37 protein-coding genes and 2 pseudogenes are annotated in these 40,456 nt (G+C 60.1%); 15 read left to right on the forward strand and 24 right to left on the reverse strand.

Translation table 11 applies throughout. The annotated features are described in order from the left end of the window. Positions 1–488 precede the first annotated feature (488 nt). From AWB80_RS43715 to AWB80_RS39190, 5 genes are all read right to left on the reverse strand, one after another. Positions 489–722, reverse strand: a complete 234-nt coding sequence (locus tag AWB80_RS43715) for a hypothetical protein (protein WP_143328239.1) — start codon at positions 720–722, stop codon at positions 489–491. A gap of 1,113 nt (positions 723–1,835) precedes the next feature. After that, positions 1,836–2,003 carry a hypothetical protein gene (locus tag AWB80_RS44535; protein WP_167390504.1) on the reverse strand — a complete coding sequence of 56 codons (168 nt, stop codon included), beginning with the start codon at positions 2,001–2,003 and terminating at the stop codon, positions 1,836–1,838. Positions 2,004–2,101: 98 nt separating this feature from the next. After that, the gene (locus tag AWB80_RS39175) at positions 2,102–2,320 is read right to left on the reverse strand and encodes a DUF3175 domain-containing protein (RefSeq protein WP_244206996.1); all 219 of its coding nucleotides are present in this window, start codon (positions 2,318–2,320) and stop codon (positions 2,102–2,104) included. 86 nt (positions 2,321–2,406) lie between these two features. After that, positions 2,407–3,036 carry a UdgX family uracil-DNA binding protein gene (locus AWB80_RS39180; protein WP_061179990.1) on the reverse strand — a complete coding sequence of 210 codons (630 nt, stop codon included), beginning with the start codon at positions 3,034–3,036 and terminating at the stop codon, positions 2,407–2,409. Between the two features lie 744 nt (positions 3,037–3,780). Beyond that, positions 3,781–4,428: an AbiU2 domain-containing protein gene (locus AWB80_RS39190; protein WP_061179991.1), complete on the reverse strand. Its 648-nt coding sequence runs from the start codon at positions 4,426–4,428 to the stop codon at positions 3,781–3,783. Between the two features lie 1,067 nt (positions 4,429–5,495). On the opposite strand from AWB80_RS39190, the gene AWB80_RS39195 reads away from it, so the two are divergent. The 3 genes from AWB80_RS39195 (at position 5,496) to AWB80_RS39200 (ending at position 8,043) form a co-directional block, all read left to right on the forward strand. After that, the gene (locus AWB80_RS39195) at positions 5,496–6,203 is read left to right on the forward strand and encodes a SprT family zinc-dependent metalloprotease (protein ID WP_143328241.1); all 708 of its coding nucleotides are present in this window, start codon (positions 5,496–5,498) and stop codon (positions 6,201–6,203) included. Positions 6,204–6,701: 498 nt separating this feature from the next. Continuing rightward, positions 6,702–7,205, forward strand: a complete 504-nt coding sequence (locus AWB80_RS43720) for a hypothetical protein (RefSeq protein WP_143328242.1) — start codon at positions 6,702–6,704, stop codon at positions 7,203–7,205. 259 nt (positions 7,206–7,464) lie between these two features. Next, positions 7,465–8,043 (forward strand): hypothetical protein, encoded by a 579-nt coding sequence (locus AWB80_RS39200; protein WP_143328243.1) that lies wholly within the window; start codon positions 7,465–7,467, stop codon positions 8,041–8,043. 1,049 nt (positions 8,044–9,092) lie between these two features. On the opposite strand, the gene AWB80_RS44195 is transcribed toward AWB80_RS39200, so the two are convergent. Continuing rightward, positions 9,093–9,248, reverse strand: a complete 156-nt coding sequence (locus AWB80_RS44195; protein WP_160147519.1) for a hypothetical protein — start codon at positions 9,246–9,248, stop codon at positions 9,093–9,095. Between the two features lie 337 nt (positions 9,249–9,585). Here AWB80_RS44195 and AWB80_RS39205 point away from each other — a divergent pair, with 337 nt between their 5' ends. The 3 genes from AWB80_RS39205 (at position 9,586) to AWB80_RS39220 (ending at position 12,212) form a co-directional block, all read left to right on the forward strand. After that, positions 9,586–10,149, forward strand: a complete 564-nt coding sequence (locus tag AWB80_RS39205) for a hypothetical protein (protein ID WP_143328244.1) — start codon at positions 9,586–9,588, stop codon at positions 10,147–10,149. Positions 10,150–11,451: 1,302 nt separating this feature from the next. Beyond that, positions 11,452–11,922, forward strand: a complete 471-nt coding sequence (locus AWB80_RS39215) for an antitoxin PaaA2 family protein (protein ID WP_061179996.1) — start codon at positions 11,452–11,454, stop codon at positions 11,920–11,922. Continuing rightward, positions 11,919–12,212, forward strand: a complete 294-nt coding sequence (locus AWB80_RS39220) for a type II toxin-antitoxin system RelE/ParE family toxin (RefSeq protein WP_061179997.1) — start codon at positions 11,919–11,921, stop codon at positions 12,210–12,212. The genes AWB80_RS39215 and AWB80_RS39220 overlap by 4 nt, the downstream gene beginning before the upstream one ends. Before the next feature lie 247 nt (positions 12,213–12,459). On the opposite strand, the gene AWB80_RS39225 is transcribed toward AWB80_RS39220, so the two are convergent. From AWB80_RS39225 to AWB80_RS39250, 7 genes are all read right to left on the reverse strand, one after another. Beyond that, entirely contained in the window at positions 12,460–15,396 is a 2,937-nt protein-coding gene (locus AWB80_RS39225) for an SNF2-related protein (RefSeq protein ID WP_061179998.1), read from the reverse strand. Continuing rightward, positions 15,393–17,306: a phospholipase D-like domain-containing protein gene (locus AWB80_RS44200; RefSeq protein WP_061179999.1), complete on the reverse strand. Its 1,914-nt coding sequence runs from the start codon at positions 17,304–17,306 to the stop codon at positions 15,393–15,395. Before AWB80_RS44200 ends, AWB80_RS39225 begins: the two co-directional genes overlap by 4 nt. Beyond that, positions 17,303–18,523 carry a hypothetical protein gene (locus tag AWB80_RS39230; protein ID WP_061180000.1) on the reverse strand — a complete coding sequence of 407 codons (1,221 nt, stop codon included), beginning with the start codon at positions 18,521–18,523 and terminating at the stop codon, positions 17,303–17,305. Before AWB80_RS39230 ends, AWB80_RS44200 begins: the two co-directional genes overlap by 4 nt. Before the next feature lie 43 nt (positions 18,524–18,566). Further along, positions 18,567–19,148 (reverse strand): hypothetical protein, encoded by a 582-nt coding sequence (locus AWB80_RS39235; RefSeq protein ID WP_061180001.1) that lies wholly within the window; start codon positions 19,146–19,148, stop codon positions 18,567–18,569. Between the two features lie 1,290 nt (positions 19,149–20,438). After that, entirely contained in the window at positions 20,439–20,843 is a 405-nt protein-coding gene (locus tag AWB80_RS39240; protein ID WP_061180002.1) for a type II toxin-antitoxin system VapC family toxin, read from the reverse strand. Beyond that, positions 20,840–21,100: an antitoxin gene (locus tag AWB80_RS39245; RefSeq protein WP_208635757.1), complete on the reverse strand. Its 261-nt coding sequence runs from the start codon at positions 21,098–21,100 to the stop codon at positions 20,840–20,842. The genes AWB80_RS39240 and AWB80_RS39245 overlap by 4 nt, the downstream gene beginning before the upstream one ends. A gap of 64 nt (positions 21,101–21,164) precedes the next feature. Next, on the reverse strand, positions 21,165–21,677 hold the full coding sequence (locus AWB80_RS39250) for a hypothetical protein (RefSeq protein WP_061180003.1): 513 nt from the start codon (positions 21,675–21,677) through the stop codon (positions 21,165–21,167). A gap of 188 nt (positions 21,678–21,865) precedes the next feature. On the opposite strand from AWB80_RS39250, the pseudogene AWB80_RS39255 reads away from it, so the two are divergent. Next, positions 21,866–22,360 (forward strand): annotated as a pseudogene (locus AWB80_RS39255) (tyrosine-type recombinase/integrase); the annotation flags it as partial. 64 nt (positions 22,361–22,424) lie between these two features. Here AWB80_RS39255 and AWB80_RS45510 read toward each other — a convergent pair. Beyond that, on the reverse strand, positions 22,425–22,670 hold the full coding sequence (locus AWB80_RS45510; protein WP_061180004.1) for a hypothetical protein: 246 nt from the start codon (positions 22,668–22,670) through the stop codon (positions 22,425–22,427). Positions 22,671–23,043: 373 nt separating this feature from the next. On the opposite strand from AWB80_RS45510, the gene AWB80_RS39265 reads away from it, so the two are divergent. Continuing rightward, positions 23,044–23,286: a hypothetical protein gene (locus tag AWB80_RS39265; RefSeq protein ID WP_061180005.1), complete on the forward strand. Its 243-nt coding sequence runs from the start codon at positions 23,044–23,046 to the stop codon at positions 23,284–23,286. Positions 23,287–23,484: 198 nt separating this feature from the next. Here the strand turns inward: AWB80_RS39265 and AWB80_RS39270 are convergent, their stop codons facing one another. Then, positions 23,485–23,925 carry a potassium channel family protein gene (locus AWB80_RS39270; protein WP_061180006.1) on the reverse strand — a complete coding sequence of 147 codons (441 nt, stop codon included), beginning with the start codon at positions 23,923–23,925 and terminating at the stop codon, positions 23,485–23,487. Between the two features lie 472 nt (positions 23,926–24,397). Here AWB80_RS39270 and AWB80_RS39275 point away from each other — a divergent pair, with 472 nt between their 5' ends. Then, on the forward strand, positions 24,398–24,709 hold the full coding sequence (locus tag AWB80_RS39275; protein WP_087131970.1) for a DUF4148 domain-containing protein: 312 nt from the start codon (positions 24,398–24,400) through the stop codon (positions 24,707–24,709). 418 nt (positions 24,710–25,127) lie between these two features. On the opposite strand, the gene AWB80_RS45185 is transcribed toward AWB80_RS39275, so the two are convergent. Next, positions 25,128–25,262 carry a MipA/OmpV family protein gene (locus AWB80_RS45185; RefSeq protein ID WP_244206998.1) on the reverse strand — a complete coding sequence of 45 codons (135 nt, stop codon included), beginning with the start codon at positions 25,260–25,262 and terminating at the stop codon, positions 25,128–25,130. 685 nt (positions 25,263–25,947) lie between these two features. Here AWB80_RS45185 and AWB80_RS39285 point away from each other — a divergent pair. Next, a complete protein-coding gene (locus AWB80_RS39285; RefSeq protein WP_061180018.1) occupies positions 25,948–26,205 on the forward strand; it encodes a hypothetical protein in 258 nt (85 codons plus the stop codon). Positions 26,206–26,435: 230 nt separating this feature from the next. Here AWB80_RS39285 and AWB80_RS39290 read toward each other — a convergent pair whose 3' ends face one another. The 6 genes from AWB80_RS39290 to AWB80_RS39315 all read right to left on the reverse strand — a co-directional run bounded on the left by AWB80_RS39290 (position 26,436) and on the right by AWB80_RS39315 (position 33,507). Next, positions 26,436–27,446: a DUF2955 domain-containing protein gene (locus tag AWB80_RS39290; protein ID WP_061180007.1), complete on the reverse strand. Its 1,011-nt coding sequence runs from the start codon at positions 27,444–27,446 to the stop codon at positions 26,436–26,438. A gap of 8 nt (positions 27,447–27,454) precedes the next feature. Next, a complete protein-coding gene (locus tag AWB80_RS39295; protein ID WP_061180008.1) occupies positions 27,455–28,585 on the reverse strand; it encodes an HlyD family secretion protein in 1,131 nt (376 codons plus the stop codon). Continuing rightward, on the reverse strand, positions 28,582–30,156 hold the full coding sequence (locus tag AWB80_RS39300; RefSeq protein ID WP_425266937.1) for a TolC family protein: 1,575 nt from the start codon (positions 30,154–30,156) through the stop codon (positions 28,582–28,584). Before AWB80_RS39300 ends, AWB80_RS39295 begins: the two co-directional genes overlap by 4 nt. 22 nt (positions 30,157–30,178) lie before the next feature. Continuing rightward, positions 30,179–31,279 (reverse strand): AI-2E family transporter, encoded by a 1,101-nt coding sequence (locus AWB80_RS39305; protein ID WP_061180009.1) that lies wholly within the window; start codon positions 31,277–31,279, stop codon positions 30,179–30,181. Between the two features lie 116 nt (positions 31,280–31,395). Then, positions 31,396–32,568, reverse strand: coding sequence for a monovalent cation:proton antiporter-2 (CPA2) family protein (locus AWB80_RS39310; RefSeq protein WP_061180010.1), 1,173 nt, complete (start codon positions 32,566–32,568; stop codon positions 31,396–31,398). 525 nt (positions 32,569–33,093) lie between these two features. Then, a complete protein-coding gene (locus AWB80_RS39315; RefSeq protein ID WP_061180011.1) occupies positions 33,094–33,507 on the reverse strand; it encodes a hypothetical protein in 414 nt (137 codons plus the stop codon). A 227-nt stretch (positions 33,508–33,734) separates the two neighbouring features. On the opposite strand from AWB80_RS39315, the gene AWB80_RS39320 reads away from it, so the two are divergent. The 3 genes from AWB80_RS39320 (at position 33,735) to AWB80_RS39330 (ending at position 37,933) form a co-directional block, all read left to right on the forward strand. Further along, positions 33,735–34,802 carry an amino acid ABC transporter substrate-binding protein gene (locus AWB80_RS39320; protein ID WP_244207000.1) on the forward strand — a complete coding sequence of 356 codons (1,068 nt, stop codon included), beginning with the start codon at positions 33,735–33,737 and terminating at the stop codon, positions 34,800–34,802. 18 nt (positions 34,803–34,820) lie between these two features. After that, positions 34,821–36,161 (forward strand): ArsB/NhaD family transporter, encoded by a 1,341-nt coding sequence (locus tag AWB80_RS39325; protein ID WP_061180013.1) that lies wholly within the window; start codon positions 34,821–34,823, stop codon positions 36,159–36,161. A gap of 104 nt (positions 36,162–36,265) precedes the next feature. Next, complete coding sequence (locus AWB80_RS39330) at positions 36,266–37,933, forward strand: SulP family inorganic anion transporter (protein WP_425266938.1); 1,668 nt, start codon at positions 36,266–36,268, stop codon at positions 37,931–37,933. A 127-nt stretch (positions 37,934–38,060) separates the two neighbouring features. On the opposite strand, the pseudogene ppk2 reads toward AWB80_RS39330, so the two are convergent. Then, a pseudogene (ppk2, locus tag AWB80_RS39335) lies at positions 38,061–38,843 on the reverse strand (polyphosphate kinase 2); the annotation flags it as partial. A 177-nt stretch (positions 38,844–39,020) separates the two neighbouring features. Here ppk2 and AWB80_RS44210 point away from each other — a divergent pair. Then, entirely contained in the window at positions 39,021–39,287 is a 267-nt protein-coding gene (locus AWB80_RS44210) for a hypothetical protein (protein WP_061180015.1), read from the forward strand. A gap of 15 nt (positions 39,288–39,302) precedes the next feature. On the opposite strand, the gene AWB80_RS39345 is transcribed toward AWB80_RS44210, so the two are convergent. Next, the gene (locus AWB80_RS39345) at positions 39,303–39,515 is read right to left on the reverse strand and encodes a DUF2964 family protein (protein ID WP_244207002.1); all 213 of its coding nucleotides are present in this window, start codon (positions 39,513–39,515) and stop codon (positions 39,303–39,305) included. 229 nt (positions 39,516–39,744) lie between these two features. Between AWB80_RS39345 and AWB80_RS39350 the strand changes: the two genes are divergently transcribed. Continuing rightward, the coding region (locus tag AWB80_RS39350; RefSeq protein WP_061180016.1) for a hypothetical protein at positions 39,745–40,456 on the forward strand (712 nt) is incomplete at its 3' end.

The following is a 40,456-nucleotide window of genomic DNA, read 5'->3' on the forward strand; positions in this document are numbered from 1 at the left end:
TCCCCGAAAAACGCTCAACTTCGATACGCCAGCTGAGCGATTTAACCAAATCGTTGCATCGACCGGTTGAATCCGCCGCTGCATTTTGGCATCCATGTATGAAACATGTAATGCTCTCCTCGGCAGACTGCGCGTCGCTATTAAGGACATCCAATCAGTGCGTAAACGCGAACCGGGGGTAGACGTTTCAGCCGGAAGCGCCGATACATATGCCTCGCGATATCCACAGCCTTGCGCACAAAATCTGTGGACAACTGCATCGAGCACCGCGAGGCGCTGTAAGCGCCTGGGGCGGCAGCATTTTTCACGGCGCTACGGACCGGCATGCTGACCCATGCAGGATTCTGCCTAGTCGCATCCAGCTTTCTTTGTAGACCAATACGCCTCACGATCATTCGATCATCGAAGCCGATTCGATGATCAACGCCTCGTGCAACGCGAAGCGATCACTATCAACGGAAAGGCTATCGACCTCCATACACCGCAGATTAGTCCGTATCGCCGAAAGTTCGGCCGACGAGCGACTGATGCTCACTCGTCTTGACGATGACGCGACACATCGAGGAAATATCGCCGCTATCTTTGCCATTCGCGATGGCAACCGCTTCGCTCAGTGTCAGGGTGGCGATCAATGCATCCCGATGTTCTCCATCGCTGACTGTAAAGTGAAACTGAATCTCGCAGTCGGGCGAAGACAGTACATCCGTGATCGTAACAGGCACGCCCGCTCCTTTTAACGCCGTTATAAGAATGGACGTTCAGAAAGCCGAAGATGGCTCATCTCTGACGCGCTGCGGCTAATTACATTCCGTCATCGGCATAGTATCGCGCGGCCGCATTGAGCATCCGTCGCCGTTCAGTGTACGAGATCGAAGTGGTCTGCAGCGAGGCGTGACCAAGAATCGCTCGCACCACATCCGTCGGCATGTCTCGTGCGACCGCCCCGCACCAAACGTTACGCCGAAAAGCATGCGCCGACGTATTGGCCAGGTGCATAAGTTCGTCCGTGCTACAGTCGGTCAGCGCAGCGATCTGCCCGCTGAGGCGCTACACGGCCGTTCGAACGAGGCGCCTCAGTGCATCGACGGTATAGGGCGTTTCGTCCGCATCGGGTCATGATGCTCAAGCGCGGAGGGCGTGGCCGGATCCACTGTGGCGCGATCAGCGGCCCCTGCGCTTGCGGCGCATCGAACTCGCGACCTGGATCTCCGCCCTTCGACCAGGTGATACAACGTGCCCGCGCGACCGCGCCGCGTGCTGCTGCGGTCGCGCTCGAGCAAGAGGCGCGCAACCACCGGGTCGGGCATCGACTCGAAGGCGTCGTCATCGTCGTCAAGGTCCTCGTCGTCCTGTGGCACCGGCCCTGTCCTCTTTGGCAAATCGGAAAGTGCCCATTTTTCCCCTGAAACGTTATTCAGATACCATGGGGGGTGATTGGATTTGCATTTCCAATAGTTACCATCTATTTGCTACGAAAGAGAAGATTCGTGGGTCCGATCAAACGTCCGGAGCGCCGAGCGTGCGGATGCCGGAGTCCCCAAGTGCGCAGCTCCGGTAATCAGCGGGAACGCATGCAAACGGCGAAAACGCAAGAACCACGCGTCGATTAACCAAGCGTTCGGTTTGAAACGACGACTGCGCGTGAAGCCGCATCCCGCGCCTTCACGCTATCGCTCCTTATTTCGAGCGGCTTGTCGGCGGCCTTGGCAAGGCGGTTCGGAGCCGTCCGCATAGCCGTAGGGGCAGCACTGCTCGCGAGAAGCAGCGCGAGCGCATCCGATCGCACAACGGTTAGAGCGCATTCTCAATGCTTCATTCTTTGACGAGAGGACGTCTCAGCCGCCACCGATGCCCTGAATCACTTTGCCGGTACCGCCGCAGGTCTTGCAGTCGGCGCCCTCGAGCTTGCCCGAGCCATTGCAGTCGGGACAGATATCTTCGCCCGAACCGGGGAGGCCAGGTTCGGCCTCATCGCCGGGACTGAGAGGAGGTTCTTGCGCCATTGCTGTCTCCAGGATTTGTGCGGGGGCTGCATCCCCTTCACCCTAAGCAAGCTACATTCCTCGCGATGTTGCATCGTCGGGCAGATTTCTCACGCGTTTCACGGCTCGCGTCCGAACGCTTCGCACAAGCGTTTCTTCGCGCGCTCCAGAGCGCTCTTGCCCGATGTCGCCAGATTACCTCTCACGCGATCGATAAGGAACTTGGCCATCGATCTCGCCGATAGAGATGGCGGGCTCGTGCGGCGTATGTTGCGCGTCGATGCGCGCTTGAGCGAATCCGCGATTTCCTGTGCGTTACTTCTTGCGAGCGCTCGCAAGCGAATGCAGTTGGCGCGTGCTGGGCCGCTTGCCGCTGCTCAACTTTTCTGCCACTGTCTTTGCCCCCGTTGTCACAGCCTTTTCCTCAACGCTCTTTCCGATGCCGCGCGACAATCCGATGAGCGTCTCGTAACGCTTCGACGATTGCCTGATAGGCGCGCTCGCGCGTTTCCTTTTCCGTCGCGCGCAACGCAAACGACGGATGATAGGTCGCGACAACGACATGGCCCTCGTGCTCGATCGCGTGTCCCATCGACGCCTGCAACGTGGCTTTCGCGTCGCGCAGCACCGATTTGAGCGCGGTCGAGCCGAGCACGACTATCACCTTCGGCACGACATCGCTCGTTTCGCGATCGAGCCAGTAATGACAGGCATCGATCTCGCGCTGCGCGGGTGTCTTGTGCAGACGCCGCTTGCCGCGCGGCTCCCACTTGAAATGCTTCACCGCATTCGTCACGTACACGTCCTCACGCGCGACGCCTGTCTCTTCGAGTGCGCGATCGAGCATCGCGCCCGCAGGTCCGACGAAGGGCTTGCCTTGAAGGTCTTCGTGATCGCCTGGCTGCTCGCCAACGATCATGACGAGCGCATGCCGCGGACCGTTGCCCGGCACCGGCTGCGTTGCGTGTTCCCAGAGCGCGCAACGCCGGCATTCGTCGAGCAATGCGGGCGCCTGCTCTGGTTCGACGCCGGGTTTAGGCTTTCTCGTGGTCATGTCCGTTCGTTTAGGCTTTCGTGATGCGGCGCGCGTCGAGAGTCGATGAATGACGCATCGCCTCGGCAAGACGGCACACAGCGGCGGCGTGCTCGCACGTGGCGACCGCGCACGCGCGTTCATCCTTCAGCAGATACGCGATGAAATGCTGTGCATCGAGATCACCCGCTACTTCGACGCCGTCCGGCTTCCTTCACATACTCAAGATAGACAAAGGTCTTCTCGTAGCGGTAAGTTCAGAAGTAGGACTCGTTGCCGCCAATGATGTCCAATTGGCCGCGCAATCGTCATCGATTCGAGACGAATGCTTCACGTTGGCCTCCCGACGCGAGCAGCTGTTCACGAGACTATGGCACGGTCGCTACCCTTGCCCACTCCGCATCGCTAACAGGTCTATTCTGATAATCGATCTTATTGAAATACCCACTCGCCATGCGAAACCCACTGCGCTGCGAGCCGTGCCTGAGGCACAGATCGTCATGTAACAGCTTCAAAGGTTACGGTTGACCTGCATCAGGCCAATATCGAAATGGGACGGGCCATTGCGCACCGCGCAACAGGTTGTTTGGAAGGCTGATATGCACGTCATGGCGGAAACCACTTCAGGACCCTGAGAAGTCGGTTGGAACCGCAAGAAGCGGATCATCGTTTAGCGTGAAGGTAATCGGCGGACGGACGAAAGAGCCCAACGCGGAGCACTCCTTCTTCTCAAGCGCCCAATCAACCGGACTATTCTTTGCGGCCCTATTTCTTTTGTTTGTGCAAGCGATCAAGGAGGTAGTCGACATCGTTGACGTTCAACGGTTGCAGTTCGAAAAGCTGGCCATCATAAGCGGCCGAGTAGTGATTGATAGTGTTCTTTAAGAGTTCGGTTACAGAGTCAAGATCATCCCAATTGAGAGGAGCTTCATTCGATAGGCGTTTGCGGTCAAAAAAGTGAACCTTATCGAAATGCGCGTGAAACTTATCACGTCGAATCTTGAAGCTCTTCAGGCAAGAAAGATTTCTTATCTTTTTACGATGTTCGTTGATTGCCTCTAGAGTGATTGGTTCACGGTTAAGCATCCAATGGCCATCCGGATAATTGTTGCGGCGCTTGAGCTGATCGATCGCGAATAGTTTTCTGTTGTGTTCGACGAACATAAGAAAATTGAAGATCCCGCGCTCCGCCTGTTCGTCAAATAGCTTGTCGATCCAAAGCACGACCGCCGAAAACAATGCATCGGCAGTCACGGAGAAGAAGGCTGGCGCAATATTCATCTCTTCGAGTCGGTCAGCCCGCCGTTCATACAGTTTTCGATATAACGTAGCGTAACTGATCACTCGCGTTGCTTCGTATTCCAAGTACTGCCGATAGTCTATAAATCTTTGCTCTAGTTCAGAAGTACACATTGGTTAGCTCGCACATAGCTGACTTTAATATGGGAAGTCATCCCCGCTATACGGCTAAGTATGCTATTAACGCAACCAATCCACTAGTAGTCGTTGACGCAGATGTGCGATGATCGCGAGGAGCGTCCGAAATCCATTGGGCGTGTCGCCATGCTCAACCATCCGCCCGCCCCCGATCGATGTCTCTGATGCGTCTATTGTACAAAGCCACGTGGACGCCCACACCGGCGGGCCGGAACCTCTCGGGTTCGACTACCTAAAAGCAATCACGGCGGGAGCATTTGGCGCTCTCAGGCGAATGTAACGGAAGCACCTTCAGCACAGAAGTGTCGCTTCAAACGGCCCAGGCGCCTTGCGCGCGTGTTCACGAAAGCATGCAAAAGGCCGAGGTAATGTCCCAAGGTCCCAGTTACCCGCATCGATCACGTCTATTCGAAATGACCGTTCTTTGGCCGCGTCCGGGCACTCATTGTTCGAACGTTCGAACCTATTCTCGCCCGACCTCATCGGCCGTACTCGACCCCTTACGGTCGCTCAAGGTACCGCAAAGTGAATGGCCGTTCCGCTAGCTAATGGTCTTTCGCCAGCCGAACCGAACCGACTGACCGGTAGCAGCCGTTTGCATCAGAGTCCCAGGGGCCAGTTATACCTTGGAGCGATCTAAGGACGTTTTCAAAAAAGTGCGTGAGCCGCTGGCGGCTACAGACGCGCTAACTTTGGAACCGACGGCCGAGCCGTGGCGCCCGATGCCAGAGATGAAATTTTACGATGCGGTTATCGTTGACGATGCGAAAGCTGAGGGAGGCGATCGCTTCGCCAGTCGATTCATCTTTCCAGCCGTGTTTCAATGAGTCGGTCTCAGAATGGTCCTTCGAGTAGCAATGGTGCTCACATTGCCTTAGCGCAAACTAAGGGCACGCTTAATATTGAAAATTCTGTGGCATGTCCTAGAACTAAAAAGAAGATCACTTGCCCATTCTGGCTCGGATGATATGCGAGTCTCACCAAACATTAGACCTAATTGGCATCGCCGTCGACTGTGTTCGAGTTGCTGCTGTGGCTTAACGTTGCTTGGGCTGACGGATTCGCTCGCATTCGCTTTTCCGGTTTCTGAGCCGTCGCCGCAAATTCCAGGGGAAAGGGTCAAGGGCTGCGGTTTTTCCGAAAGCGACCACGCAATCGATTCGCGAGACTATGTTTTGTCGTGCGGCGTGCCGGTCTTCGATGAAGGAGTTCAAATCGAGCAAACTCTTCTGAACAGGGTGTTCCGTGTTTCTCCTGAATTTCGCTTCTTCAATGATATTTTCGCACCAACGGCAAAGACGGAGCGACTTCAAAAGAGAGCATCACGAATTCTTTTCGGAGTGCATCTAGTGCGCCATGAGATCACGCTCAACCCTAAATTCTGGGAGTCCAGCCTTATTGGCATCCTGGCTCACGAATGGGCGCATGCCTACCAGTTCCGGAGTGGACTGCAAGAACTAAAGTTCATACAAGAACTTCATGCAGACTTCTTATCCGGCTGGTATCTCGGGTTGAAAGGTCAAGTGATAAATTCTGAAGCGTTTTCTGAGACACTTTTTGAAAAGGGACAGAAAAATACAGGGTTCTTCGATCCAGATGCCTATGGCTCCCCGGAACAAAGGGTCAATGCGATGTTGAACGGATTAGAAAACGGAGAGCGTACGGCCAGATCACGCGATTTTATCGACGTCGATACGGCTGCGAATAAGGGCTATCATTTTGTGGCTGAGATAGCTAGGGGCGCAAGATGAGCCGACCGAAATTAATAATCTTCGTGTACGCTGCGATATGCCTTACTTCATCGCTATCTAACAGAGCAAGTGCAAATTGTGCACCGTTTGAACGCATTCAGTTGGAATCACTGAATTTCTTTCGCGGCATTCATGGAGAAAAGGACGAAGACCTAGAGGACGTTTGGACTAGTAAATTTCGATTACCCGGATCCCGAGACTGTCAGATAGAGGAGACTCACTCTAGCGACCTGTTCTCAGGATCGTATCAATGTACCTGGTATTTAACCAAGGACATCAACGCAGAACTGCAGGCCCGAAACGCCTACGAGGAACTAATAGCCGACATCCTTCCGTGTGTCTCCAAGCCTGAGTCGATCTCACGGCGAAAAACAACAGGCCGACCGGGGGAACGGGCATCAATAGACGACCCATATCCGAATATGCCAAAGGCGCACCTGCGAAGCGTAACTGTCGGTTATAAATACTTTAGCAACCGGTGGATGATTCAACTGGACTATGACATATTTGAAAATAAGTAGTATATTTTCAAAAATCACCCTTTTCTCGGTGCTGGGTGCTTCGCCAACTGCTTGCCTTGCAGAACCATTCTGCGACGGCTTAAAGCGCGTGCTCGGTGAAACATCTACGCTGTTCAAGGGACTTCGTGGCGATTTTGATTTTGAGGTGGATAAGTATCGCGCCACGGTGCAATTGGGGCAACTGAGGACATGCTTTACGGAGGGGAATTCCCATGTCATGCATTATCGATGTAGCACATCGATTGGCAGTGACAACGACGCAGAAGCAGACTCTACACTGCGCACGCTAACTTCCGCCACGTTGGAGTGCCTCGGGTCTAATCGCGTGAAAATCAGTCGAAGGACAGAACGGAACGTCAATCTCAAATTATCGCCGGACGGTAATGATATATCTATCCGCAAGCACCTCGCCCGTCCGGAAAGCGCTCAACCCTATTACAGAATAATATTCGAAATCACCGTGGTGGATCTAAACAAGTAAGGGGAAGGTATGTGCAGAATCGAAGTGCTTGTGCTTGCTTCTGGGTTACTGTTTCCCATGACTGCTGGGTCTGCCGGTTTCCCTCAATCAGCTTCGGCGAGCGACTGGCCGCCGAATCCGTCCGACGCAGGAATAGTAATTGATCCTGTGCAGACCTCGAAACCATTACCGCCGCCGGGATCCACTGAACCCGACACGGCTGTTATGGACAACGAGCAGAAGAAGACGAAGTGCGCCGAGTACCGAGCGAAGACCGGACATGACCTCAGTATATGCCGCTAAGGTGGCAAAAATCCTATTCGCTATGCTCTTGATAGGGCGCGCGCTAGTTGCAGGCGCAGCCGCTGGCGATGCGCGCGAAGCAGAAAAGCTTGAGCTTGAAATCTATCGGCTTGAGGTCCCAGCATTGCTCAAAAAAATCCAAGCTTGTGAAAGTGGATCAGTTCGGCTACCAGAGAGCGCTATGTCGACTGCCACAGCCGCTTATAGCCGCTATCTGTCAACGTACTACGAACAAGAGGCGCGGATGCGCGTGACGCGTGCGGACATCTTTGCCTGGCAGATTTTCGCCGCAAACTGCGTCCTCGCTTTGGTGGCCGTCGTGTCCATCGCCGGCGTCTCATTTGCGGGTCTTCAGCTTTGGGCCGCATACCGGATCGCTCGAACTGAAGCGACCACCATCGAACTTGAAGTGTCAAAGGAGAAAATTCGCCTTCAAACCAGCGTGATCGGAATCGTGGTGCTGGTTATCTCTGGATTTTTCCTGATTATTTTTCTGCACGACGTATACAAGATCGATTCGCCCGACGCAAACGCTCGGCAGACCTTGCACAAGTAGGAAACCTTGGCCGCAGTTTTGCTGTGGTCGGGACAGCCGCTAAGGTTCGCGCGGTTTGCGAAGCGTTCGTTCTGCAAAAGATTCCTGACGTCTCCCGAAATTCATGGGAGACATGTACTTGCCGCAAAGCATGTCGCCCGTTTCGTGGCGAGACTTCTTTTTTGTTGCTGATGACGTTGGCGGAGATAATGGTGGAGAACTGGGTCTCAACTCCACATTCATACCCATGATCGAAGGGTTCACCACAGTTTGAGTCTTCTTAACTGTGTAGAGCTCGCTCTCACAAGATTGCTAGTTAAAGCGCAAAATTAAAAAGAAAAACGTGCTCCCGCGTATTTCCAGTGGCGCGCGGCTTTACTGCGTAGAACAACTGTCCATGTGAGTTTGACTTTTTTAGCGCGTTATGTCTGGCGATCGTTCCCGTTCTTTTGCGATCTCCGAGACAGGCATGCCGGTGTCTTTCGCCAAAGCGGTGGCCGTCCGCCAGTAAATTCTGACGCTCGAAACCCTTCCAGGATCGTCTGTCGTCAATCTTTTTGTTTAAAAGATTCTTCCAATCCTCGTGGACCGGCATAGGCGACGGGGCCATAAGCGGCCTGGTAAAAGTGTCGGAAGAGCAGGACGGCTCCGGCGCCTCCCCAGTCCGGCTGCATCGTCAGTAAGAATCGGGAGCGGCCGTTCCGCGGCTTCATGCCATCGAGGGAGATCCGCAGGGGCGCGGTCGGGTTTCATACGGAACCGGCCCCTCGAGTGGCCGAACTATGAAACAGGCGCGCGGCACTAACTGGCCGGGAAGCGACCGGCCAATACCTTCAGACTTCGGTCCGTTCGGCCAACACGAGAGCGTTGCCTACCTCGATACCAAGGTATCGAATTGTGCTCTCAAGCCTATTGACTGTAGTCAATAGGCTTGACTATCTCCCGCGCGGAACTATGTCCCGTAGCGAACGAGACTGACGGGACGACGTCAGCCGGCCGTGCGTAGCGGGACATAGGCATGGTCTACAGGCCCTTCAAGAACGCCAGCAATCGGTCATCGGTAGACGGCGTCAAGCAAACGCAAGCGCGTGTTGTGCCAACTGGCATACATAACTGACCGAGTATTGCTGCCCGATCAGCCAACCGACGAGCGCATTAAGGTGCTCCCCAGTTGCGCCTCTGATGGTGCAGACCAGCGCGGCAGCGCTCTCATAAGAATCACCCATGGTCTTCTCCTATCAGGCGAAAGTGCCTGCAAAGGGAGAATGCCAATGTCTAGCGTCGATGCGGGAAAGCCACACCGGACGGGGTTCTCAGTGAGTGCGGGACATAGTTCCGCGCGGGAGATAGTCGAGATTCGTATGGCCCAAGAGTAATTGAACCGCGCCGGACCGCCAGATGGTAAGGTCAACTCCGATCAACATTTCATGCAGCACGAAGTCCCGGGGCAACGGTGCATTCGATTCGCGCTAAAACTCAAGATTTCCGCCAGCAGGTCAGTAAGCGATCTGCTATCTTTCAAAACAGTCAACATTGCTACCATTGTAAGCAAGGGAAATGACCATGGTCACGCCCGATCTCCTCTTGAAAGCGGCGGAGAAAGCTATTGACGTACTGAGGTTCAGAAGCAGTCAGCGTGTTCAATTTGTTCAGCAGGTACTTCAACCTGCTTTTCGTGACTTAGAGACGGCGATCGCGGACTACGATCAGCTTTGGACCCACCTCAGAATCCGCATTGAAGACCTGTCACAGAGCGAGGTCATTGATGCTGAATTGCTGCGAAAGCTTCGGGCGGATGTGGTCACCATGCGACAAACCAAACTGATCGAGCGACGCAAGGTAGCCGGCCTCGCGAAGCGGCTTAGCGAAAGCCCCGAAGTGGAGATCAGCTCATTTGGTCGCAACATTCTCAACATCTTCGAGTTACTGCCGGGCGCAGAAGGCAGTGACTCGCGTTTCGGTGTAGTGGCCGAGAAGATGAAAACGTGTCACGGCGGAAACTGCCAAACTTTCCTTGCAGGCGTTGCTTGCGACGCCGAAAGAGATCAAGTTGATCTCCGCAAGCATTGGGCGGAGTTGTCGGACGAGTATCACCGTCTTCTCGTTAATGCGCTTCATCGTCAGTAGAGAGTTCTATACGAAGCTGGCGCGCTGAAGGAGGGCGGCATCGAAGACGACGGCATGCTGCCGCTCAACTTCGGGCGGCAACATGATTCGACTGTCGCGCCATCCTGGGATGGCATCTAACTCGTCGACGAACTTTCCGAGCGCATTCAAGATGCGCACACTCGCTGGCTTTCCGTCGTTGCCCAATGGTTCCCCCGAAGAACTCATGGCAAGCGGCGTCAGAAATGCACTCCTAGGCTCACGCGTCGGCACGCAACGCAAACCGCGTGGTTACACGCGACAAGGGGCTAAGGCTAACGTGAGAACCGACGCCGCGGAAATCTACCCAGTGCAGTCGGCTCTAGCCGACCCCAAGGCGAGGGTCGACGCTCAAGTACCTAGATGGCGCGTCTCAGGCGCAACAGCCAAATAGCCGACATTCGCTGTCTGTCGAACAGTCCGACGCGAGTCGATGGAGCCCGGGCCTGCTGAGCGACGCCCTACCGTTTGGTGCGTTACCCCACATATGAGCAATCCGCACATCACAGAACCTACTGATCTTACCTACGCTTCTCTTAGTTTTCGGCGCGCAAGAAAGCAATATGAAACCGAAGCCGATCAAACGTTTCTGGGAGTATCAGCTACGTTATGACAGTTGGGGCTCAGCTTCCCAGTCGCCACTGGCTCTGCTTGGGACTGTTCCGAACTCAGGTATCTTCGTCGAAGATGCACGAGGCGAGGCAAGCCTAAAGTTCGATCCTGCCATTCCGAATCCGTAGCTCGATTGTGAGGCCTAAGGTAAGCGCTGATATGAACGCGTGCCAACCGCGACCGGAGCAATAGAGGAAAGTGGATCCTCGCGGGCCGACGGCATCGGCTCATCTTCCAAACCAAGACTGCGGTGAAGCATTGCCGATCTGGTCGCACACGCAGGTGGCCCGAAGGCCTGCGAGCGGAGGGCGCATGTGGGGAATGTCCGTGGCTAGTTGCGCCGCGGTCGCCCGAATGTCCGATTGCCCGCACCGGCGATAGACACCTCATGGCCGACTCCGGAGATTCCACGAGGTCGCTATCACAGCGATCCGGCGCCGCTTCCGCTTTGCACGGGGGCCGCAGGGCGCTTACATAACTTATCCACAGCGTACGCGGATAACTGTGTAGATAACGCCACGACGCAGCCGCTAAGTTCTTGACGGGAACCGTCAAAGCGCATAGTGATGCGACCTGCGCCACGGGCTCTTATGACAAAATAAGGCCACCGACGACAGTCGCGCGCGCCACGTGTTACTATCAATCGTGGAAAGCTCATTAAATGAGTGCGCGATGAAAACTCTCGACGTGTCGCAGGCTACCGCCGCCGCCCAAGCCGGTGGCGTACTGAACGCCATCCTGCGGGCCGACGGCGGCCAGTTCTTTATCGAGTTGGAGACACGGACGGCCGGCACCGCCGTGCTGGTCACCTCCAACAACCGCCGGCCGCGCGCTTTCCGCAACCCGATCAAGGCACTCGAAGTGATCCGCGCGCTCGGCTTGCAGAATGGGCGATTTTCGCTCGAAGCATGGCGACCCGATGAAGCCCAGGCCGATCGGCAGAGCCGACCGGATCGCGCGGAGGCGATGAAGCAGACGCACTCGAATGCGGCCGCCTACGAAAAGTGGTTCCGTGAACAGGTCGAGGAATCGTTGAACGATCCGCGGCCCAACGTGCCGCATGCACGGGTGCAAAGGGAGATGGCCGACAAGAAAGCCGCGTTGCGCAAGCGGCTCGCGGGCGGCGACGAGGCTGAATCTTGATCGTCGAGTGGCGAGCAAAAGCGCGCGAGGACCGTAATAACATCTTCGACTACATCGCTGAGGACAACCCCAGGGCCGCGCTCGAACTGGACGACGAGATCGAGCAGAAGACGGACGCCCTGCCCGAGCATCCCGAGCTTTACCGCATCGGCCGCCGTCGCGGCACGCGCGAAATGGTGTTGGCGGCCAATTACGTCCTGGTGTACCGGATCTTGAAGCGAACCGGCATCATCGAAGTCGTGCGCATCGTCGGCGCGCGACAGAACTATGGAAGGCGAGCGCGGCGATGACGAACGGAAGCACGACCACGCGGTGGCACGAGCAAACCATATCGACGTGGGTAGCCTTCGATTGGCGAGACACTCGATCTATTAGCATTCCTTATAATAAATCGTTGAATTCCTTTATGTGAAGTTTTGGCTTATGCCACTTATGTCAGGTTCTATCCGCAGGCCGTCGCTCTCGCGCCTTCGGTGTTATACAGATCCTGTTCCTCTTAGATTCGGACCGACATGGCGAAAGCGTCCGCCGCGCGCGCTACAGCCGGAGATGCCGTTCGACGCCGAAGAAGCGTTCCGGCTTCGACTGCGCCCGGTGGTCAACGGGAAGCGGCGCGGACAGCGAAATCGTGTTGTCACCGCGTCCATCGACGTTTGAAAAGCCGTCGTCGGTGACCGCGTCGCTGAGCTTTTTCTTCTGCATCACAATATCGATCTGACGCCGCTCGACAGTATCGACCAGATGCGGATACAGCATGTCGAGCGTGGGCATCAATGCCTCCGCCGTCTTCAGCCGCCGTTCGATGAGACTGAAGTAGCGGTCCACGCGGCCCACGCGCTGTTCGAGGTCGCCCGGCGTCCATGCCAGCCCGTAATGCATGACCCGATCGCAGAACAGGTGCAGGTTCACTCCCTCGCGGATGGCGTCGGTGCCGACCATCACCCAGGGCATGCCGGGCGTGTTGAACTGCTGGATGGCGCGCTTCTGGCCGCCGCTACCGCCTACCACGCCCACCACCGGATCAAGCACGTTGAGGAAGTCGAAGTCGGTCTGTCCTGCGCGTGCGTCCAGCGTTTCGCCTTGCGCCTCGCCGATCGCCGACGAGAAGATCAGCACGTATTGCTGCGCCCACTGCTGCCACACGCCGCGCAGGCGCACCGCATCGATATCCTCGCTGCCAAGCCAGCGCACGAAATTATCGAGCATGTCCTCATCGTCCGTCTGCGCGGCCCGACGGTCGGCGCACAGCAAATCGAGCAACGTATCCGTCAGCCGCATGTACTGCGACAGCACGCGCACGAGCACCTGACGCCAGAGCACGTTTTCCCTGAACGCGCGGCGTTTCGTCACATCGTCCGGCAGTCCGCGTTCGCGTCCCGGCAGCGCCAGCGTTCCGGCCCAGGCGCTGTCTTCGATCCGCGTCCACAGCGAGCGATACAAGAACAGCTTCTTGTCGCGCCGGTCGTCGCGCAGGGTATCGCCGGCCGGCGCGGCGCATCGCACCGATGCGGGATAGACCGCTTCGAGCACAGAGCGCCAGAACGCCGCTTGCGTCTCATCCATGCCGAATACAAGCCGAGCATGACGCGCGAGGCAGTTCCACACGAGATAACGCGTCTGCCGCAAACGGCGCTGCCTGCCGTTGTCCATTGCGAAGGCATACGATTCCATCCATACGTCGTCGGGTACGGCGTCGCATGCGCGCTCGGGCGAGACGCCGCCCTCCGCGCACAACCGAAGGAACCAGTTGTGCTCGAAGACAAGCGCATGGCGATAGCCGTCTTCGAACTGACGGCGGAAACGATACAGCCAGCCGCCGCTGCGCAACGCCATGCGCAGCGGATTGGTCTCATCGCTGTCGTCGCCGGCGTCGGCTTGCGCTTCGTGCACGTCGTTATCGTCGTCGATGGCTTCGTCGGCGCGGAATGCATCGGCCGGACGTCCGCCTTCCGGAAACACGCCCGTCTTCCAGTCGAGCCGGTGCTGCCAATAGCCGCTGCATCGCTTCTCGATCGACTCGAAGTAGCTGCGCATCAAACGCTTCTGCAACGACCTGACGCTGCTGATGCGGCGGCAGAACACGAGTGTCTTCGATCCGCCCGGTTCCTCCGTATCCCGCCTGCCGAGCGCGCGCCGGGCCAGCTCGGCGCCGACGGCATCGAGCTTGGGATGCGGCAGACTGAAACCGAACTTCTCTTCGAAGCCTCGGCTGAGCGTGCTCACATACTGGGCATCGGGTGCGGTCGAGTCGGGTGCGCCGGCGTTCGGATCGGTCAGGAAATCGTCGCGGACGTCTTCTTCATCGCCGCTGTCGGCGTCGCTCTCCCGCGGTTCGCACCCACGATTGTTCCTTGCGGCACGCGCTCCGATCTTGTTCCTCAGCGAGTCCTCGAGGCTCTCGAACGAAGCGAGGTAGCCCGTCTTGAAACGGTTGCCCTGATTGTCGAGGACGTCGACCAGATGCTTCTGCACCAGCGCGATGGATAGGGTATCGAGCGACGACTCGCACTTCGAAGCGAGCGACACTGTGTCGTCGCGCCGGTAGGCGCCTTTGCCGAGCGGCTTGTTGTTCACCACAAACGTTCGGGGACGCCGGATCATGTACCTGGACAGTTCGCGCTTCAGTTCCAGCAAGTCGTGAGCAGACTTCGGCGAGCGCTGCGCGATCAGGGTGCCGCGTGGCGCATCGGCATGCGTATCGCCGGGATAGGTGTTGAAAAGCGTGGCGATATTGGACACGCCCGAATGGGCCGGCGTCGCGCTTACGAACAGCCAGCGCTTCGCCACGCCCTTGAGCAGCGTGCGCAACACGGCGTTGGTCTGATTAGTAGGGTTGCGCAGACACTGCGCCTCGTCGACGACCACCAGGTCGAAGTGGATCTCATTGCGTCTGAACCATGCATTCACGGCTTTTGCGAACGCCAGGTTGTAGACGCGGCTGCGTGTGTCCGGCGAACAGGCGGGCGGCAAGGGCGGGAAATCGTCGATCTCGGGGAGATTGAGCCGATCGAACGAAGCTTGCCAGCCGAGCTTGTCGTCCACATTGAACGGACGCATGAAGCTCGGATGCCGCAGCAGGTGCACGACGCCCTCCTGCCTGACCTCACGCAGCCATTCACCGAGACGTTCATGACGATGCAGCCTGCCGACCACACGTTGCGTGTCGATAAAATCGCCAAAGCGACTGGCGTCTTTCATCCAGCCATCCTGAACGTTTTCACGCGGCGTGATGACGAGGATGCGCGCGTTTGCATCGACATGGCGGCGCCAGCCGATCACTCCGAGCGCCTGCATGGTCTTGCCGAGGCCGACTTCATCGGCGAGAAAGGCGACCGGGTGTTCGTCGAGAATGCGGCACAGCGCGGCCACGCCCTCTTCCTGCAAACTCACCATCGACTCGCTCGCGCCGAAACGTCCGCCGCAGTCGAAGCGAAACAGTCGGCCGATTTCCCTCGTCGTTGCGCGCATCTTCATGTTCCGCTTCTCAGGGTGGGCATAACGTTGGCTGCGCGAATCGATTTCTTTAACTGGCTCAGATACCACGACAGAACATCGACTGCCGAACTCGAAGAGCCACGGCGCTTCAGGTCTTCGGCGATCTCGCTCATCACCTGTCCGCGCAATGCCGCGATATTGCCGGCAAGCCTCTTGCGCGCCGGCGCGGCTTCCCGCAACCTCGGCTCTTCGCTCAGCAGCGCCTCGCATTCCATGCAGACGATCAGTTGCGCCGCGGGGGCCTTGCTGCTCTCGCAGATGGAATCGACCAGCGCGACGACACTGTCGCTGCGGCTCACGAGCAGTTCGAGGCGGCGTTTGGGCGCGCCGTCTTCCTCCGCCAGCTTGCGCCGCATGCCCTTTAGCGCCTGGAAAAAGGTGAAGAGATCGAATGCTTGCGCGCGCTTGGCCGTCTCGATGGAAAGAATTTCGCCATGATCGAACGCGTCGGCGGACGCATCGCCATCGTCGGCCGGCAGCGGCTCGGTGGTGGCACCATTGCACCACGACTCGATGATCGATTCCGACGTCAACGGCTTTCCATACCTGGCAGTCGAGTCCGCCAGATTCAGCTCGGCGACGATGCCGACGCCCGCCTGTTCGCCGCATTGCATGCGAAAGGCGCGAGACGCGAGCTTGCCCGCCATGTCGCCGGTTCGCTGACCGTTGCTGAGCCACACTTCAGGCAAGGCCTCGATCGACAGCAATACCTTCGCGTCCGCTTCCAGGTTGCCTTCTAGCTTCCAGGAGAACTTCTCGCTTTTCCAGTCATAGGAGACGTGCACGTAAAAAGGCAAGGGCGCCGGTTCTTCATCCTGGCTCATCTCGGGCAAGTCGCCAACGTTCTGCGCCCGCGTCCCCGGCCATTTGATTGACGTGACGTCGAACAACATTGACTCGACGTTGCCGAGCGCTGCGCCGCCGTCCTTGTTCCAGAACAGGCCGCGTTCGGTGAAGTTGCATGATCCGATGCCCGTCACCGGCCCCGCGACCGTCTCGATCTCGTATAGCTTCACATGATGGAAGCGCCCGCCATCCTCCTTCCAGGTTCTGACCTGCGGCGCGCAATCCGCCGCCGCGAGCGTCTGCGTGACGTCGCGGCCGAGAAGCACGTCCTTGAACGACGGCGGACATCGCGCCGTGATCAGTTCGACGGGCACGCCGTGAAGCGCGGCCGCCGTGCGGGACACACCGCCCCAATACGGCGACGCCGCACGCACGCCAGAAATCGCCCGGTACTGGCCCTCGACGAACGCCCACATCGATTGATGCAGCGGCGAGAAGTAGAGCCGGACGCCGCGCTTTTCTTCGTAACCGATGCCATCCGGATCCGTCTGCGCTCGCCGCAGCGGAAGTTCACCGAGCAGGGCTTGTGCGTGCGCCAGTGCGTCGTCGTCGCCGACTGCGGCGATGCGTCCTTTCAGCCATTCGAGGAAACGGCCGACCGCCTTGGCCGCGTGTTCCGAGCGCGCATGCACCCAGGTATCCGCGAAACCTTCACAGGATTCGCCCCACGCTTTCAGACTCAGATTCGCAGACATCACGGCGACGTACATCCACAGCACGCCGTCTTTTCTGCCTATCAGAATGATGTTCTTCGGATGAAAGAAGTTGTGCTCGATGAAAACCGAATGCACGGCGTATCGATACGCCTTGCGGCTTGGCCGCTGCTTCGAAGGATCGCAAAACACGGCGACGCGGGTCTTGGGCAGTTCGCGATGAACGGTCTGTTCCCGCGATGCGCGCGACGCATCCGCATCCGCCTGAAACAACGCGGGCAGCACGTTTTGATTGAAGAAATCGGCGTTGAAGTTGAAGCTCGTGAACAAGGCGACATCGAGTGAATCGAATGCCGATGCAACTTCGCGCAGGCGTTCGCGGATCTTCATGCTCTTATGGTCCTTTCGCTTGCGACCTTGCGCGTAAGACTTTCGAATGCGTAGAGATAGTAGCTGTTAAGCCAGGCCGTCGCCGGCGACAGGTCACGCTGCGCAGGCCGCGGTCCGACAAGACTGCAATCGAGCTTGCCGGCTTCGTCGAACGCGATCCACGGCGCGTTCGAGCGCGACTTGCTGATCTTTCCGTGATGCTCGATTAGCGAACGGACCAGGCCGCGCTTGCTGTCGAGATCGAGCGCCAGCAGCGCTTGAGCGCGTTCCAGCGCGAGTTCGCGATAGTTTCCCGACGATTCGAAGCGCGTGCGGGCCGTGCGCAATTCCGCGACGTCGATGTCCAGCGTGGCGGCTACGCGGTCGGCGTTGCGCTCGTCGGCACTGCAGATTGCCTGGAAGATCGCATCGAGCGGCGCGATGTATTGCTCGCAGTGGATGACGTTGCGCAGCACGTCGGCGTGCGCGGGCATGGCGTCGATCGCCTCGCTCAGAAATGCGTTGAGGTTGCGTTCCAGCGCGGCGCGCCGGATCAACAGGCCCGCGAGACTCGTGGTGATTGGCGCCTTCGATGGCGTCACGAACGCTTCCCGCAGTTGGCGCCTGAACGGCAGACGCCGCAGGATGTCCGTCAGTTCGCGCGATACCGGATTGCGGATCGGGTCGCTGCGGCGCGCGTCGCCGATTTGCGCCAACAACGCTTCGATGGGCTTGAAGAGCTTCCTGATCACCGGCGTTTCGTCGATGATCTTTCGCCAGAATTGCGCGTCGCAGATACGGTCGTCGGCGTCGATGAGTCCGGCCCGCAGCGCAGGTCCGCGATACAACCCGTAGACCCCGTTGGTCAACTGATTGTCCAGCAGATGCGAACTCTTGCCGAGGCCGAACCACAGTTTCTTGTCGCCTGAACCTAGACGCCTCGAGCCCGGCAAGACCCAGTCGCGGTCTTCGACCCGGCTGGCCCGGGCAAAAGCCTGCTCGATGAGCAAAAAGAACTGTCGGAACGTGAGCCGCGAAACATCCATCGCTTCGGCGATCTGCGGCCACCAAGCATGCGCGATCAGCAGTATGTGAAAACCTTCGGCATGCTGGCTTGCCGCCACGAGGTCCGGCACGATATCGCGCGCCCGGTGCTGCCAAACGGCCTGCGTCCCCAGCGGATCACGGCCGCTCAGGGGCAGAGAAAGCTCACTGTCTTTCTCGGTCAATACAAACACTTGTTCTCCGGCAAGGCGTGGAGGAAACGGCGTTCGATTCGGTTCAGGTTCGCGCAAGAAGCGCGGGTTCGAAGGCGACAGCGGGTGCATCGCCCTTTTCCAGCGCTTTGAGCACCTTGTCCTTCATCGCATTGTTCATTCGGTTCGGATACAAAGGATTGCCGCTGGCCGCATCGGCTCTCCAGTGGTCGGTGAACACCCTCCCTGCCTCTTCGGCCGTCCGCTTGACGCGTGGCGGCGGCGGCAGTGCCGCGGCACGCCACTCGCTCACCTGCATCGCCCACTCGTGTTCGGCCTCACTCCAGTCGTACTCGGCCACGCGGCGCTTCTCTTCTTCCCAGTTCTTTTTGTAGCCTTCTCCCGGCCCGCCGCTGCCGTTCACCGCAAGGCACGCGAGATTGGGCAGACCATGCTTCGTGCAGAACACCTCGATCGTCAGCAGGCGATTGCCGATCGACGTTGGAATAGCGTTCTGCGCGATGGGATCATCGGGAAACTCTGCCTTGGCCCGCGCAACAAGTTCGCCATAGCGAATCGTCTTGCCGGAGTGCTCGCGCGCGAGCTCCCGCAAGTATCGATAGTAGATTTCCCCGAGGTGTACATCGTGAAGCGTGAATTTTTCCATGTCTTTCTTGTGTTATACCGGCACGATACGACGCAGCCAGTGCTATCCCGCCGCCGGCCAGTTCGGTCCGATCAACTGGCCTTAACTGCTCACACTTCGATAGCCCGCATCGAACATACGGTCCGCGCTGCGATCATACATGGCGACCGTACGGAACTGCACGTCGTATGCCCGTTGTCCGACGTCGCGGCAACAAATCGATGCCGGCAATCAGACGGTAGATCCTCTCGCGAGGCGCACAGCGGTGTCATCTGCCCGCTCAGCCCCACGCTCCCGCATTTGCCGGGACAAAAAGCGTTTAGTCGTTTGCGCCTCAAGCGCTACATCGAACGTCATCAAAAAACTCGGACGTACGTCAATCCCACTTGTTGATCGCCTTGATGAACGATCCATGCGTTAACGGATAGCCGGTCAAAGACTTGAGACTCTTTTTCGATGCCGCGCCGCCACGCGCTCCAGCCGCACGCGCTAACGATGAATGCGGAGAGCTGATTGCCGCCGCGGGATACGCGGAAAATGCGCGCCGCCGTGCGTCATGCATGAAGATTGACCGCAGGGATGACATTATCGCTGCGGGATGGGACAAAAGATGTCTCGCGCTCCGCGCACCGAAGAAATCAGAGCGTGCGCTGCGGCAGGGTCACCACCATGGCTGAGAACTTCATGCAGCGAGATCCGTGGCCGTATTGTTCGTGCCGTCGGCGTGACCTCGCGACCTAACCTAGCTGACTTGACCGCCCGGTATGACGACGGGACAGTTCGGCCTCAATCTCGGCCAACTGGCCAGCCGACGCTACATCCATACGCAGCTCCTCGCCCAGCGAACTCCCGAACTGATCGATGACGGGGGTGCCTGTCTTCGATGGACTGCTCTATCCTTTTCGAAACAATTTTCCCGCGCCGTGCATTGCTCTCTAGCACAGCGCGCAAGCGGAGGTGTTGGTCATCGACGATCTGCTGCCGGCTGAGCATATGGGCTGGCCTGCCTTCGTTGTCTATTGCCGCATTGGAGCGGTCAATGTATGAGATCTTCGACCGTGCCGTAGCATGCGACGACCACATCTAACTGGTTCCGGCGGAGGCAAGATAGATTGCGGTCTTCGACGGTGAAAGGCGCATCGGCGTGCCGCGTTTAGGCGAACGTGGGACGAGCGCCACGTCCGCACGATGTCGTTTCAGACATTGTCTAAGGCACATCAAAATAAATAGGAATACCAATGAATGATAAGACGGCGTTATGTCAAGCACTGACTCGCGCCAGCGGCGGGTTACGGAGACCCTGGCAGTCAGCTATCGTTCCAGCCAGTTCTCAATCGTGAGTCCGCGGATACGGCTGAACTCTTTGGTATTGTCGGTCACGAGTATGAGCCGCAACGCATAGGCGTGAGCGCCAATCAAGAGATCGTTACCGCCTGTAGGTTGGCCTGCCGACTCCAACTCGGCGCGGATGCCGCCATATTCTGCGTCGGCGGGGGCGTCTAGCGGCAATACAGGAATTGTTGCGAGGACAGCCTCTACCTTGGCAAGCAACTTCGCGGAGCCTTTTTTAGCGCATCCATAGCGCAATTCCGCCGCAACGATGATGCTCGTGCTTATCGTCTTTGGATCAATTTGTTCGATACGACTTGCAACCTGCCCGAAAGGATTTCGGATCATGTCGCTGATAATGTTCGTGTCCAGCATATAGCCGCTCAAAATATATCCTCTGGGCGAGCAGGCATGTCGTCGATTTCCGGAAACTGATCTTCGGGCCCAAGCGGTGGCTCCTGTCTCCACGCGGCCAATAATTCAAGAATGTTTGCGGGCGTTTTCACCGGTTCGATGATGAGTTTGTCGCCCTCACGATGAATCAAAACACGATCGCCCGGCAACTCGAACTCGACGGGAATACGCACCGCTTGGCTGCGATTATTGCGGAACAGCTTGGCCTCTTTGGGCCGCGTTGATGGCATTGGAATCGGCACAGACGCACCTCTTTCATGTATATACAGATTGTATATGCCGCCGATCATAAGGTCAAGGTAGCAACGGCCAATCGGCGCGCTCGCCGCTCGGCGGCTCACTGAGGAGCCTCACGATAGATTCCGACAGGGAGGGCGCGAGGAGTTTACGGTTGGCAACCAGGCACGGAAGCATACTTCGCCAGTTGTCGATCCACGCACGTGCGGCGAGCAACTCCGCCGACTCGATACGCCGGATGGACAAACCCTGCATATCGAGCGTGCCGCCGGTTTTTGATAACGCATCAATCTCAAACGCTGTCTCACTGAGGATAACTAACTCATGTCGGTCGACATAACGGATCCGGAAGTCCGCAAGGATTTGTTGTCCGCCGATGATGACAAACCCGGGGTTTTCACAAAACGCCTCTACGGACGGGCTTGCCTCGAGGATCACCCATTGCTGAAGCGCGACAAATCGATACAGCGTCACCCGCCTTGCCAGCTTCGGACTGAACGCCTCGAAGCGATGGGCGCCACGGAGCCGGGCAAGCGCGACCGGCTGCAGGATTGGCAGAGAATTCCCCATAAGATCAAGACCTTATGGACGGGATTCGAAGTCTAGGAGGTCAGGTGACGATTTTCATTCGGACTTATGCGAATTGACAGAATTCTCTCGCCCGGGCCTCCAGGAAATGTGTCAACACGCCCGCGCCCCGTCCCCTCGCGCTGATTAATGACGCCGCGGTACCGGTGACACTGTTCCTTCGATCTACGGGAGCGCTGCGCTGGTGGCTGACCGTGCACGGCAAAGGCGGCAAGCAACGGCTCGTGCCGGCCACGCGCGAGATGATGATGGAACTGTCCCGCTATCGGCAGCACCTCGGACTGAGCGCCCTGCCCTCGCCCAACGAAAACACCGCGCTCGTCCTGCCGATAGGCGCCACGGCGTCGAACGAACGCGCCGAGACGTGCGCGCCGCTCACGCGCGCGGCGTTTCACACCATCGTCAAGGGCGTGTTCGCAGGTGCCGCCACTCGTCTGCGGCAGCGCGACGATGCGGCAGGCTCGCGCGCCGATCTGCTTGAGAAGGCCTACGCGCACTGGCTCAGGCACAGCGCCGGCTCGCACATGGCCGACCAAAAGATTGACCTGCGCATGGTGCGCGACAACCTCGGACACGCCTCGCTAACGACGACCAGCATCTACCTGCACGTCGACGACGATCGGCGCCATCAAGAGACCGAAGAAAAGCACCGGGTAGACTGGTGACTGAATTGGTCATCATCGGTGTCTTGCGCCCGTTCGAGCGACACGTCTCCCAAACCGGGCGACGTCATGCCAAAATCGCTTGACCGCGCAACACGATGAGCTCGCAATGGAAGCACTTCACTTTGAAGCACAGATTTCGACAAACCGACGCGGCGTGACCTTCGTCCTGGTGGGAAAGAACGGCGCGGTCGAATGCATGAGCGTGCGTGCCGCGATGGAGGCCTGTTTCTGGCTGCCAACCGATGCGGATGATGCCAAGATGTTGAAGACCTTCCACGATGGCGTCCACCGTATTCACGCTGTTGCGCATCGCAAGCTACTCGCGCATCCCTCGACGTGCCTCGAATTGACGACGGCCGATTTCTCCCGCGGCAGAGCGAGAGTCCTATCTCGATCACGCTAGTGGCATGTATTGCTGGCGCAGCTGTGGAGGTCGTTCTTGGGGCAGACGATTAGTTGCAAAATGTGCGGTCGCTAACCGCCATCTCGCGGCCGTAGCTTTACCGGACATTCTTTGAATCAATAGGGAGCTTGCCGAGCGACGCTCTGGGCTTTATTTTCCGTGAGTGTGCATTGCCCGTCACGTTGGGCGGACATCCTCTGTCGTGTCGCGGATCGATCGCGTCGCGAGGCCGGATTCTTCGCGGCTGGCCAAATTGCCTATATCTTTCGGAATTCAAGACATGAGCAACCAGGGTCTCAAAGTGACGGCGCATGCACCGGGCTCACCCGGACAATTCAGCGAACTCGCCGCACAAGTCAGAGAGGCAACGGGCGCCGCCTGCGTAGCTCTGATAGTCGTCGACGCCGCCGGAAATGGTGGCTACAGCATCGCCGGCCCGCTCGAAGCTCAACTCAGCATTCCGCACACGCTCGAAGAGGTCGCTCTCCAGCTCCGCTCACAACTTGCGAGCTCCATCCAGTAACACGCGCTCCACGATCGCAGCCGAACACAGTGCTGCTCACTCACATCGCCCAAGGGGCGAGATCGACCCACTTCGGCCCTTCACCCCATCGGGCTATCAACGAGCACATATAAGGTACAACGGTCATTCGGGCAACCGCCTTGGCCCGATGCGGCCGATTTTCATTCCTTCAGCGCTTCATGTGCCGTGCTTTCGCGGCTACTCCTGCTGCATCCGGGCATGATGGTACTTAATCACATCCATGACCGCGGCCGTCATCACCGATGTTGAGACTCCAAACATCAGGATGCCGTTGGCGGCTTCAATTGGGCCAAGCATGCGCCATTGCTTGGACATGACAATGTCGCCGTAGCCCAGAGTGATGAAGTTGACCGCGGAGTGATAAAGAGCAGTGGCAAAATCTGAAAACTCGCCTAAGAACATGAACAGCGCAGCCCAGATTGCCATTTGGGCGAAATTGCAGAGCAAGGTCATCAGCATCACGGCGATCAATAGCAGGACGTCCACCCATAGCAAGTCCTGACTCTTAAAGTTGCGCCGAAACCGCGCGTAACGGCGCAGGCAGATGGCTACCACCACGCCTTGCAGCAACAGGCACAGGACCATGGCCGGAGCGGCGGCCAGCACATTGTGTAGCATGATTGACTCCGTCTTCAGGGGGACCGTGCAGGCAAAAAATGCACCGCATTCGGGACGCGGAGATTGCAAGTTTAAAACTTCCTTTCCCGGCCGATCATGGACACGTTACGTCAGCCGTACCCAGCCAGGTCCCGCTCCAAATATTGCCGAACGGTCGCATACTGAGCGAAGCAGTTGCCCGAATGTCTGAGTGCGGATACAGACGAACGACGGCTCATTAGTCGACTGCTGTCCGACGCGATCGGCAGAAACACGCGATGCTTCTCGTGCGCTCGACATCCGGTGAGCGTATTTCCCTTTCGGAAATGCGATGGTCATTCGAGGCGTTGACGCCTGACTTTCCTCCGTTTGTACAGTGCGCTTCTTCCCCTCTTCCGGTGGCTGGATTAAGGCAAAATAGGTGAAGAAGTTATGCGCGACCGGCGGCATCGCGACGCTTGCGTCGCGCCAATTGGCCGCATGGAGACGCATTATGAAGAAGCTTACGAAAGGCTGCTCGACATTCGCTGCGTCGGCGCTCTTTCTGACTGGCTATGCCGCCGCCGGCGTATCACACAGCGGGCCACATCTGACCCCTACCGAGTGCCATGACCTCGCCGCGACCAAACGCGACGCGCCTCGGACGAGGTCACAAGCCCGAAGCGAGCTTTCGGCTCTGAGCAAAGCGGGCTACAACCCATCACCGTGGCACGACGACCCAAACTATCCAGCAGATCTACACGCGGCACAGCGCCGGGTCGACCATTGGTTCGAAACGGAGTGCAAGGAGTCTAAACCCAAGTGAGAAACCGCAGAGCCACTACGCTCCTCCTCAGCCTTCGCGCACTGCAACGCGCGTCGCATTGCAGCGCAGCGCTGATGCCTTGGAGCGTGGCTGCAGACCGCCCCCTTGGTTTCCCTTTCAAAGAATGCACATGATGCGCGCCGGTTTTGTTTCGTCCACTAGCCCGCTTTACTGAAATCGCCCCGTTCGCGCTGCCAGATCGGCGTTGACAACCTTCTGGTACGTCGCGACGACACGTTCAGAAGACCACTTATGGCAGTTTGCAGAGGTTCGCAGCCCAACGACCGCCGACCGCAGAGACCGCGAACACGATCGGGCTGGCTGCCGAATCACCCATCAGGCGCTGGTAGTAAACCATCGCGCCCGCATACCACTTCGGGCTTAGGGAAAGATACCGGCGATCCAGCCGGTAATCTGATTAAAGGCCGCCACCGGGGTTGAAGACTGGGAACTCGCACTTCTGTGAGTCCTCGGATGTCACGCCGTAGTAGGTCTCGTTGAAGCCGCCGCTCACCCATGTCGCTCCGAGTCCGCCGCCGACGAACACGCGCATGCAGCGGAAACCATGCGCTCGTATTCAGTGACGTGCGGGCACCCGTGTAGACGGAGCCAGCATTCGTGACCACGGTAACCTCCCCTCGCAAACGGAAGGCACATTACCGACGCGACTGTACTCGTAGCCGACATACCCCCGCCTTCCAGCGTGTTTGAGACGTTGTGCACCTGAGACACGACTGCTTCATCGACATTCCGTCGTCCTGAACGAAGCGCCAACTCCGGCCCCCACTGAAACCCCATCAGGCTCCGGAAGTTGTATTGCGCATAGAGGTTCCATACCACTCGAACAGATGGCCACCCCTCGTCACGTATCGCATACCCGGAAGCACGCCAACGATGCAGTCCTTGCCGTTCGGCGTATTCGGTCGTCGAACCGAACTCCGCGCCAAAGAAATTGGACAGTGCGTTCGAAAGATCGACTGGGCCTGCCCAGGCGCTGCCCAGGACAAACGAGAGACATGCTCCGGTGATCGCTTCGCATAGTTTCACTGACGCTTTCTCCGGTCGATGTAACCGTGCCTGCCCGGCAGCATTTCGATTTTTTATCCAATCGAATTTTCATGCCGTCTAACGCCAGGCGTTGCCGTTGCAAAAGTCGATTCACAACGGTCGAGCATGCAGCTATCTTGATGTACACATCACATCCGCGACGTCTCGACTCGTCCTCCGGAACTGACATCATGCTCGCTAGTAACCTCAGGCTCACCGCGTTCGTCACTGCCATCCTCGTCTGTTCCTGGCCGGGCGTGTCTATGCCAAAGGAGCAGGCACAACAACGTCGCGCCGGCCGCGACGTCCGTCAGGATACGCGCCAGAACTCTCGGCACACCAAGCAGGATTGCCGCGCCGCCAACCAGCAATCGAACGCGCATTGCCGACAGGACAAACGGCAGACGAAACAGCACGGGCGTCAAGCCGCAAGAGACATCAAATACTGACTATGTGAGACGTGATCAAGTCGGCCTCTGCAGAAGAGATCGCACATCACAAGTAACGCCCACTGACGACAGACCGTGTGTCATCGAGCACGAGGGCCTCGATGTCGTCTTCATGGCGGATCGGTTTCCAGGCGCAAGCTCAGGCGACGATAAAAGGTTCAGTCTGAATCGTTCTTATTTTGAAGCAGGCGGCTCCGCATCGGGAAGCGCCAGTTTTCGCCGGAGCGCCATCACCTGCTGCGCGCTCGATCGAAAACCAGCAGCATCAGGCACGCGTAAAGGGTGACCGCAAAGAAAAGCCCCATGCGCACCGCAAACGCGGTATAGACGTCCTTGCCCGCGATACTGTCCTGCACGGACTGACCCAGCAGGATGATCATCGTGATGAAGCCATTCAGCCAGACACCGGGCGGGTAGCGCGTCATCCTGATGCCATAGAACCTGCGCCCGACCAGCAAACCGAACAGCAACATCCACAGGAAGAACATCCACAGGTGCACCGAGAGTTTCAGCGCAAACCAGAATAGGATCGCGAGCAGTCCGCCGAGCAGTGTCGAGCCGATGAGCTCCCGCGCCGCGCCGCGCGCGGTCGTGGTGCAACTCTGTCGTCCGAGGCTGACTGACTTCATGATGATCGGCATATAGCTCGCCGGGTCGGTCATTGCGAGAAGGTACGCCGGCATGACCACGAGCGCGGCGCGAAGTGCAATACGCGCGGTCTGACTGGCGGACACAGCTTTCGCGGCAGGCGGGGGCCGCGCGTTCGCAGTCTCGGGGAACAGGCCGTGCATGAGCGCCGATACCAGCAAGGCGAGCAGCAGCCCTTTCACCAGCGCGCCGACCACGGTCGCGCCCAACTGGAAGTCGGCCGTGCCGGCTGCGGAGATCATCGTGAGTCCCGCCACCAGGAAGGTCGCGACAAGGTTGTTATCGCCGCGCACGCCATAGAGGAACGCGACGAAAAGCAACAGGCCGACGAGCATTACGCCGGCGAGCGCGTAATGTCGAAGCAGCGGAACGAGCAGCAGACCGCTACCGGTAGTCAGCATCACGACCAGCGCCAACATCGCGGCTGCCCTGAACGACAGCGGCCGGTTCTGCGTCGCGAGCAGAAAGACCGCGAACACCGGCGCGATCACAGGCACCGGGAACTCCAGCGCGAAGCTGATCTCGAGGCACAGCGCCGTCCCGCTCGCCATGCGTAGCGTACGACGGCCGGGAATCTGGAGCCTGTTTTCCATGGGCGTACTCAGTAGACGTAGGCCAGCCAGCTCATCACACGCAGGAACATGCGACCGAGTGGATTGAGCGGATTGCCTTGACTCGGAAACGCCATCACCTCGGCCTGCCCGCCGACACGCAGGTTGTAGAGACGCGCGCGCTCATCCTTGTCGAACTCGACGATCACCGGAAAGCGCTGGGCCGGCCGCAGCCAGTCGCGGCTCGTCTGTACGGTCGGCAGACTGCCGGGTGGCGTGCTCTGTCCCACACTCACGCCAAACCCGATGCTGCGAATCCGCCCTGTGAAGACTTCGCCCGGCAGCGCATCCAGCACGATAGACACGGGCGTGCTAGGCCTGAGGCGGCCGAGATTGTTTTCAGTCATGTCCGCGCTGATCCACACGTCGCGGATCGCGATCAGCGTCATCACCGCCTTGCCTGCCGATGCGAACTGGCCAACTTCCGTGCCGAGATCAGTGATGACGCCGCCGGTTCGCGCCCTGATGCGCGTGTTGGCAAGATCGAGTTCGGCCTTCTGGAGCGCCGCGGCCGCGCTACGCAGCTGCGCGTTTTCCGCCTCGATACCGCCCTGCTGTTCGCGCGCACGCTCGACTTCCGCGCGCGCCGCGACAACCTGACTCTGAGCTTGCTCGTACGTCGCTCGCGCCACTTCGAGACGCCGCAACGAGATCGTGCCTTCGTCCTCGCGATACAGCCTTTCGAGCCGCTCGCTGTCCTGCCGCGCCTTGACCTCGTTCGCGATGGCCGCGCGCAGAGACGCACGCGCCGAATCGATGCCGGCCGTGCTTGCGCCGATCTGCCGGCGCATGGTTTCGAGATCGGCCCGCGCGCGATCGGCAGTGATTCGGTACTGCTCGCCGTCGATTTCGAAAAGCACGTCGCCTGCGTTGACCTCTTGATTGTCGCGCACCAGCACGCGCGTCACCCGGCCCGATACTTCCGCGGCAACGGGCACCACATAGGCCTGCACGCGCGCCTGCTGCGTATAGGGCGTGATGCGGTCGGCCAGCAGATACCAGATCAGGCTCACGACGATCAGCGTGATGATCCACTTCAGCGCCTTGCCCGATGGATCACCAGCCGGAGCAGGCGGCCTGCGCGCCGATGCGGCTTCTGACGACTCGGACGTTTCGCTCATCGGGCCGCTCCCTCGGATGGCGCGTTCGCGGCGGGCGCCGCGCTCACCTCGTTCAGCAGATTGCCCCAGTCGGTGCGTTGCTGCATCTGCTGGCGTGTCGCGGCATCGACGAGCGGCTGGCGCGTGGTCCAGCCGCCGCCCAGCGCCTTGTAGAGCGCGATCAGACTGCCGATCGCGTGGCGACGATTGACGACATAGGCGTCCTGCTGGGCGAACAGCGCGCGCTGCGCATCGAGCACGCGCTGGAAGTCCGAGTACCCCTCCCGATAGATCGTGCTGGCGAGCGTCAGCGAACGCCGCGCGGCCCCTTGCGCCTCGTTCAGGATGGCGTCGCGGCGCGACGCGGCGATCAGCGAGGTAGCGGCGTCATCGGCCTCGCGCGCCGCTTCGCGCACGGTGTTCTGATAAGCGACCGTCAACTGCTGCAGCCGCGCGTCCTGGACGCGCACATTGTTCGTGATTCTGCCGTGATCGAAGACGTTCCAGATCACGCTGGGGCCGATCGCCACGGCAAGCGTGCTCGGTGAGCCCTTCAGCGAGCTTGCGCTGAAGCCGAGCGTGCCGAGCAGGGACACCGACGGATAGAGATCCGCTTGCGCCACGCCGATGAGCGCCGACTGCGCGGCCATCTGATATTCAGCGGCGCGCACGTCGGGGCGGCGCAGCAGCAGATCGGCGGGTACGTCCTGCAGGACGGCGCGGTCCACCAGCGGAATCACGCCTTCCTTGCCGGACGACACACCGATTTCCGGCAACGGGCCGGGCGGCCGCCCCATCAACAGAGAGAGCGCGTGTTTCGCGAGCACGATCTGGCTCTCGAGTTCAGGGATGCTGCTCAGCGTGCCCAGATACTGCGTATTCGCCTGCTGGAAATCCAGTTCATCCGTCTCGCCGGCCTTGAAGAGTTTTTGCGCGATGTCGTAGCTGCGCTTCTGCAACTGGGCGTTCTCGCGGGCAATGCGCAGGCGCGCCTCGCCGGTGCGCAGCGTGAAATAGGTGTCGGCGACCTGAGCGTGCAGAAGAACCAGCGCGGCGTCGCGGTTCGCCTGCGCGGCGAAGAACCCGGCGTCGGCCGACTCGATCGCGCGTGCGAAACGCCCCCAGAAGTCGAGCTCCCAGCCGACGACGAAGCCCGCGCCATACGCCAGATACACGCCCGAGCGTGGATCGAAACCGTCCGAACGCTTTTGGGCCGTCGCGAGCACCTCGGCGCTGGCCTGCTGCACTTGCGGATAGCGTCCCGCGATCGCGATGCCCAGCTGTGCGCGCGCCTCGATTACGCGCAAGCCGGCGATCTGCAGGTCGCCGTTACCGACATCGGCTTGTTCCATCAGGCGTTCGAGATTTTCGTCACCGAAGACTCGCCACCATTGTCGGACATCGGGCTGCGGCGCCTGCTGCGTGACCTGTTCGAGCGACGTGCTGTTCCAGTGTTCGCTCCAGCGCTCGTGTTGCGGATGAAAGTCCGGCCCCACGCGCATGCAGCCGCTCAGCATCGACGCGAGGCCCACGATGACGCAGACTGTCCACGGCAGCCGTCTGATCGGGAAGGCATGCATCGAAGGCGACATGGACGCCGTCTCCACGGCGCGTTCAGAGCCGCTCCTGTTGTTGCGGGGGTTCCAGGGACGGTTGTTGTTTCACCCATCGCCAGAACAGCTTGTAGGCGACCGCAAGCATCACGGGACCGATGAACAGTCCGATCACGCCGCCCGTCACCATGCCGCCGAGCGCGCCGATCAGCACCACGGGCATGGGCACCGCGACGCCGCGGCCCAGCAGCATCGGCTTGAGCACGTTATCGGCGAGACCGGCGATGAATGTATAGACCGAGAAGATGATCGTCGCCGCGCTCACGCCATTCGTCACGATCACGAAGATGATGACGGGGATCGTGATCAACGTCGCCGGCAACTGCATGATGCCGATCAGCAGCACGGCGAGCGCGAGCAGACCCGCGCCGGGAACGCCCATGATGACAAAGCCGATGCCGATCAGCAGCATCTGGATGAACGCGATCCCGACCACGCCTTGCGCCACCGCCCGAATCGTGGCCGTGCAAAGATCCGCGATCTGCTGGCCATTCTCGGGCCCGGAGATGCGCGAGGCGATCTGCACGGCGCTGCGATAGCCCTTCTCGCCATGAGCCATGAAGATACCCGCGACGATCAAGGCGAGAAAGAACACGATCAGCCCGGCGCCCAGTCCGGTGATCGTGCCCAGCACGGCTAGACCGGCTTCCTTGAGCTGTGGCGCGAACTTGTGCGCCAGACCAGAGACATCCGTTGACGCCTGCGCCCAGAAGTCGTACACCCGCTGACCGACCAACGGCCACGCGGCCACCGATTCCGCCGGCGGCGGAATCTGGAAGCTGCCGCTCCTGACGATGGCCATCGCGCGCTCGATGGACGTGGCAACCGCCACGCCGAGCAAATAAGTCGGCACAAGGATGACGGCAAACGCGACAAAGATGATCAACGTGGCGATCAGACCGTCCCTGCCTCCAAACGGGCCGCGGAGTCTGACCTGAAGCGGGTACAGCGTGACCGCGAGGATTAGCGCCCAGACCATCAGGTCGAGGAACGGGACGAATACCCGAAAACAGAAGACGGCCAGAACAGCGACGAGACCGGCGCGAATCAGGACGTCGAGCAGCTCTCTGGAGAGCGTGCGCTCAGAAATCGACGATAGCATTTTGGTGCCTCCTCGCGCTCACCCGTTCAGTACGGGGCGGGCAACATGACTTCCAGAACAAATCCGCGCATGAACCTTCTCGATCACGTCTAACTGCCGTGATCGAGGAAACACGCTTACCCTGTCCGTGCCCGCGCGGTTGCTTCGGACAGCCGGCCGTGCCCGAGCAACAACAGGGGCGTGGAGACCATTGAGAGCGCGACGACCAGCGTCACGAGCGATGCCTGACCCTGATCGATCACACCTGCGGCCAGCGATGCGGCCATCACGACGAATGCGAACTCACCGCCTTGCGACAGCAGAATGGCGAAGTAGGCCCGGTGCGATGCCGGCATTTCGAAGCGACGGGCAAGAAACCACTGCGCCACCGCCTTCACACTCACCACCGCCACGACGAGTACCGCTACCCGCACCGGCTCACGCGTGAGCACGCTGAAATCCATCGACATGCCTACCGCGATGAAAAACAAACCGAGCAACAAGCCATTGAACGGCGCCATGTCGACTTCGATTTCATGGCGAAAGTCGGAATCGGCGAGCAGCACACCCGCCACGAACGCGCCCAGCGACATCGACAGATGCACGCTCTCCATGAGCAGCGCGATACCGACGATCCAGAGCAGTGCGAATGCGGTGAAGATCTCCGGGACGCCCGTGCTGGTGATGAGCCGCAGCACGGCGTTCAGCAGGTAGCGCCCGACGAGCGCGATGGCGCCCAGCATCGCGAGCGCCTTCAGCGCGACGAGCCAGCCCGGTTCAGCGGCAGGCACGGGCACCGTCGGCCCGAGCAGCGGCAGGAGCGCGATCAGCGGAATGGCCGCCATGTCCTGGAACAGCAGAATGCCGAATCCCGCGCGGCCCGTCGGCATGTCCATGAGCTTGCGCTCCTGCAACTCGGACATGACCATCGCCGTCGACGACAGCGATAGCGCCAAGCCGCCCGTCAGCGCAATGCGCCAGGGCAGCCCCAGCATCATGAAAATGCCCAGCAACGCGGCGGCGCAAACGGTCATCTGCATGGTCCCGTAGCCGAAGATGGTGCGGCGCATGGCCCACAACGCATCGATCTTCATTTCGAGTCCGATCACGAACATCATCAGCACGATGCCCAACTCGGAAAAATGGAGGATTGCGTCGACGTCGGTCACGAGCCTCAGTACCCAGGGGCCGATTAAAACGCCCGCAAGCAGATAGCCGAGCACCGCGCCAAAGCCGAAGCGAACAGCCAGCGGCACCGTGATCAGCGCCGAAGCAAGAAAGATGACCACGTCGATCAGCAGCTTTGTCATGCGTTGTTCTCCTGAACCGGCTAGCGACCATCGAAGACACGAACACTTGCATCAACTCATGCGGACGGTACCGCATCGGCATCGCGCGTTCAGCGGCTCGGCTTCTGGACTGCTCCTGCCCGTTGCGCGTCCCTCCTGCAGAAGTCGATACGAAACTTGTTTGAGTTCGGCACCCTCTGCGTCATTGTGGATCTAAGGAAGCACGGGAAGCGGTTGCTCGAATCGGTGAGGCTCTCTTAGGAACTGCCGTAACGGCGCACATGCATTGTTTTGCGGCTAAGGTCGTCGAGCACGGACAACGCAGGAACCCTGAGACCGGTCACGACCAGTTCTCGAACGAAATTGGGTGCGTGCGCCTTGACGAAGTCGATCCACCTTTCGCATTCCGATTCAGAGGCGTTTCGCGGATCGGGCTTCGGCCTTCTTACAGAATAGTGAGATACGTCAAGGGTTCAAGGCTTGACGCGCCAAGACAGATCCCGCGCCGAGCGTGCGCCGATGTCGTGCAGCCGGCGGCCGCGTGCTTCACTGGACCGGGATGTTGTCCTGCTTCGCTGGCGCGGACGGTGGACACTTCATGTCGGCCCCTCTGGTGGCGTCGACGTTCTTCAGCGAAACGAGCAGCCTGCTTCCCGTATTCGCCGTGATGATGTGCCCGTAACTGACGGTCGGGATGAACTTGATATCGGGCGCGACGGCGACGGGCGGACTCTGCGCGCCGTCGACGGTCAGGTCGAGTTCCACGGTGATTGATTCGATCGCGACACCGTAATCCTGTTTGTGCTCGGCCTGTGCCTTCTTGAAGTTGCACACGCCGTCCAGGACATTCTGGAGCGCCGTCGGTATATCCACCGATTTCCCCGGCGGGATGGGTGGCGTGTTGCAGGCGGCGAGGAGAATCGGTAGAGCTAGAACAGGCAGCGAGACGTTTGCGCGCATCGGAATCTCCCGGCCTTTCGGAGAGGTCACAGTATCGGGCAAACGAGGCTTTCCGTCCACGCGCTGTCGCACTCGGCTTTCGCTACGCGCGACTTCGGGCAAACGACCGCTTGAACTGGACCAGTTTTCGTCTACAACTAATGTGGCACGTGTCCCGTCGGACAAGGCAGCGGAAAGGAACATCGGACGCCCTGCCGGTACGAGCACGAACTACGTGACAAGACGCCGTGAACGGGAGTCTTCATATCGAGAAGACGATGCGCAATGCTGCGGTGAAATTCATCGCGATCGTAGGCGCCGCACTGCTCGCGCTGCCGACATCGTCGGTCCCCGCCGTCGCGGCGGGATCGGCCACGCTCGCGCAGGTCGAGGCGCGAGGTGTCCTGCGATGCGGCGTCAGCGACGGCATCGCCGGCTTTTCTCAACAGGATGCGTCTGGACACTGGTCCGGCATCGACGTGGATTTCTGCCGCGCGGTGGCCGCCGCGACGCTCGGCGATGCGAACAAGGTCGCCTTCGTCCCGCTCAGGACGCCCGCCCGCTTTCCAGCGCTCAGAACAAGCCGTGTCGATTTGCTCGCGCGCAACACGACTTGGACCCTCTTGCGTGAAGGCACGCTCGGGATTCAATTCGCGGGCGTGCTGTTTTATGACGCTCAGGGTTTCATGGTTTCGACGGCGAGCGGCGTTCGCACGCTCGAATCGCTCAAGGGGGCGAGCGTCTGCGTTCAACGCGAGACGAGCAGCGAAGGCAATCTCGTCGCCTACTCGAATGCGAACGCGCTGGATCTGAAACCCGTGGTACTCGGCTCGGCGACGGAGCTGGAGCAGGCCTTCACCGCCGGGCGATGCCGCGCCTTGACGGCCGACCTATCCCTGCTCGCCACGCTGCGCAGCCGCACGCCCGGCGGTGCGTCGGCGTTGGCGATCCTGTCGGAGCGAATTTCGAAGCAACCGCACGCGCCAGCCGTGCGCGGCGGCGATGACGCGTGGCTCGTCATCGTGCGCTGGGTGCTCTTTACGCTGATCACCGCGGAAGAGTTCGGCGTGACTCGTCAGAATGAGGCTGAGCGCGTTCGCGATCCGCTCGTTGCGCGCGCGCTCGTCCCGGACGCGAGCGTGAGCGCGACGCTGGGCATCGCGCCCGGCTGGACGCTTCGCGCGCTGAAGAGCGCTGGCAACTACGGAGAAATGTTCGATCGCAATCTGGGCGCCGGCAGTCCGATCAAACTCGAGCGCGGCCTGAACGAGCTCTACCGACGCGGCGGCCTGATGTACGCGCCGCCCATGCAATGAGACCCGCGCGAGCCCATCATGAGCGACTGGCAAATCTACCTCGTCGTCGGCGTGTTCTCGGTGGTCATACTCGTGATCGCCTTCGATCTGATCGACATGGCTGTCGCCGCGCTCGTCGGCGCGAGTGTGCTGATCGCGCTCGGCATCGTCGACGAACAGGATCTGCTCGCGACCGCGCGAACGGCGGCGGGGCCGATCAGCCTGCTGTTCGGCGGCATGATCGTCGCGCGAATCCTCGCGACCACGGGCCTCTTCGATCTCGTCGGCGATTATTATCTCAGGGCCACGGCGGGCAGCGGCAAGCGCTTTCTGCTCCTGCTGATCGTGATCGTCGCGCCGCTGTGTGCGTTGCTTCCCAATGCAACGACGGTGATCCTGCTCGCCCCGATCATCATTCGCGTCGCCCGCGCGCTCGACATCGACATCGTGCCGCCCATGATCCTGACCGCCCTCCTCAGCAATGCCGCCGGCCTGCTGACGCTCGTCGGCGACCCTGCGACCTTCCTCGTCGGCAGTTCGATCGGCATGAGCTTCGGCGAGTATCTGCGGCGTGCGAGCCTCGGCGGCCTGCTCGCGATCACCGTGGTGATTCCGATCTTGCCCGTTCTGATGCGGGGTATCTGGCGCAGCGTCACGCCTCTGCCGCCCCGCGTCTCGCGCGCCAAACTGAAGCGGCCGGTCTACGCCGCGCTGGCGGTCCTGGTACTCGCGCTCATGATGGTGCTGTTCGTGCTCGGCGAGGAGTTGCCCACGCGCATCGTGCCGCCCGTGGTCGCGGTGATAGCCAGTGCACTTGCGCTGCTCGTCGCGTACGCGTTCAGGGTCGAGCCGACCGATCGCGTGCTGCGCGATGTCGACTGGAAGACGCTGCTGTTCCTGACCTGCATCTTCTGTCTCGTGCAGGGCATGGCGAAAACGGGCTTGCTGCAGGTCATGTCGCTCAAGCTGTACGAGGTGTTCGGCACGCGCCTCACGCTCGTCGCGCTCGCGATGATCTGCGGGATCGGCCTGCTGTCCTCGCTGCTCGCGAATGTGCCGGTCGCGGCCGCGTCCATTGTCATGGTCAAGGGCTATCTCGTCACCGCGGAGTTCGTGCCGGAATCAGCCTTGTCGGACCAGTTCACGCAGTGGCCCGAACAGGTCATTCCCGTCTTCATCGCCATGATGTACGGCGCGACCCTCGGTGGTAACGCGACGCTCGTCGGTTCCGCGGCGAATGTCGTGGCTGCGGGAATCTGCACGCAGGAAGGCGCGCCGATCAGCTTCGGCCGGTTCCTGCGCTATGGCCTGCCGCTCACGGTGTGCCAACTCGCGGTCACGGCGGTGTACGTCGTCGTGCTCGCGCGCTTTCTTCATTGAACGCTCACGACCGCCAATACATGCAAACCGATGATCCGGTCCGATTGCGCCTCGTCGCTGCCGACGCCGTGCGGCGCTGGAAGCGTTATCTGCCAATCGTCGCCATGCTCAGGGACTATCGCGCGGGGTGGCTGAAGAACGACATCGTCGCTGGCCTCGTGCTGACGACGATGCTCGTGCCAGTCGGCATCGCGTACGCGGAGGCGTCGGGCGTACCCGGCGTATGCGGTCTGTACGCGACGATCGTACCACTCCTGGCCTATGCGATCTTCGGTCCGAGCCGGATTCTCGTGCTCGGTCCCGACTCGGCGCTCGCCGCGCCCGTCCTCGCAATCGTCGTGATCAGCGCGGCGGGCGATCCCTCGCGCGCCATCGCCGTCGCGGGCATGATGGCGATCGTCTCGGGCGTCGTGTGCATCGTGTTCGGCATGCTCAAGCTCGGCTTCGTCACGGAGTTGCTGTCCAAGCCGATCCGCTATGGCTACATGAACGGCATCGCGCTGACCGTGCTGATCAGCCAGTTGCCCAAGCTCTTCGCGATTTCCATCGAGGACCGGGGGCCGCTGCGCGATCTGCTCGAACTTGCCCGAGCCATCGCCGCCGGGCAATCCAACTGGACCAGCTTTGCCGTGGGCGCAGGCAGTCTCGCGCTCTTTCTGCTGCTCAAGCGCTTCGACAAGGTGCCGGGCATTCTGATCGCGGTCGTGCTCGCGACCCTGTGCGTCATGGTGTTTCATCTCGACCGTGAAGGTGTGAAGGTGCTCGGGACGATTCCCCAGGGATTGCCCGCGTTGTCGCTGCCGTGGGCGAGCGGCGCGGACATCGTCCGGATCGTGCTCGGCGGTTGCGCCGTGGCGCTGATCGCGTTCGCGGACACGAGCGTGCTGTCGCGCACCTTCGCGGCACGGGCCAACGTGCGCGTCGATCCGAATCAGGAAATGATCGGACTGGGCGTCGCCAATCTCGCGACCGGGCTTTTCCAGGGCTTTCCGATCAGCAGCAGCTCATCGCGCACGCCGGTCGCCGAAGCGGCGGGCGCGCGCACGCAGGTGACGGGTATCGTCGGGGCGCTGGCCGTCGCGGCCGTGCTGCTCGCCGCGCCGAATCTTCTGCGGCATCTGCCCAACAGCGCGCTCGCGGCGGTCGTGATCGCAGCGGCGATCGGTCTCTTCGAGTTCAGCGATCTGAAGCGCATCTATCGCATTCAGCAGTGGGAGTTCTGGCTGTCCGTCTGCTGCTTCGTCGGCGTCGCCCTGTTCGGTGCGATACCCGGCATCTGCATCGCCGTGGTCCTCGCGATCATCGAGTTCCTGTGGGACGGCTGGCGTCCGCATTTCGCGGTGCTGGGCCGGGTGGAAGGATTGCGCGGCTATCACGACCTGAAGCGCTACCCAAACGCCAAGCAGATTCCTGGACTGCTGCTGTTTCGCTGGGATGCGCCGCTCTTCTTCGCGAACGCGGAGTTGTTTCAGCAGCGTGTGATCGAAGCGGTGGATCAGGCACCGTCGCAAGTTAAGCGCGTCGTCGTCACCGCCGAGCCGGTGACGAGTGTGGACGTGACGTCGGCTGACATGCTGCGCGAGTTGCATCGCGCCTTGAGAGACCGCGGCATCGACTTGCATTTCGCCGAGATGAAAGACCCCGTCCGCGACAAGCTCAGGCGCTTCGAGTTGATGTCGATCTTTCCCGACGCGTGCTTTCATCCAACCATAGGCAGCGCGGTCGAAGCTTACCTCGACGCCGCGCGCCCGGATGAGGCGGCCGCTGTTTGAGGTGTGTTGAAGTGCGTCGATGTCGCATTGCGCGGCGACGGCCAGCGCCACTTGTTTCGCGGATGCGCGCGCCCATTGTTTCTCTTAATGAGCATATCGATATCCGTGCGCCGATATCGCGCTCAGAACGCTCGGGCACGTAGCGCAGCGGCCGGTCGCTCTCGCGATAGCCCTCCGCCTTCTGGCGCGTGGGCAGGTTCACCTTTTCCAGCGGCACCGCCTTGTACGGAATGTTCGCCAGTAAATCGCTGATCAGGTTCAGACGAGCACGGCGCTTGTCATCGGAACGCACGACGTACCACGGCGCGAGATCGGTGTCGGTCGCGTCGAACATGTCCTCGCGGGCGCGCGAATAGTCGTAACAGCGGCTGTACGAGCGCAGAGCCATCGGCGAGAGCTTCCAGATCTTGCGCTCGTCGTGAATGCGCTCTTCCAGTCGCCGGGTCTGTTCCTGCTGGCCGACTTCGAGCCAGTATTTGAGCAGGATGATGCCCGATTCGATAATCGCGCGTTCCACGAGCGGCACGCCTTTCAGGAACGTTGCCGCCTGCTCGTCGGTGCGGAAGCCCATCACGCGTTCGATGCCCGCGCGGTTGTACCAACTCCGGTGGAAGAGCGTGATTTGGCCCGTCGCGGGCAGATGCGGCAGATAACGCTGCACGTACATCTGCGACTTCTCGCGCTCGGTGGGCGCGGGCAGCGTGGGCAGCGCGATCACGCGGACGATGCGCGGGCTCACGCGCTCCGTGATCGCCTTGATCGTGCCGCCGTTCCCCGCGCCGTCGCGCCCTTCGAACACGAAATAGATCTTCGCGCCCGTATAGACAGCCCATTCCTGCAGCCTCACGCGCCCGACATGCAGACGCACAAGCTCCTTCTCGAACTGTTTCCGGTTTAGGCGCTCGTGCACGCCCGCGCCTTCGCGCCCGCCCCGCGATTCACTGACAGCCTTCTCTTCTTAAACCGCTTGCTCCCATGTGATTCGATGCAACTCGTGCGGCCGCGTCGAAACCGCAGCGCGCGGCACAGGGTCACGGACCCGTCACGACGCCCTCAGCTTTCGTTTCGCTCGGGCACGACCTGCAGCATGAGCTGCGCGATTTTTCCAGAACATGTTGTGGATGCGTGGCTGAAACGTGCGCAGCACGTGCGGCTCGGCCTTATCGAAACTCACGACCGCGGCCGGATGTTCTCCGATGCCGGGCACACGCTGAATCGAATCGTACGGAGGAAAGCCGCAATTGCAGAGAAACTGCCGGATTTCGTCGTCGGTAGTGGACTCGTCTACATGCCTAGCCAGAGATCACCCATTGCGAAGTTCTCCGTTGAGTTCTGTGGTGCTTCTATAGCCTAGTACACGAACGGCCGATCAGGTCGATCGATCGCGCTTTCCCGAACTGCGTTGCGCGAGCGGATTCAATGCGATGACGAAGATCACGATGCCGAAGCCGAGCGCCGACATGCCGTAGCGGAATTCGGGCTTCACGTCATACAGCAAACCGTGCATCGTGAAGTAATCGCCGGTGAGCCAGACGAACACACTGATCGAGGCAACCAACATGCGCGGCTCGTTCAGTCTCATCAATGTCTCCCCGTTGCGTTGCGCGGAATAGTTCCAGTTTAGGAAATCCTGGCTCGCCGTGTGAACGCACTCGTATGCATCGGGCTTGGCGCCCGGCTCCCGGTAGGCTACATTTTCTGCGTGTGACCGTGGGATCGGTCAACGGCTCCGCGCATGCAATGGCGCATCGGCGGAGCGGCCGTTTGCAACCTACGACCAACCAGTTGTTCAACGTCCGGGCGCTGCGCACATGCGAAAGCCGATCCTGTCTTCGAGCGGGTTGCCCATCTTTTCGGTGCTCGTCCTGTTCGCCGTCGCGCCTGCGATCGCGCACGCGCAAACCGCGCCCGACCGCGCCGTCGTCGGCACCAACGTCAAGAGCTACGCGAACGCCGTGCTCGCGATCATGTCGTACACCGCGGTGCCGGACGTCACGGCGAGCTCGCTCTCCATCAACAGCGGCACGACCGGCAATCCGGGCTTCGGCCAGACGCAGCTCGGCGGTGGCTTCACGCTTAGCCGGTCGTTTCCGCTCTATCTCGAAGGCACTGTCGCATACAGCCGCTACGATCCGACCTTCATCGCGACCGACGGCAATCAGCAACGCGCGGTGCCGGCGAAATGGAACACCGCGAGCACGACCGTCGGCATTGGCTGGGATTTCCCGATCACCGATGAGTTGCGCCTGCGACCGATCCTCAACGGCATGATCGGCCGTGTCGCGAGCGATCTGCGCGTCGCGCAGACTGTCTTCAACCATATCGCCAACACCAATCTCCAGTTCTTGGAAGACGGCGCGCTCAACGCGTACGGTCTCGGCGGCTCGCTGATGCTCGATCTGGAGCACTACCGCGAGCACTACGAGATCGATGTCGAACTCCGCGCAACCGATATCTATTTACGCAGCTTCGGCAGTTCGTCGGACGCCGTGCAGGGATCGGCGACGGCACAGCAGTTCAGCC

This window comes from Caballeronia pedi (assembly GCF_001544915.2).
GTDB classification, from domain to species: domain Bacteria; phylum Pseudomonadota; class Gammaproteobacteria; order Burkholderiales; family Burkholderiaceae; genus Caballeronia; species Caballeronia pedi.

Excerpts from the sequence above, each read along its gene's own strand:
- AWB80_RS44535 (WP_167390504.1), bottom strand. The coding sequence starts at position 2,003 with ATGGCGCAAGAACCTCCTCTCAGTCCCGGCGATGAGGCCGAACCTGGC.
- AWB80_RS39180 (WP_061179990.1), bottom strand. The coding sequence starts at position 3,036 with ATGACCACGAGAAAGCCTAAACCCGGCGTCGAACCAGAGCAGGCGCCC.
- AWB80_RS39190 (WP_061179991.1), bottom strand. The coding sequence starts at position 4,428 with ATGTGTACTTCTGAACTAGAGCAAAGATTTATAGACTATCGGCAGTAC.
- AWB80_RS43720 (WP_143328242.1), top strand. The coding sequence starts at position 6,702 with ATGACATATTTGAAAATAAGTAGTATATTTTCAAAAATCACCCTTTTC.
- AWB80_RS39200 (WP_143328243.1), top strand. The coding sequence starts at position 7,465 with ATGACCTCAGTATATGCCGCTAAGGTGGCAAAAATCCTATTCGCTATG.
- AWB80_RS44195 (WP_160147519.1), bottom strand. The coding sequence starts at position 9,248 with ATGGGTGATTCTTATGAGAGCGCTGCCGCGCTGGTCTGCACCATCAGA.
- AWB80_RS39205 (WP_143328244.1), top strand. The coding sequence starts at position 9,586 with ATGGTCACGCCCGATCTCCTCTTGAAAGCGGCGGAGAAAGCTATTGAC.
- AWB80_RS39215 (WP_061179996.1), top strand. The coding sequence starts at position 11,452 with ATGAAAACTCTCGACGTGTCGCAGGCTACCGCCGCCGCCCAAGCCGGT.
- AWB80_RS39225 (WP_061179998.1), bottom strand. The coding sequence starts at position 15,396 with ATGAAGATGCGCGCAACGACGAGGGAAATCGGCCGACTGTTTCGCTTC.
- AWB80_RS44200 (WP_061179999.1), bottom strand. The coding sequence starts at position 17,306 with ATGAAGATCCGCGAACGCCTGCGCGAAGTTGCATCGGCATTCGATTCA.
- AWB80_RS39235 (WP_061180001.1), bottom strand. The coding sequence starts at position 19,148 with ATGGAAAAATTCACGCTTCACGATGTACACCTCGGGGAAATCTACTAT.
- AWB80_RS39245 (WP_208635757.1), bottom strand. The coding sequence starts at position 21,100 with ATGCCATCAACGCGGCCCAAAGAGGCCAAGCTGTTCCGCAATAATCGC.
- AWB80_RS39250 (WP_061180003.1), bottom strand. The coding sequence starts at position 21,677 with ATGGGGAATTCTCTGCCAATCCTGCAGCCGGTCGCGCTTGCCCGGCTC.
- AWB80_RS45510 (WP_061180004.1), bottom strand. The coding sequence starts at position 22,670 with ATGCGCAACAGCGTGAATACGGTGGACGCCATCGTGGAAGGTCTTCAA.
- AWB80_RS39265 (WP_061180005.1), top strand. The coding sequence starts at position 23,044 with ATGAGCAACCAGGGTCTCAAAGTGACGGCGCATGCACCGGGCTCACCC.
- AWB80_RS39270 (WP_061180006.1), bottom strand. The coding sequence starts at position 23,925 with ATGCTACACAATGTGCTGGCCGCCGCTCCGGCCATGGTCCTGTGCCTG.
- AWB80_RS39275 (WP_087131970.1), top strand. The coding sequence starts at position 24,398 with ATGAAGAAGCTTACGAAAGGCTGCTCGACATTCGCTGCGTCGGCGCTC.
- AWB80_RS45185 (WP_244206998.1), bottom strand. The coding sequence starts at position 25,262 with ATGCGCGTGTTCGTCGGCGGCGGACTCGGAGCGACATGGGTGAGCGGC.
- AWB80_RS39285 (WP_061180018.1), top strand. The coding sequence starts at position 25,948 with ATGCTCGCTAGTAACCTCAGGCTCACCGCGTTCGTCACTGCCATCCTC.
- AWB80_RS39290 (WP_061180007.1), bottom strand. The coding sequence starts at position 27,446 with ATGGAAAACAGGCTCCAGATTCCCGGCCGTCGTACGCTACGCATGGCG.
- AWB80_RS39295 (WP_061180008.1), bottom strand. The coding sequence starts at position 28,585 with ATGAGCGAAACGTCCGAGTCGTCAGAAGCCGCATCGGCGCGCAGGCCG.
- AWB80_RS39300 (WP_425266937.1), bottom strand. The coding sequence starts at position 30,156 with ATGTCGCCTTCGATGCATGCCTTCCCGATCAGACGGCTGCCGTGGACA.
- AWB80_RS39305 (WP_061180009.1), bottom strand. The coding sequence starts at position 31,279 with ATGCTATCGTCGATTTCTGAGCGCACGCTCTCCAGAGAGCTGCTCGAC.
- AWB80_RS39310 (WP_061180010.1), bottom strand. The coding sequence starts at position 32,568 with ATGACAAAGCTGCTGATCGACGTGGTCATCTTTCTTGCTTCGGCGCTG.
- AWB80_RS39315 (WP_061180011.1), bottom strand. The coding sequence starts at position 33,507 with ATGCGCGCAAACGTCTCGCTGCCTGTTCTAGCTCTACCGATTCTCCTC.
- AWB80_RS39325 (WP_061180013.1), top strand. The coding sequence starts at position 34,821 with ATGAGCGACTGGCAAATCTACCTCGTCGTCGGCGTGTTCTCGGTGGTC.
- AWB80_RS39330 (WP_425266938.1), top strand. The coding sequence starts at position 36,266 with ATGCTCAGGGACTATCGCGCGGGGTGGCTGAAGAACGACATCGTCGCT.
- AWB80_RS44210 (WP_061180015.1), top strand. The coding sequence starts at position 39,021 with ATGAGCTGCGCGATTTTTCCAGAACATGTTGTGGATGCGTGGCTGAAA.
- AWB80_RS39345 (WP_244207002.1), bottom strand. The coding sequence starts at position 39,515 with ATGAGACTGAACGAGCCGCGCATGTTGGTTGCCTCGATCAGTGTGTTC.